This window comes from Peribacillus sp. NPDC101481 (assembly GCF_044767165.1).
Lineage (GTDB): Bacteria > Bacillota > Bacilli > Bacillales > DSM-1321 > Peribacillus.
On the sequence record NZ_JBIWNJ010000002.1, the window covers coordinates 1774495 to 1817648 of the forward strand.

Below are 43154 nucleotides of genomic sequence, written 5' to 3' on the forward strand. Positions count from 1 at the left end.
ATCTTCATTCAGATTCAGGATGCAAATATCAATGATGGTGGCAGGTCTTCTTATTCCTATAATAGCAAATTATTTTTATATAAATGGACTAAGCTCATATGGTATCGATCTTGGTCCTGTATCCATGAGTATCACGTTTATCTTTCATGGTGCGGCACTTTTGACTTTTCAAATGTTCAATGTAGCCCCGATCGCTCGGGAAACCGTCTTTGAAAGTATGAAAGAGGGAGTAATCGTTTTAAATCAACAGGGGTTGATTGTCGACTATAACCGTGGAATGCGCAAATTTTTGCCCATGTTGGATGAACATTCCATTGGTAAATCGATTACAAGTGTGCTAAATGGGAATCAACTTCTTAGGGGAATAATCGACCTTAAACAGGACAGTGATTTTAATTGCAGCATAAATGGTGATATGGTACATTACCATATTGGTTTTTCACCCGTGTTCAACAAAAACAACCTGTCTATCGGACAGATCATTACCTTCGCCGATGTAACTGAAAGAGTACTCATGCTGGAAAAGATGAAGCAACTTGCCAGCTTGGACGGATTAACCCAAATATTGAATAGAACATTTTTCATCAAAAAATCGGAAATTTTATTTGATGCTCTAAGCATGGAAGGCGGCAATGTTTCAGTCATCATGTTTGATATCGATCATTTCAAAAATGTAAATGATACTTTTGGACATGAAGCAGGGGATGCGGCTATAACGCTTGTAGCGAATATTGCAAAGGAAAACATTCGGGAAGGAGATTTGTTGGGGCGTTATGGCGGTGAAGAATTTATCATATGTTTGCCGAATACCGCTTTACCCGCTGCATATGAGTTGGCCGATATGATAAGGAAAAAGGTTTCTGAAAGTATTGCATTGGTTAATGAAGAGATGATTTCCGTTACCTGCAGTTTCGGGGTGACTACTGCATTAATTGAAGCTGGTGACCGAAGCATTTCCATCAAAACATTGATGCCACGGGCCGACCAAGCCTTATATGCCGCAAAGAAGAATGGCCGAAATTGTGTACAGATCATCGTCTAAATAGGACCATCCCTTTAAACCTTGAACTTGTTCCAGGTTTTTATCATTGTGTTCAAGGTTCCAGACACATATTAAGCTGCCTTATTCATGATGAATGCCCTATTTTTTACTTGCTCTGTATACTCTATAACCGAGGCTGTTTCCGTAAGATAAAATGAGGCGGTAATGTGCGTCCATGACTCGTTCCAAGGATCCATTCAAAGGCTGAATGGATCTATTTGATGCTGAAGAATTCATTAATTCGTCTAAGACGGTACTTGATTTCAAGATTTTTAAATCTGTAAATCCGTTTTGTTGGAAGGCCTTTAACCATTCGGATTGCGTCAATAATTCCCTTAAATTATAAAAGTTAATGATTTCTTTTTTTGAGACAGGATTAAGGCTGGTTTCCGCTGTCATATCAATGGATAACAAAGTTCCTTCTAGTTTAAGGACCCTGTAAAATTCTCGGAGTGATTTTTGTATATCCGTGAATGCAGTCGTTGATTCGGCTATGATAAAATCAAAAGAATTATTGTCAAAAGGCAGTTCTTCTATTGAAGACTTATATAGGTCAATGCTTAAGTTAGCTTTTTGGAATCCTTTTTTTGCATGTTTCACCATCTCAGGGTGATTATCAAGCGCGGATACTTGGCAAAGAAACGTTTTTGCCAAGTAAGATGAGGTTTGCCCTGTCCCGCATCCGGCATCAAGGATTATTGACGTATGATCGATTTTTTCATTTTTCAAAATCTGCTTAGTCAGTTCAAATCCACCAGGGTGTGCCCCTTCAATTCCAAGTATGGCTAGTGCGTCTTGGTATGAGTGGTTCATGGCATAATCTCCTTTGGTACATGTATAAATGTATTTTATGCTTTGGTTTCAAGGAGTGATAAGGAAAATGGGAAAGACTTTTAAATGATTGGTGGGTATTTAATCCATTCATGCTAGTCCCTGAATGCATACGATGTAAAATCGACTGATAAGGGGAGTGCAAAATGGGATATCATAATTATTATCATAAATGCAGGCAAGGTGTGGGAAGACCGGTTGAAATTCGTACAAGCAGAGGAACCGTACATCGGGGAATCATACACCGGGTTACACCGAACCGTGTATATATTCGTCCATTTGACGGAGGCGGAAACCTTGGGGGTTTTGGTTATGGAGGTTTTAATGCAGGATATGGCTGGGGTGCCGCAAATGGATTTGCATTTGGTGCAATTGCATCTTTAGTTTTTCTCGCATTTCTCTGGTAATCGAATGAAGAAATTATAAAAAACCTGAAAATTTTTCAGGTTTTTATTTTGTTCCCATCGGAATTCTACCAAGAAACTGGTAATAAATATGAATAGATGTACAACTAAGATAAAGCTTTGAGTTTTGAATGGATTTGGCTTGTTTGCTAAGGTTAAAAAGACCGGGCAAGACGGAATCCTAGGTCGTCTATACAAAATGTCGGATGGCTGCGCCGGCGACATGAAGCTCCACAACCTCTAGCATCCTCAGCCCAGCTCCCCCCTCGAAAAATACGGTAGGTGCCGTACACTTGTTCATCATATAAGTCCCAGCACCATTCCCATACATTCCCTAACATATCATGCAGCCCCCATGGATTCGGTTCCTTTGTTCCTACTTCATGGATCATGCCCCCTGAATTTTCGTTATACCAGGCAATCTCATTCAGCTCTCCGTATCTATAACCAGGAGTCCCGGCTTTACATGCATATTGCCACTCCGCTTCTGAAGGAAGTCGAAAACCGCTTGATTCCCAATCACAAACAATGTTTTCCCCATTTTTAGAATAACACTCTCCCAGTCCAGCTTTCTGTGAAAGCAGATTACAAAAAGAAATTGCATCATTCCAAGAGATATTCACAACAGGTTTTAGATCCCGATCAAAAGAATTAGGTGATTTATTTGTAATTGCATAGTAGAAATCCATAGTAACAGGATAACGTGCAAGAAGGAACGGTCTTATTTCAGCTTTCCACTTGCTTTTAATTCTATCGTCCCTTAATTCTATTTCGCCCCCTGGAATTTTCTCCATTGAATAGTTAATGTAACTCATTATTTCCTTTGACAATCTACCTTCCTCCTACCGACCTTAATTTAAAAGTTTCAAGACTTCCAGAACGATTAAATCAATATAAATATAAGGTTGGTTTAAATTTGTATTAAAATGACCGTTTTTAAAGCGACTCAAAGACCCCATTAATTTGTGTGTGTGTGGGTAATCTGAGGGTATAGGATCAAGCTTAGGCTTCATTACGCCCCATTTAATTTATATTAATATGTTTGTAGGTTTAGGAATACAAATTATAAGTGAGTTTCTTATACTTTAAATTATGGGGGAGAGAAAATGAACGAGTTTTTGGAGAAAACAGCTAGATTCGAGCATCGGTTTTGGCTGCAAATCTTAGTAGACCATGCCAGGTTCATCCATGAGTCTTTAGCGCCGGTTGAAGTGGAAAACATTGAAATTGCCTCTGAATTCATTCAAGTTTTTGATGCTCTCCTTGGTCAAGCCAATTCGGAAGAGATCTCGCAACTTACTGCCATCGCAGAAGAAGAGACATTAAGATTTCGGGAGTTTAAGCTAAGCCTAATTAAAGAACATCTGGTAGGTAAAATAAAAATACATCTTTCACCTTCATTCATTAATCATATGGTGAACGAATTAGAAGAATATTTAAGATTATTGAAATATTTCAATTCAGATCAAATGCCGCCGGTTTTTCATGAACTTCATCACCATTTAGTTTGGCTGTTAGATGCAGCAGGACATGCAGGTGCAATATCATCCAATATGGATGACGTTGAAAAAAGGTTAAAAGAGAAAAGTGACCAATATAAAAAACATTTTAATGATTTTTATTTAAAAGCTGTTGAAATGGCTGGATTTTTACGAACCAATCTGTCAACATTCCCAGCATTGGAAAAAATGAATGCCGACGTCACATTGGAAATTAAATTCTTCCAGCACTTCCTGCTTGAATTGGAGGAGCTTGACCTTAGTGCGCAGGCTCTTGGAACGCTTTCGCCATTAATGGCAGATCATATGTGGCGAGAGGAATGTTATTATTTAACGAAACTCGCTGAATCGACAGACATGGAAAAGCCAAACTGCGATCCAGCGAAACCGAGGCTAGTTGATTAAAAAATACACATGGAGCCCTTTATATAAAAGGGGCTCTAGATCTGTTGCATTTTTACCGCCAAAATCAGTAGAATATGGAAAACACTTAGAAGAAGCGATCTGACATTAAGTCTTTTTGAGCTTTTTCCATATAGGAAAATACGTTTTTCTTGGCTGGTTAGCATTAAAGGAAGTTAATTCCTATCCTTATGTTATACTAAAAAAACCACAATTAATTATAGAAGTATAGGAGTGCTGAAAGATGTTTGGAAATACTTCCAATTTGACAGATGGCATTTATTTTGGAGAATCGTTACCACAACAAATCGCTAAACACATTTTAAAAAAAATTATTGAAGGTAAAATAGAAGCTGGTGAGAAAATCGTGGAAGAAGACATTTCCAAAGAATTGAATACTAGCCGTGCACCAGTACGCGAAGCCCTTTATTTACTGCAGGTTGACGGTATTGTTGAGAGAATACCTAGGCGGGGAACGATCGTCAAGCCATTTTCACAAAGGGAAATCATTGAATATAATGATGTTACGATCGGACTGATCCAGATGGGCATTGAATTTTCCCAAGGGAATTGGCACTCAGAAAATAAGCAATCATTACAAAAGCATTTGGAAAGTGCAACCGATGAGTGTGAAAAAGGTAATGTTATCGAGTATCAAAAAAGGGCAACACAGATATTTCGATATATTTTTTCAATCGCTAATAACAAAGCATTAGCAAGATTTTTTGAAGAAGCCAGTCATATCCTCATGGTTTTTGCCCAAAGTCAATGGAATACGGAAACGATGGAAAGTTTCCATTTCAGATTAAAGATGTCTATTGAGGCCATTCTAGAAGATGATTTAGTTAAAGCAAAAAATGAAATTCATGAAGCCTTGAATCGTGGAGTGATGTAGAGTCTTTGACTCTAAAACCAAATTGTCGACAATCGACAAAAAGAATGTTATTATGTAATCGTATTCAAGCAAGAATATTATCACCAAGATCAAGGGGAGAAAGGGAGAATATTATGCAAGCATTTGATTTTACAGAAAAAGTAGCAATTGTTACCGGTGGCGGCGGGGGTATCGGCCGGGCAGCTTCTATTACACTTTCAGAAAATGGTGCCAAAGTGGTTGTTGTAGACCTTTCCGAAGAGGCTGGCATGCTAACGGTAAATGAAATCAAAGAAAAAGGCGGCGAAGCCAAATTCGTTAAAGCCGATGTTACAAAGGAAGACGATATAAAAAATTATGTTCAAAAAACGATAGATTTCTATGGAAAAATCGATATTTTCTTGAATAATGCAGGTTGGGAAGGCAAAATAATGCCGCTTATCGACTATCCAGCTGAGGTTTTCGATCAATTAATGTCAATAAATGTACGAGGTGTTTTCTTGGGCATGAAACATGTATTGCCCCATATGATTGAACAAAAAAGCGGGGCGGTCGTGAATACAGCTTCTGGAGCTGGTTTACTGGCAACGCCAAACATGGTGGCGTATGGCGCTAGTAAACATGCGGTTCTAGGAATGACGAAAACAGCTGGTGTCGAAGTAGCTCCACATGGTGTCCGGGTGAATGCCGTCTGCCCAGGTGTCGTCAACACGGCTATGATGCGGTCGATTGAAAGCGGATTTGGTCAAGGAGATTCCGCGGCAGCTGAAGCGGCTAGAAAACAGTTGGAAGCAACGACTCCGGATGGCCGGTATGCTGAGCCGCAGGAAATTGCAAATCTAATGATGTACTTAGTATCCGATCTTTCCAGCCACATTACGGGTCAAGAACTTGTAATCGACGGAGGGGCCATTTTAATCTGATAAGCAACAAACTTAGTTAAAGGGGGACGAATACATGAGTTTACAAGGAAAGGTCATAATTATTACAGGAGCAGGCAGCGGAATTGGAAAGGAAACGGCATTTAAATTAGCTGATCAGGGAGCTATTGTCGTAGCGGCTGACTACAATGATGTTGCCGCTAAAGAAACGGCTGAAGCTATTCAACAAAAGGGAGGCACGGCATCTTTCGTGAAAGTGGATGTAGCTAGTGCGGAAGAAGTGGAAGCGATGGTCGAAGCTGCAATTGCCAATCATGGCACCATCAATGGCATTTTCAACAATGCTGGAATTGGACTAGTAAAACCATTTTTGGAGATGGATCCAGAATCATACCACAGAGTAGTTGATGTTGACCAACACGGCGTTTATTATGGCATGTATTATGCAGCAAGGAAGATGGTTGAGCTTGGTGTAACAGGCGCAACGATCGTTAATACAGCTTCAATATACGGGACGATGGTTTCTATTGGCAGCTTTAATTACCATGCTGCAAAAGCAGCAGTCATCGCGATGACTAAATCCGGTGCAATTGAACTTGCGCAATATGGGATTCGTGTTGTCGGAGTGGCACCAGGATTTATCGAAACGCCGATCATTGGTGAAGATCAAGAGTTCCTGGACAGTTTGGCTCAACTTCATATGAGGAAAAAATTGATTCAGCCAGAAAAAGTTGCTGAAGTTGTAACGTTCTTGTTCTCTGAAAAAGCGGATGCCATTAATGGACAAGTCATTCCAGTTGATGATGGATTCTTAAGCTTTAAGGGGTAATCAGTATAATTAATTAAATTTTCAAGATAACTTAAAAGGGGAGTTTTGACATATGAGCAAAAGATTCGATGGCAAAGTTGTAATCATTACAGGGGCAGGATCAGGTTTAGGTCAAGCAGCCGCATTGGAAATAGCTAAAGAAGGAGCTAAACTTTCATTAGTTGATTTAAACGACGCATCTTTGGAAGTGACAAAAAAATTAATCTTAGACTTGGCACCAAACTCGGAAGTGCTTCTGGTCACTGCAGATGTATCGGATGAAGAAGCAGTAAAGAACTATGTAGACCAAACAGTCAGCAAATATGGCAGAGTCGATGGATTCTATAATAATGCGGGTATTGAAGGTAAACAGGCCCCTATGGCTGAATACGATAGCAACGTTTTCAACAAAGTAACGGACATCAATATCAATGGTGTTTTCTATGGTATGAAATACATTCTGCCAATCATGAAAGAACAAGGATCAGGGGCAGTGGTGAACGTGGCTTCTGTAGGCGGAATTCGTGCTGTGCTTAACCAAGCTGCGTACGTTGCAAGTAAACATGCTGTAGCAGGCTTAACAAAAACAGCTGCCATAGAATATGGCCAATATGGTATCAGCATAAATGCCATTGCACCAGGAGTAATCTTAACAGCGATGGTAGAGGGATCATTCAGGCAAATAGGCGGAGAGAATTGGGAAGAAGCAATGGCGGAATTCGTCAGTGTGAATCCTAAGAAACGCTTCGGTAAACCTGAAGAGGTCGGCCGTTTAGTCGCTTTCCTATTATCAGGGGAATCAGAGTTCATCAACGGTGTAGTCATTCCGATTGATGGCGGACAATCTTCACAATACTAATTGAGAAAGGGAGTGACAGTAGGTCACTCCCTTTCAGACTGTAGACAAACTCGATGAAAATCGAGTTTGTCTACTTTTTTTGGGCTTGTACAAATTTGGACGTTGATTTCCACTTCAGGCACTCGCTTTCCGCGGGCGGTCCGGGAGCCTCCTCGGCGCACTTGCGCCTGTGGGGTCTCCCTTGGACTCGCTATTCCCGCAGGAGTCTCGCACACCCGCTCCAATCAACTATGTTTAAAATTTTAGATGAAACTCCTTATGCCTATAGTCTTTTTTGTTTTAAAATAGAACTATTAAAATTTGAGGTGATGAGGATGCATGCTTTCGAAACATAATTCTATTCAGCGAGACCAACTTGAAATGATTACTTTTAGATTAACTGGTGCCGGCGAATCATTTGGTTCGTAAAATTGAGGCTTCCATTGACTTCACTTTCATTTATGACTTGGTGAAAGATATGTATTCAGAGGTAGGACGCCCAAGTATTGATCCAGTTATTTTAGTTCGGTATTCCTTGCATGCGTAAAACGATTGAAGAAGCTTAAACAAATATGGCTTACCGTTGGTTCTTAGGCTATGGTTTCCATGATAAAATACCTCATTTCTCAACGTTCGGGAAAAATTAGAGCGACGTTATAAAGGTACAGACCTGTTTGAACAGATTTCTATCGCATCTTAATGACAGCTGCTGATAGAAAGTTAATAAGTGCTGAACACGTATTCGTCGATTCCACACATGTGAAAGCCAATGCGAATAAGCGTAAATTTGAAAGGAAAATCGTACGCAAAGAAACACGAGCTTATCAAGGACGTCTTCAAGCAGATAAATTTGATAAGGAAGAAACCAAAGCAATTAAAGAAAGTATCACGGATCCTGAGAGTGGCTACTATGTGAAAGATGAACGAACAAAACAATTTGCCTATTCATTCCACGCAACCGCAGACCGCGACGGTTTTGAATTGGGAACGATTGTAACACCTGGTAATACACATGACAGTCATATTTTGGAGCCACTTGTTGAGCAAGTGATTGAGAAAGTTGGAAAACCAGAAGCAGTTGCAGCTTATAAAACACCAGAGATTACTTGCTACCTAATTAACAAAGAAATCACACCTGCTTTACCCTATACACGTCCTTGTACAAAAGAAGGATTCTTTCGCAAACATGACTATGTTTACGATGAACACTTTGATTGTTACCTTTGCCCTTCGGGCGAAACTTTAAAGTACACAACAAAAAATAAAGAGGGCTATCGCGAATACAAATCGCCAAAACAAAATTGTGCAACATGCTCATTTTTATCACGGTGTACAGAAAGCAAAGACCATCAAAAAGTAGTGACACGGCATATTTGGCAAGCATATGTGGAAGAAGCAGATAATCTGCGTCATCATCAAGAGGTAAAACCTATATATGCGAAACGCAAAGAAACAATTGAGCGTGTATTCGCAGATGCAAAAGAAAAGCATGGTATGCGTTGGACTACTTTAAAGGGACTTAAAAATTAGTTGATGCAAGCGATGCTTACTTTCGCTGCCATTAATTTAAAGAAGATGGCCACTTGGACATGGCAAGGTCCTAAAATGGTTTAACATAGTGGCTCGAAGAGCCCAAATCTCTTAACCTTTGGTCAAAATTTCAAAGGGAATTTAAAAAGGGGTTCGGAGTTTTTTAATTTCCGAACCCCTTTTGTATCCTTTTAGTTAATGATCAAATGAATTTAAATTTGGACAAAACGAAGACTTTTTCGGTTTTCGTTTTTTTGCATATTCAAAAATCAGTTCATATGAAACTATATACGATCCTTTAGAATTTAAACACATAGAAAAACGCCATAAAAGGCGATTTACAAATATTCAAGAAACCCCATCGTTACTTTTCTTTATCGTGTAGCTTATCTTCATATTCAGTTTCCAACATACCATATAGACCATTCATTTCTTGTTCATCTGGATCTGCCCCAAATTCGTTTCTATATTTCCCCTTTTTATCATCAAGGATTTCTTCTTTTTCACTCTTCTTGTCCATACATATCACCTCCAACCAGTAGGGTGTCTCATTGTCCTAAAAATATGCACTGTGTGACTCTGTTCCTTTTAAGATTTTGCGGCGGCTAAGTTAAGTGGTTGAGAAAATACACTAATTACAATTAATGCTAATCCAGTTTGCAGAACATTTAATTGGGTATTCTAAATAGTTATTACTCTTACAATTTGTTAAGATATAAATATATTAACTTAGAGATAACGGAGAGAGAATGTGAAGAAGAAACGTAAGAAATCAAAGAAAGTTTTTAACATTTTCATCCTGATTTTCGTATTTTTGCTCATTAAGGAGATCATGCAAACCCCATATTCCGAAAATGTTACCACATCAGTAAATACGCTTGATTCCTTTGCGAACGTGAAAAAGTATAGTTCACTTCTGCAAGACGAGTTGACTAAATACGGACTTGAGGAGCATACTTCGACATTGATTGCTTTGATGCAGCAGGAAAGCCGAGGGCGGGGCGGTGACCCAATGCAGGCATCTGAGTCAGCGGGCCTTGATCCAAATACAATCACTGATCCAACGGAAAGCATTAAGTATGGAGTGAAACATTTTAAGCGGATCAATGAATATGGCAATGAAAAGGGCGTTGATTTTGCCACGATCCTTCAAGCATATAACATGGGAATTGGTTATATTGATTTCGTTGCGAATGAAGGGGGCAAGCATAATGAAGAGCTTGCAAAGAAGTTCTCCATGCTTCAGGTCGAAAAAAACCCCACGCTCTATGATTGCGGCGGTGACAAAGATAATTTTCGATATCCATATTGCTACGGTGACTACACATACAGTGCGAAGGTATCTAAGAACATTGAGGAGCTTGGCGACAGTATATCGGCTCAAGCTGATAGTGAGTGAGGGAGAACAAAAAGCCTACTGAATGAAGTAGGCTTTTTGTATGTCATTTGTTGTTCAGCCATGGAAGGAGGTCTTTATGTTTATAGAGCTTCTCGGATTCTGAAATGGTTTGTGAAAGAAGAATATCAATGGAATCAAGTAAGGAGATTAGGGCTTGTTTAACAGAACCACTCTCAAATTGCTCTAATGGCACAGGTAACTCTTCCTCGTCTAAAATAAAATATTCCCCACCCGGAAGCACCAATATATCTATAATCAAATCCTCAAAGGATACCAACTTATCAGCCATATATGTATTTCTTACAATATTAAAATAGGATCCTAAATAATTTCCGTCGTTATCTCTCCAAATGTATAAATTATAAGGACGGTCTTTCCAATAATAAGCAATTGTATAACTGCTTACAGGAATGGTTAATTTTATAGAACCCGCTTTCATCGTGAACGAATCCATGATTTCATGAAAAAGCACGACATGTTGATTTTGTTCTTTTAACAGCAAACAGTTATGCTCTACAACTATAGAGTCGTAACGGATTTTTCTTTCTATGATTTCATCGCCATGTCGTAGTGTTGGTATAAATATATTTTCCATTGTATCTATTTCTCCCTTAAAACCATTTAGATCATTTATGATAATATACTTAAGAAAGTTTATTCTTACTAATAGGGGCTATCGCCAGGAAATGCGGATTTAAACTTTTAGGAAATTCAAATATCAAAACCTAATTTCACACCTGCAATACCGAGAAACTAGGTTTTAGTTACTTCAAAATCGTATGATTTTCAGGAATGAATACAACTTTACTAGATAGATGTTTCTTAGGAACCTAACCTATATACGCCTGCTTTAAAGTTTTAATGTCAATTTTCTTCATTTGGAGCAGCGCTTTCATAACTCTTTCCGATTTTTCAGTGGCGGAGTCGTTTACCATCTCGGTTAGATATTCAGGGACAATTTGCCATGACACACCAAATCGATCTTTCAGCCAACCGCACACTTGCGCCTTTTCATCTCCACCTTCAGAGAGTTTTTCCCAATAATAATCCACCTCTTCTTGATCCTCGCAATTGATGATAAATGATATTGCCTCGGTAAATTTGAATTGCGGACCGCCATTTAATGCTACGAATGCTTGTCCGTCCAGTTCAAACTCCACGGTCATCACTGATCCCTCTGGTTTCCCGTGGATTTGATTTCCTGCATTACCATAGCGAGTGATTCTTCCGATCTTAGAATTTTCGAATATGGAAGTGTATAACTTCACCGCCTCTTCAGCTTGTGTATCAAACCACAGGTTGGTTGTGATCTTTTGAATCTTATTTTTCATAATTTTTTCTCCTTTATTGTTCTCAAGTTTAGCCAGGAAAACTAAACACTGCTATTATCATGGAAATGCGAATTTATTCGATAAGATTAAATACCTTGAAGGTACCCTATTACTATATACCATTTATCATGACCTATTGTAAGGGTTAGGGTGCCGTTTTGTGTATTCCAACCGATCATTAAACTAATCGCGTTAATCCTTTGCTAGTTACAATATCCTTGCCTAAAACACAAAAGGATATAGAAACTTTTCACCAGTGAAAAGCACTATATCCAAATTCCATTTCTCAGCTCTCGAAGTTAAATTGCCATTTGATTCCGAATTTATCGGTTAACTGACCATAAATTTTACTCCAGAATGTTTCTTGGAGCTCTACACCAACCGTACCGCCTTCACTTAGTTTGTTAAAAATCGATTTAATTTCATCCAAATCATTACTGACATAAGCCAGGCTGATATTGTTTCCTTCAACAAAAGGCATTCCAGGAAAAGTATCTGAAAACATGATATTGCTTCCATTTATATTTAGCCTTGTATGCATGACTAAATCTTTCGCTTCTTCTGGAAGAGTAAAATCCGGATTAGGCGGTGTTTCCCCAAAGGTCATGATATTTGGTAGTTCCGTTCCAAAAACCTCTGCGTAGAACTCTACTGCTTGTCGACAATTCCCATTAAAATTAAGATATGCATCAACTGACATTTCTTTCACTCCTACTTTTTTATTTGTTATTCAATGCTCCAAATTTATTACATAATGCATTATTGCCTTACGAAAAATTCCGGCGGTTCAATTCCGAGTGTTCTAAGGTAGATATAACCCTGGCCCCTATGGTGGATTTCGTTTTCCAACGCATATTGAAGTCTATCAAAGTGGCTTTGTGAGGGACCGAAAAAAGGATCCTTTTCGACCACTCCAAGCGTTTCCTCGGTCATTTCCTCCCACAGCTTCCTCGTATCATCCCTTACTGCTTCGCATGCTGATACAAGTTCTTCTTTGGTAGAAATTCCGGCAAACGAATCTGGAAACTCCCAAACACCCAGTGCAATTCCACGCATATATGCAGTTTCAATGTTCATGATTTCTTTAACCATATCTGCGAAAGGGCGAAGCTCCCTGGCCGGTGCATAATTAAACAATTCCTTTTCAGGGAAAGCTTCAACCACCCTCAACGTCAAGCTCCTGTTGCCTTCCAATATATTTAACAAACCCTCTTTCGATAGAACCACAATTTCACTCTCCTTTGAGAAATACTCTGTATAGAAGTTCTGTGAAAAATCAAAAAGTCCTGCTAATTACTTTATTTAAAGATTGCATAGCTTTTTTTATCTACCGGTGTAGACTTATAAGTAACACTTAAATAATTAATAAAGGGGAAATGTCATATGTTCGGTTCCTTAAATAGAACAAAATTAATAAAAAATGATTTAAAAAGCATTGCGAAATTAATGTATCAGGATGTATCAAAAGATACTTGGGATCAAGAGAACCTAACAAAGAGAAATTTAGATTTCACTATTGAAAGCATTCGCTATATAGATGCTTATACGAAAAGATTATGTACTACTCAAATGGGTAGTGAACTTTTAAAGAATCATTTTGATAATTTTGTGATAAGAATAGGTGCCTATATTGGAGAAATTATAAAAAGGAATATAAATCAAGATTTTAAATGGTATGAATATGATTCTGTATATCATTTTTCTTCTGCACTTGATGGGGTGCATAGGGGCATTAAAACAGCAACGGTTCTTTACTCTAAAAAGAGAGATAGAGTTATAGTTCCTTTAACTGTGGTAGCGCAATATCTGGAAGGGAATTCGACATATACAGATTTCTTGAAATACGTAGAAGAAACAATTAAGCAAAATTCGTAAAAGATAACTGCTTTTCTTAAGCAATCGTGCAGGTTCAAAAACCTCCCAAAAATTCATTTTTGGTAAATATTGATTAAATCTAGCATATATAATACGATTTAATCAGTTATATATTTCCAACCAACATGATGCTTATACATAAATGATTCAATTAATAACGGAACCAGCAGAAAGGGAGAGAAGCAAATGATTAACAAAGTCGGGCAAATTATGTTATATGTAAATGATCAAGACGAGTCATTGAAATTTTGGACGGAAAATTTCGGTTTTAGCGTAATTTCTGAAGAAGATAATGGCCAAGGGCTAAGATGGATTGAAATAGCCCCAACAAAGGTAGCAGAAACGAGTATCATCCTGCATAATAAAGAATTCATTGCTAAAATGCAGCCTGAATTAAATCTTAATACACCTTCGTTAATGTTTTACTCGGATAATCTTGATGAATTATATAAAGACTTTTCAGAGAAGAATATCAAAGTGGGAGAGCTTGTAACTATGCCATCTGGAAGAGTCTTCAATTTTGCTGATAATGAAGATAATTATTTTGCGGTCATGGAAAAGAAGTAATTCATTTGGCTAAAGATTAAAAAAACATCAAAACAATTGTTTTGATGTTTTTTGATTAAACTGCGACACTTACGAAACTATTCAGTCGGCAGGCCTTGGCCCAGCAGGAATTCCAGAGTTTTCTACCGTCTTGATCGGCCGAACGGTAATGTCTCCATTCACGTAAATTTGACAAGATAAACGTAAATGATCTTCCATTCCTTTTTCCTCAAAGATCTTTTTTTCTTTATGTGTGACCTCCAAAAAATCACCCGCCAATATTTCAACTCTGCAAGTTGTACATTTAGCCTTCCCGCCGCATCGGTGGAGAATATTTATACCGTTATCTTCCAATGCTAATACTAATTTTTTTCCCATTTCAACTTCAAATGTTCCTTGGTCAAATACGGTTACATAAGGCATCCAATACCACCTCTTATATAGAATATCTTTCAACAGGTCATTAACATATCTATTCTTTTACGTTGTCCATATGACATAAAAAAATGTGAAGTCATTACTTAATTGATAGTAAAGATGAATAATTAATTATCGTGAAGACAAACTTTAAGTACATTCATAATTATAAATTTAACTAGGCATAACTAGAGCTACGAAAAATAAGATTGGTCTTTGCGAGGCCAATTAAGATTTATTGAAAGAAAGAGAGTGAAATAATAAAGGGGAGGTGCATGACTGTGAATCATGGCAATTGTGATTTTTCACCAATGAAACAAATGTTAAAAGAGGATTTACGACAAGTAATATCAGCTTTACAGGATAACTTAGAAGCAATGGGTGATGAAAATTATTGTCTTCTTGGAAATTTCGAGAAAATAAAGGATAAATTTATATACATCGATATGAAAGCAGCTACATTTTATTTGAATTGTTATTTGTCACCGTTTACGGACAAATATCCAGAGTTATCAACTTGCGTACAAAATTTGTCGAATTTGAGACACGGCGGCTTGATTGTGATTCAACGGGGAGACCCTATTGATTCATTGATTCAACCCGGTATTTCAATAGGCGCGGAGTTAACCCATTCTTTACTCGAATCAATTTTTTTCCCTGGAAATCCACTGCATGATGGTGCCGTTTTGGTTAATAAAAATCAGATTGTTTCCGCAGCAAATGTCCTTCCGCTTTCAGACAGATCAACAGGGGAAAAAAAACTTGGAACACGCCACCGCTCTGCATTAGGTTTATCTGAACGAAGTGATGCCCTGGTATTGGTAGTATCAGAAGAAACAGGAAGAGTTTCATTTGCGTTAGATGGAAATCTGTACCCGGTTAATACACATGGGCCTATATAAAATTTTTGAGACAATTAAGTCCAATCGTGATTATAAATTCTAGGTAATTCTCACCTGGAATATTCATTTGTGTAAAAAACGTAAACGCTGGCTTCCATTTTTATTTTTCTCGGAATTACTGGTACAAAAAAGGCCATGAATTAATTAACCCGGTGATTTTTACCGGGTTTTTGGTTGCTTTTTATATAAAAAAAGGCATATGATAAACAAGGAGTCTCAATCAGAAAAGTTATAAAACGAAAGAGGATTTTAAATGATAACCATTAAAAGTGAAAGAGAAATAAATTTGATGCATGAAGCGGGCAAACTTCTTGCTGCGACGCATAGAGAAATTGCAAAAATGATAAAACCGGGCATCACGACTTGGGAAATCGAAGAATTTGTCGATAAGTACTTGGCAGAGCATGGTGCTACACCAGAACAAAAGGGCTATAACGGATATAAATATGCAACGTGTGCTTCAGTGAATGATGTTATTTGTCACGGCTTTCCGCAAAAGAAAGCCCTAAAAGAGGGAGACATCGTTACGATTGATATGGTGGTGAACCTTAACGGTGGTTTGGCGGATTCCGCTTGGACATATGCGGTCGGTGAAGTTTCCGATGAAGCTCAGCGTTTAATGGATGTAACCAAAAATGCTTTATACAGGGGCATCGAAGTCGCACGTGCAGGAAATCGTCTCGGGGACATCGGGCATGCAATCCAGTCATATGCAGAAGGTGAAAAGTTTTCTGTTGTTCGCGATTTTACAGGCCACGGAATTGGTAAAACCATGCACGAGGACCCAACAGTCCTACATTATGGTAAGCCAGGTAAAGGTGCCCGTCTAAAAGAAGGTATGGTCATCACGATCGAGCCAATGCTGAATGCAGGAACATGGCATATGAAAATGGATCAAGACGGCTGGACGGCGAGAACGGCAGATGGAAAGCTTTCCGCGCAATATGAACATACCCTTGTCATTACAAAAGGTGAACCGATCATTTTAACGGAACAGTAAACCTAAAGAAGAAACGGCCTTAACATGGGCCGTTTCTTCTTTTTATTTTTTACACTATTTCATAATAAACCTCGACAGAATATTCAGAATCTACCCCATCCAACATTAGATAGAATCCGAAAAATTAGTACTAGGCAGTTAGGCATTAAAAACTTTACTATTATGTGGCAGCACAGGATAATAAGGGGAAGGAAGAAATATTTAGATGATATGTTATATAAACAGTAAATAAAGGGGGTTTTGACAGTGAAGAAAGGGGAAAAACTGTCTGCAACGGTTGAAACGGTTGGGTTGAGCCAGCGGGAATTTTTAACGATTTTCTTACTTCACTCTTTGAGGATAAAAGCGAATTATCCAAGGGCGATTCATCAGGACCTGAAAAATACGTTCACTGGCAAAGTACATAGCTATGACTATTTATGTAAAATATCCAATACGCTAGTCGATTCCAATCATTTATCCTTATATACGAATAAGGGAAGAAATTATTATCAAATAACGGAAAAAGGGAAAGAGCTTTACATATGGTACCAAGAAAATTTCCTGGAACGGTTCTCCGAAGTGAAAAAGGTCATCGATCGCTTCATGTTCGATTTAAGGGGATCTGGTGAAAACCCACCGGTTGTTAATGAGCTTCCTGAAGAATACAGGTCGTATTTCTCGAAAATAATATCGGTGAAGGATCTAGTCCGTTATGTAACCTTAAAAGCCGCTTTCACTAAGAAGCCCATTTACATGGGGGAAATTGGCGATCTGCTTAAGAATCAGTTCGGTTGGATCGCTTCTAACGGTTATTTATACGATTTATCTCATGAAATGGAAGAGAACGGGCTTCTTGTCGGCAGGTGGGAAAGTGAAAAACGAACTAAACGCTATTTACGAATCACCGATGAAGGACAGCATCATTACAAACAGATTGCGGATTCTGCAGCATTTCAAGTTCAGGAAATCCAAAAATACATGGCCAGTGTCATTATGTTCTTAAAAGAAAAGAGTTAAATGAATATATGGAGCCCCTTAATTTTGCAAGGAGAATGAAGTTACATGCTTAAATTGAATCGTTCAAGGGTAAATGTTACTTAAAAACACTTCTTAACAAGGGGGAATGAGTGATGGTGGAAAAACATGATGAAATGGGAAGCATATTCAGTTTCATTAAAGGCCAGGTAGATAAGCTGCCCATTTCACAATCAAAAAAGAACAAAATGCTCGACCAGCTCTTAAAGCTTAAAACGATGACAGTTGATGCAAGGGAACCGCGAATTGCTCTTGTCGGCAGGCGTGGTTCCGGAAAATCATCACTGATCAATGCGATGTTTGGTCAGGAGCTCCAATATGTCAGTTCCGTTAAATCCGGAACGGGTAAGGGAAAATGGCTATGGTACCCGAGTGATGCCGAGCCCAAGATTCGTTTGCTGGACTCCCGCGGGCTGGGTGAGAGTGAAGCTCCTACGGAAGATTTCGATGAAGAAACACCATTGGGTGAATTGATAAAAGCGGTAACAGAAGAACAGCCTGATGTGTTTCTTTTCTTGATTAAAGCAAAAGAAACGGATTCACGGATTGAAGAAGATTTACAAGAATTGAATAAGCTGCGCAAGATCGTTAAAGAGAATCACCATTATGATGTACCCGTCATTTGTGTGGTCACCCAAGTGGATGAATTAGATCCGCCTCATTATAAACAAGCACCTTTTGATGCCAATCCTAAGAAAAAACAGAATATTGATGAAGCCATCGCTTTGATGTCAAAAAGATTTAAAGAGAGTGAAATACCACTTTTGAACATCATTCCTACTTGTTCGTATATTGATTTTGATGAAAGTGGAAATATTGAATATGATATGCGTTGGAACATAGATTTGCTGTCTGATTACTTAATTGAGGCCTTACCCAGTGAAGCGAAGCTGAAGACAGCCAAAGCGATGCAGAGCCAATTCGTAAAGAAAAAATTCGCGCGGACGATAGTGGGAACGTTTACGGCAATCGCAGGTTTAATCGGTGCAGAGCCAATACCTTTTGCCGATTTTCCCATTTTGACCGGCATTCAAGGTTTGATGATTGTGGTGATCGGTTTTATCGCGGATAAAGAAATCAATACAAAAACGGCAAGTGAATTCATTGCTGCATTAGGGATCAATGTCGGAATCGGTCTCCTTGTCAGGGAAGGTGTCAGGGCTGCAGTCCGTTTCATCCCAGGAGCCGGCCTAGCCGTTTCGGGTGCGGTAGCGGGCGCAGTCACATATGGAATCGGGCAAGCGGCGATAGCTTACTTTCTCGAAAACAAAAATATTGATCAGGCTAAGGAAGCATACAAGAACGCGAACAAAGAATATAAAAATGAAGACATCGACTCTTAATGGGCAGATTCGAACCATAAACTACACTAAGGTGATATGATAAAGTGGAGTTAGCAGTTCTGTTTCTGCTGCTGGATGGTCCAGGATTTTTGTTTACCACAGGAGGGGTGATCTTCATGTCGTTTTTTCAATCACAGAAGCAAAAAGAATATATACAAAAATTAGAAGAAGCGATTCAGTCGTTTTCCGGTCGATCTGAGGCACTTGATGATTCAAAGGGATTTCCTTTTGAAAACATTCAGGAGTTAAAGGAATTCGGATATCCCCGATTAACTTTAGCAAAAGAGGATGGGGGGTACGGCGGTTCCTTATATGATTTTCTCCTATGCCAAGAAAAAATAGCTCAATATTGCGGCCCAACAGCCTTAGGAATAGGCTGGCATGTCGGAACCGTCCTCTCCTTAACGGAGAAGAGACCGTGGGAAAAAGAAGTCATGAAAGAGTTGTTTGATGAAGTGTCGAAAGGTGCTCTAATCAATACGGCAGCATCTGAGACTGGAACGGGAAGCCCGACGCGCGGTGGCAGACCGGAAACGATCGCTATCAAAAAGGGTAAACAATGGAATTTGAATGGCAGAAAGACTTTTACTACACTCTCTCCCATCCTTGATATTTTTCTTGTAACGGCATGGGTACCCGAAGATGAGTGTTTAGGCACTTTTTTAGTTCATCGTGATGTAACGGGTGTAAGTATAGAAGAAACTTGGGATATGATCTCCATGCAAGGAACAGGAAGTCATGATTTGGTGTTAACTGATGTCAGCCTGCCTGAAAAGTATTATGTCATGAAAAGCAATACTGGTGAAAAAAGAAAACCTGAAGCGTGGCTATTACATATACCGGCTTGCTACTTGGGAATTGCAGTGGCTGCCAGAAATTACGCAGTCGAATTTGCGAAAACCTATTCTCCCAATAGCTTACCAGGACCAATCAGGGACCTTCCGAATGTTCAACGTACAATTGGGGAGATGGAACTGGAATTGGGGGAAGCACACCATTTCCTCTACTCTGTCGCAGAAAAATGGGTGCGGCAGCCTGAAGATCATGATGAACTATCGAAGCAATTGGGTGCTGTTAAGTTATCGGTCGTCAATAAATCGATTTCCATCGTCGATAAAGCGATGAGAGTCGTCGGAGCCAAAAGTTTACAACGAAACAATCCCCTGCAACGCTACTATAGGGATGTACGCGCAGGTCTCCATAATCCTCCGATGGATGATGCGACTATAACGATGCTCGCAAAATCCGCTCTTTATTAAGTTCATATTCGAATATGGCACTGAAATGACTTCGTCGTTTTCAGTGTTTTTTGCTATTCTTTTTCTAATATTATTTTGTGTTTTCGTTGCAAGTGCAGTTTTTAGGAGGGGGCTAGTACCTATTAGGTGTAGTCTTTTTTGTACACATGTACCACTTCTAGAGTGTGGGGAAAATTAGAACAAAACATTTATAAAGTTAAGATTGGAAAAGCCAGGTATTCACAAACTTAAGAACAAACATCTGAACGAATTTAATGGATTCAAATACAAAATAAAAAGAGTCAGGAAAAATACTATTCACACCGAATCAAAGGGAAGGTGCCCTACCACCCAAATATTAGTTGAAAGCTAACTCATAGAACCATTTTGGGTTCAATTTTTTGATGGATAAAATATGGATAATTTTCATAAGATACCCACAATTTTAAGTTCTGTTAGTAATTTAAAATCTACCAAAGAACATATCAATTTCCGGAAGATATTTGGGGTATTATAGATATTTTGTCACTTCTGCTCAAATACTGCATAATTTTGTAATGATAATGTAAATTAAGGAAAATATGTGTGTCACTTAAGGATGATAAAATTATAAAAAAGAGATTTTATCGGGGGAAATAGTAAATGAAAAAAATTATTGCTTCAGTAGTAGTGACGGGATTGTTACTTTCGAATCCTTTGGTAAGTAATGCTGCATTAGGAGATCGTACGTTAAAAAGTGGAATGACTCATACCGAAGTAAAACAATTACAAGGGGTTTTAAAGAATAAAGGGTACTTCACTAATAAAAACACTACTACATATTTTGGCACAGTCACTAAAAGTTCGGTAGTGAAATTTCAAAAAAAGAAGGGCTTGAAAGCTGACGGTATTGTAGGTCCGAATACATATAAGGCTTTGGGGATTACAAAAAAAACTGCTCAAAAGTCAAACGGTAATTCATCTACTAATCTGGTAAGTAACGCTAAAAAATATTTGGGTGTACCCTATGTATGGGGAGGGAGTACACCAAAAGGTTTTGATTGCAGCGGATTTTTAAAATATGTTTTCGAAAAAAGTACCGATGTGACTTTGCCTAGAACTGTTGCGGAAATGTATAAGAAGGGGAAAAAGGTTTCTTCACCAAAAGTTGGGGATCTTGTTTTTTTTGAAACCTATAAACCTGGCGCCTCTCATGCGGGCATTTATATTGGAGGGAACCAATTCATTCATAGTTCCTCTTCAAAAGGTGTAAGTATTACTTCGATGAATAATAGCTATTGGTCAGAAAGATATTTAGGTGCAAAAACATATAATTGATAGGGTTGACTTTTAACTTTTATAACAATAAGCCCAGTTCTTTTTCAAGGACTGGCTTTTTTTATTAATCTACAAATAGGTTATTATATCGAGAAGTCCTATGAAGATGATAACCACACTTCTTTTCGTTATTATTAAGGAACCTTCTGCCCCAATCCGGAAAGGTTTAACCATGAAACAGATGCTTTAATGTTTTATATGATCTTTAATGAGCATTATTGGTTTTACATAAATACCAATACCGAGAAACAAAGCACTCGAAATCGGAGAGAATCCGCCAACCCATGCAACTAAAATAACTCCTAGTAATAGAAAGTCTCTGAATCGGTGCTTGGCTTTTTTGTCTTGAGGGCATTGCATTAAAGCGATTGAAGGCAGTGTAGAGAAATTGCCTGGAGTTAACACTGTGAAAGAAAACTTGGATTCAGGAACTGTTGAAGTGGAATTAAATCCAGACATGTACAATAACATTTAATATTGAATCACGATTTCGTTTAGAATAACATATACTTTACCAAGGTATGGTTTATTATAACCCTGGTCGTTAATTGTTTCCTAACATCCTATTGAAATGAAATTTGATAAAACTGGCTGCTACAAAGTGTGGGGAGAATTTAAATTTGATGTAAAGTCAAAGAGGTCAAATAAAAAGGAAAAAGGGGATTTCTTATGAACTTAGATGGGGTTAGCAAACATCTATTAATTTGCAACGGGAAAACATGCACGAAAAATGGAGCAGAAGAAGTAACAGAGACCATTAGAGGGGAATTGAAAAACTTAGAACTACAAAAAAAGATTCACACAACAAAAACATTATGCAACGGCCAATGCAAGCATGGGCCGATAACTGTTTTATATCCACAAGGAACCTGGTATAAAGAAATGAATAAAACAAAAAGTAAAGAACTTATTCGTCAATTGAAAGAAAATGAAAATGTTCATCTAGGTTCAGAACTTTATTACCATGATGGGAAAACATACAAGAACCATGAGAGTGAATGAACTGTAACATCTTATTTTATATCTAAAAAGGTTTCTGTACAGGGAGCTTTTCTGGAAAAAATTGAGATATTCAATAGACTGATCATTTATACCAATCAGCCCATATTTCCATCAATAGCGTTTCTTCTCCCCATTAATACTAATTGAAAATTGGTCTATTAGAAAAAATGGAAGTTTTGGAAAGAGCATTAGCGTCTATGCCAGAAGTATTGGAGTTTCATTGTTTAACAGGTGAGTAGTAGAAAATTCAATATTTTTACCAATCTGAGGGAAAAATACCCGTTCGTAAAAGTACACTTTACGAACGGGTATTTTCCTGGATGGAGGAAGAGGAAACTTTTAATTCCTTCATGTTAATTTCACTAGCTTATTATTCTCTATCTTGTTAAGATTGATATACCTGTCTAAATCTTCGAAAAATATCGAAAGTTCGGTGTAAAAATGAATCTTATGACAAAAGATTTACTGATTAACTTTTTAATTATCCTTTTTCCGATCTTTTTATTGCAAATGAGCTATCTAGTGAAGTACGTATACCGTTTAGATGCATTAAAAGGATCCTTCCTATCGATTTTCCCTATTCTTTCACTTGTTCTATGCATGTTATTTCCCGTTGTTATAGAAAAGGATTTTGTTTGGGATCTTAGATGGATCCCTTTTCTATTAGGCGGTTTATATGGAGGCTACCGGTTAGGAATCATATTGATAGTCATCACTCTTGTTATCCGCTATTTATCAGGGGGTGATAATGGATTTTATATATCATGCATCACTTTTCCACTAATGGGCATTTCCCTGTTTTTTATATCTAAGTACTATCTAAAAATGTCTGTCAGTAAAAAAATCCTTATTGGCATATCATTAATATTCATTGTCCATATTCTTACGCAGTTTATTTCAACAGTCGTATTTGAACTTACTATCGGCATAAGCATATGGAAACAGTACTTCACGATCCAAGTCATTGGAATCGTTGTTGTAATCTTACTATGGGAGGTCATCCTCACTAATTTTCAGGTTCTCGAAAAATTAGTGAAAGCGGAAAAATTGCAGATCGTTAGTCATCTGGCTGCAAGCATATCTCATGAAGTCAGAAATCCCCTTACGGTTACTAGGGGATATATTCAAATGTTAAGTGAAGACGTGTCTTCCCATACAAAGGTCAAATATGCAAATATTGCACTGAAGGAATTGGATCGGGCCACGGATGTCATTAATGATTATTTGACGTTTGCTGCCATAAGCCCTGAAAACACGGAGCGATTAAGGGTATCAGAAGAAATTCAGCATGTCGTGAACAGCATAAAACCCTTGGCTAGCAATAATGGAACTGAATTGAAATTATCCTTATTCGAAGATGGAGCTTATTATATCATGGGGGAAAGGAAGAAATTCCAGCAGTGCTTGTTCAATATCTTAAAGAATGGGATAGAATCGATGGACCATGCTGGCGAAATATACATAGATTTAATTCATGCTGCCTCCACCATCCAAATTAAGATCCAAGATCAGGGAATTGGAATGACACAGGAACAGATATACCGTTTAGGTGAACCTTACTTCACGACAAAGAATAAAGGGACGGGATTAGGAATGATGGTTTCATATAGCGTTATCAAAAGCATGGAAGGAACGGTACATGTGTCAAGTGTACAAGGGAAAGGGACATGTTTCTCTATTAACCTGCCCATACATAAATACGAGCCTATTTAGTTTAGTGTAAATTGACGGTTTTATACACATAGATTACAATTTAAGTAAACTACCAATATTATGAAATGATTCAATGACGCATTTGATACCTAAGGGAGATGATTGTATGAAATCGCTTACAGATGGACAAATCATTTGGGAACCGACAAAGGAACAAATCGAGCAAACGGTATTGACTCAATATGTGAAATGGTTAAAAGAAAAGAAAGGTTTAACGTTTCATGATTATCATGAATTATGGAAATGGTCGGTAGATGAACTGGAGGAATTTTGGGCTTCAATTTGGGATTATTGTGATGTAAAAGCAGCCAGGAAATATGACAGGGTTTTAGCGGAGCAATCAATGCCAGGTGCGAAATGGTTCGAGGGGGCAAGGCTTAATTATGCTGAAAATGCATTATGGAATGAGCAAGAAGAGAAAACGGCGATTTTTTTCCGTTCCGAACATATCAGGCAGCAGGAAGTCAGCTGGAAAGAGCTGAAAGAAAAAGTAGCTTCTGTCGCCCATTCATTAAGGCAACTTGGTGTGAAATCCGGTGACCGTGTTGTTGCCTATATGCCAAACATACCTGAAGCTGTCATAGCTTTCTTGGCAACAGCAAGCATAGGTGCCATTTGGTCCAGTTGTTCACCTGACTTTGGGGCAAGAAGCGTCATAGATCGTTTCAAACAGATTGAACCGGTTGTATTACTGGCTGTTGATGGATATCAGTACAATGGAAATGTATATGATAAAACATCAGTCGTCTCCCAGCTTAAACAGGAATTGATCACTGTAAAGCATACCGTTCTGGTACCTTACATAGAAAAAAAGAATTTGGAAGTGAATCTGGCAGATACGATTCCTTGGGATGACCTTTTAAAAGAAAAGACAGAATTATCTTTTGAAAATGTTCCGTTCGATCATCCGCTTTGGATTCTCTATTCATCTGGCACAACCGGAATGCCAAAACCAATTGTACAAGGGCATGGCGGTATATTATTGGAGCATTTAAAATCAACAAGAATCCATCAAGGCATGACTTCCGAGGATACTGTATTCTGGTTTACGACGACAGGCTGGATGATGTGGAATCTCCTTATGGGCGGTTTGCTTAATGAAGGGACCATCGTCCTTTATGACGGCAGTCCTTCTTTTCCGAATATGGATGCCCTTTGGGAATTGGCTGAAGATACAGGCATGACTTTCTTTGGAACAAGTGCACCATTCCTTACGAATTCCATGAAGTTAGGAAACAAGCCAATGGGAAAATATGATTTATCGAAATTGAAGGCTCTTTTTTCAACTGGGGCTCCATTGTCTGGCGACGGTTATAAATGGGTGTATGAGAATGTCAAGAAGGATATCTGGCTCAGTTCATCCAGTGGCGGAACCGATGTTTGTGCCGGATTTGTAGGTGGCGTTCCAACATTGCCCGTAAGAATCGGAGAGATACAAGGAAGAGCATTGGGTGTTTGTGCGGAAGCTTTTGATGAGCATGGTCAAACATTGATTAATGAAGTCGGTGAATTGGTAATTACCAAACCGATGCCATCCATGCCGCTATACTTCTGGAATGATCATGACGGGACAAGATACTACGAGAGTTATTTCGATACGTATCCTGGCATATGGAAACATGGTGATTGGATAAAGATTGACGACAAGGGCAGCTGTATCATTTATGGTCGTTCCGACTCGACCATCAACCGTTCTGGTGTACGGATGGGAACTAGTGATATCTACCGGGTCGTCGAAGCGATCGACGAGGTGATGGAAAGCCTTGTCATTGATAGGGAAGTGCTTGGCCTCGGTTCCTCACTGCTGCTGTTCGTTGTCCTTAAACCCGGTAATGGCCTGGATACAGCATTGACGGCAAAAATCAAGGAACAAATCAGAGGGCATGTGTCCCCTCGCTTTATCCCTGACCAAATCCATGTCGTTGAACAAATTCCGAAAACCTTGAACGGAAAGAAAATGGAAGTCCCGATACGTAAAGTGTTATTAGGTTTCGAGTTTGATAAAGTAGTGAATGCAGACTCCATGGGAAATCCAGAATCGCTACAGTTCTTTAAAGAATTAGCTCTCGAGTTGAATGAGAAAAAAATATTCTAGCAATCAGGCGGAGCAAAATGCTCCGTCTATTATTAGTTTTCCTGAATGGGTATGGTGTTAATTCTCCAATAAGTTTCTATCATTTGGATTGGCCTACCGTCTTAAAAAGAATATGTATTGCTGGAAATATTTCCTTGACAATTTTAAAACAGCTGAATAGAATAAAATATATAGTCAGTAAGTACTGACAGTCTATTCAGGGGAAGTGAGAGCATGAGCAGCAGTAATAAGCTAAGTACCGATGATAAGCTGCTGTTGGCGGCAATCGATCTAATCGCAGAGAAGGGATACAATGCTGTTACTACTCAGGAAATTGCTGGTGCCGCAGGTTTGAGTGAAAAAACACTGTTTCGTCGGTTTGGAAGCAAGCTAAATCTTCTAGAAAAAGCATTTGATCGATATCATTATGCCGAAGAGATGACAATACTTTTTAATGAAGAGCAAATCGTGTGGGACTTACATTCAGACTTACAACTGATCAGTCGAACATATCATGAAATCATGAATCGTAACCGTAAAATGATTATGATAAGTATCAAGGAGGAAGGCAATTTACCTGGGTTTCGAGAAAAAACACAAAAGCATCCTCGACAGTTACTGAAAATTTTGACAAACTATTTTAACACGATGTATGAGAAAGGAAAGCTTATTCACACTGAACCAGAGCTTCAGGCACTGTCGTTCATGATGATGAATTTTGGAGCCTTTATGAACAACCTGGATGCCGATGAAAACTATCCAACCGTATCCCTGGAGGCATTTATAACTGAGAGTGTGCAAATATTTACTAGGGCTTTAACTCCCTAGTTTTTTATTAAAAATAATGACAGTCAGCACTGACACCCTTTAATGATAAAAGAAGATGCCAATTATTAATGAATTGAAAAAAATATGTTAAATGACAGGAGATTATGAATATGAAATCAAGTAATACAATAGTATGGATTAATGTATTTACAGCTAAACCAGGCAAACTAGATGAATTGGTTGCTATCCAAGCTGAAGAACTACTCAATTTTAAGAAGGATCACAAGGTGTTCCTGGTTGGATCAGCAGTCGTTGGCATCGTTCTGTAGAAAATAATAAGGCAATTATGGTAACTACCTTTGAGAGTATTGATTTTCATAAAAATTGGTTAGAAAAAAGTGAATTTAGAGAACATCTTAACAAAATAAACCATCTCATTGAAGATACAGAAGGTGGGTACTACACGTTAGTGGAAGAGATAAAAAATATGTAATCAAACAAATTATGAGGTTTTTATTCTTAACCAATTTATTTGCCAGTCATTAACGAGGAGGAGAAAACATTGGAAAAATTAAATATCGGAATTATCTTAGGAAGCACACGTATAGGACGCGTAAGTCCACAAGTAGGAAGTTGGGTAAAAGAAATAGCTGATGAACGAAAAGACGCAAATTATGAAATCGTCGATATCGTAGATTTTAACTTGCCATTTGTTGGAGAAGGCACTGGTAAAGAACCAGGATTATTAGCTTGGTCAGAAAAACTTTCTGGCTTGGATGGTTTTGTGTTTATCGTACAAGAATACAATCACAGTATTACAGGGGCCCTAAAAAACGCACTTGATTCCGCACGTGATGAATGGAACAACAAAGCTGCGGGCATCGTGAGCTATGGTTCAACTGGCGGAGCCCGTGCAGCTGAACATTTGCGTGGCATCTTAGGGGAATTACTAGTTGCGGACGTTCGGGTAAATCCAACATTATCGCTATTTACAGACTTTGAAAACTTCAAGACGTTTAAACCAGCTGATTTACACCTTGGGAATGTAAATGCAATGTTAGATCAAACGATTGCATGGAGCGGTGCCTTAAAAAAATTAAGATAAGCTTGATAGTTTACTAACCGCCTTTAAAGTAGCTTTCCTTGCCATGCCACTATACTCTTACATGGATTATGCACAGTTAAAAAGCAAAACTGCCTTCTAAAATTCAGCCTAGTTTAAAAGATTTAGTATAGCGGAATATTTAATATGTTTATTGAAAATGGTGACAAACCATTGGTTAGTTCTATAAGACCTATTGTAGAGTTGACACAAACTGTGCGATTATATGGGCACATAAAACGCCCGAAGGGGCAAAAAGTAAATGTTTCTTTAATTTTCTTTCGCATCTTTCTATTACTTTGCGAATAAAAAGTCCTTAACGAGTCTTTTTAAAGAAATGTATGGAGCTACACCATGCTTAGAATATATTGATTCGTTAAAAAGTATTATATAGAAGAAACAGAAACATTGATCAATTCACCAGAAATTTTAAGCTATATTGGAAACCGTACTAACCAAACATGATCAATCGTAGAAACGGATACAGCAATGTTGAAACAAATGAAGTTATTGCTACAAGTTCACCTTACTTTAAATCAGATGTGTCTTGAATGTACATTTTTTTTTACCAGAATTGAATATCAATAAATGACCGCGAATGAAGAAAATTATTTTTCAAAAGCTTTATGGTTTTCTGAAGCATTGTTTACAGGTATACAGCGCATCTATTTAAGTACTTGGGACTTTCTCTTTATATGCCTTATAATACATCTGTTAAACCAAAGGAATTAGAACGAGTATATTTAAATTATATGATTTACTAAAAAAAATTGTTTAAGACATTCTTTATTCCTATTTAACGATTAATGGAATTCATTTTTTATATTAGAAAAGTGATTATATAATAAAGTCATTGTTGCTATGAGCTCCAATGACTTTTTCTATTTTAAAGCAAAACTTCTTTCGAATGGTATATTTACTTGCTAAGTTGAGTATTCACCTCCCTTTTTTGATGTGAATATTTGTTAGTGAAATATCTTACTATCTATAAAAGAAATATACAAAAATAATAAGTATATATAGATTTGATCATACTTTATGAATATGTTTTAAAAGAAGCTGGTAAAATGAATCGGGAATGGTTTCGTTAACACGTCAAGCATTGTGAAAATGGATACGTGATGATATATATAAACCCTATTGACCCAGATTATGTTATTCTATTTTTGTTTACATCAGTCCGTCAGAAAAACTGTAAAGGGGGTATAAGGTTAAAATGGTTAAGGAAAAGAAACTCAAGCTAAAGAAGCCAAAGAAGTGGTGGGGATGGGTTCTAGCATTTGTCATCATAGCTAATACAGTTGGTGGTGGGGACAAAGAGGAAGTTGCTAAAGAAGAGCAGGCTTCTGAAAATACTGTTGAACTTAGGGAGGAAGCTCCTAGACAATCTTTACTGCTGCAAGGAATTTCACGAGTCTCGAATTTTCTCTTTTTCCATACATCAATTATGTTAAAACTATAGATATTATTTCCTCTCCCGGCTTTGAATTTTGCCGTATTGTCAATCGAAAAATGCCGATATTTTTGCATATACATAAGCGTGTTTGGGATTCTAACAACATAGAAAAGCTGCTAATAAGCTTGATTTTTCATAGCTAATAACCTCTAAAATATCCTGATCATAAAGTTCAAATTTGTCCATTTTTAGATTTCAGAAAATATAGTTTTTTCAGATAATCATTGAAACATCCATTAAAAACCGATAATATACAACTATTAAAACAACTTTATATCAGCGGATGATGATTGTGGGAGAGTCTAAACAATGTTTAGCACCGAAGGAGCAAATCCTATAAAAGCAGGAACTAATCTCTCAGGTAAAAGGACTACAATTGGACGCGTCTCTGAAGAGAGCCATAGGCCACCGAAGGAGTTAAACTCTCAGGTAAAAGGACAGAGGAAGGTAGGAAAATACCTATCTTTCCTCTGCCCTTTTTTGTACTTGGGAAGATAAAAAGAGAGGAGTGTTAATTGAGATCTGTAGATAAATGATCTATCCTTTGATTTGTACAATTAATGCTATATTTTCAAAAATGGTTGGTAGCTTTAGTTTAAAAATCTATATCCAGTACCCATCAAAGAAAACGCTTACATCGGTGAGGCAGTCTCCAGTACGCTATTAATTCACACTCATTGAAAGGCTGACCCTTTAAAAGGGGAAAATTCCAAGTAGCCTAAAAAAGTAGAAGGTGGGAAATCGTATGCAGGAACAAAAGTTGGATAGAGGGCTAAAAAACAGGCACGTACAACTCATAGCTATTGGAGGGGCAATCGGAACGGGATTATTTCTTGGGGCAGGAAAATCTATTCATTTAGCCGGGCCATCAATTCTATTTGCTTACATGATTACAGGCATCATTTGCTTCTTAATCATGCGCGCACTTGGAGAACTGCTCTTATCTAATTTGAACTATCATTCCTTTGTTGACTTTGTAAGAGACTATTTAGGTAATATGGCTGCATTTGTAACCGGCTGGACCTACTGGTTTTGCTGGATTTCAATCGCAATGGCCGACTTAACGGCAGTTGGTCTTTATACTCAGTATTGGTTTCCTTCCGTACCGCAATGGATGCCAGGATTAATTGCACTAGTCATTCTGCTATTTATGAATCTTGCAACCGTAAAACTTTTTGGCGAAATGGAATTCTGGTTCGCATTAATTAAGGTCATCGCTATCCTAGCACTAATTGTTATCGGTATTTTCATGATTATTAAAGGCTTTTCCACTGATTCAGGCGCAGCAAGTTTCACGAATCTATGGAGACACGAAGGGATGTTCCCAAATGGAATAAATGGTTTTGTCCTCTCATTCCAGATGGTAGTGTTTGCGTTTGTGGGCATTGAACTTGTAGGACTTACAGCAGGTGAAACAGAAAATCCAGAAAAAGTTATCCCCAAAGCGATCAATAATATTCCTATTCGGATTATAATTTTCTACATTGGCGCACTTATTGTCATTATGAGTGTTTATCCGTGGAACGCAATCATCCCAACGGAAAGCCCATTCGTCCAAGTATTTGTGGCTGTAGGTATCGCTGGTGCAGCTGGTATCGTTAATTTTGTCGTCCTAACATCGGCTGCTTCGGCATGTAACAGCGCAATCTTCAGTACAAGCCGGATGGTATATTCACTTGCCAAAGATAAAAATGCACCTGTACCGTTTGCAAAACTTAATGACCGAAAAGTACCTTCCAATGCATTGTTCTTTTCAACTGTTGTCATTTTAATTTCCGTTGTTTTGAACTATTTAATGCCTGAAGGTGTATTTACCTTGATTACAAGTATTTCTACAGTATGTTTCATCTTTATTTGGGGAATTACAGTCATCAGTCATTTGAAATACCGTAAAACAAGGCCAGATCTAGTGAAAAAGAACAAATTTAAATTACCACTTTATCCAATTTCCAATTACTTGATCCTTGCTTTCCTAGCGTTCGTCCTTGTGGTTCTTGCACTTGCGGACGACACTCGTGTTGCCTTATTCGTTACACCTGTATGGTTCATTATGCTGATTGCGATTTATAAGATGGGCAAAACGAAGGTGGATCAGGCGAATCAGAGAGAGATAGCGGGGAATTAAGAGTCAAGAAATCCTTTGATTCTATTTGCGGTGTTTGTCCAGATAGTTGCCGCTCCATATTTTCCAACTCGGTGAGTAAAAAATCTGTCCGTTTTAAAAAAACAAAGATATCTGGTTGATCTTATGATAATTCGAAATAAATATTTTAGAATAGTATTGTTAGCGCTTTCAAAAATACTTGACATAATTATGCTCAACAATTATTCTAAATGTACTAAATTGAATAAGCGGATGACAGTTGTGGGAGAGTGCAAAGCGACAAGCCACCGAAGGAGCAAGTTCCAAAAAGACCCTTGGAACAAATCTCTCAGGTAGATGGAACCACAAATGGACGCACCTCTGGAGAGCGCGTATTAACATATACGCCACCAAAGGGGAAAGGCTCTATTAAAAAATGGAGCTAAACTCTCAGGTAAAAGGACAGAGAAGGGTAGAGAACGCTACGACCCTTTTCTGTCCTTTTTTGCGTGCAAAAAAGGTTGTAAAGCATACTATTTTTAACAGTTTTATAGAAAAGCAGGCTTGTAGCGGGCAAGAAATTTAGTGTCTAGTACCATATTGGAATTAGTAATTAAACGAAAATTCAGAATTAATAAAAATGTCTAGGAGGAAATTTAAATGAGTTTACATCAAAATGATTTAACTATTTTTGAAGCGATTGAAAAAGAAGGACAACGTCAACATCAAACACTGGAGTTGATTGCATCAGAGAACTTTGTTAGCCCAGATGTATTAGAGGCAATGGGAAGCGTGATGACAAATAAATATGCAGAAGGTTATCCAGGAAAGCGCTATTATGGTGGGTGTGAATTTGTAGATGTGGCAGAACAAACGGCTATTGAGCGGCTAACAAAACTTTTCGGTGCCAAATATGCAAATGTTCAGCCTCACTCAGGTGCACAAGCCAATTTCGCAGTTTTTTTCGCACTGCTTCAGCCTGGTGATAAGGTGATGGGAATGGACCTTTCACATGGTGGCCACTTAACTCATGGAAGCCCAGTCAGCGTTTCAGGAAAATGGTTTGAAGTTGTGTCCTATGGAGTTAGAGAAGATACTCAGTTAATTGATTATGATGAGTTGGAAGCTATCGCAAAGAAAGAAAAACCTAAATTGATTATTGCAGGAACCAGTGCCTATCCAAGAACGATTAATTTTGCACGATTTAGAGAAATTGCCGATCAAGTTGGTGCAAAACTTATGGTGGATATGGCTCATATAGCCGGTCTGGTAGCTACTGGTCTTCACCCATCCCCAATCCCATATGCGGATGTTGTGACAAGTACAACTCATAAAACATTAAGAGGACCTCGGGGGGGCATCATTTTAACAAACGATGAAGTAATTATCAAAGCGATTAATAAATCCGTATTCCCTGGAATTCAAGGCGGTCCACTTATGCATATCATTGCAGCAAAAGCAGTTGCATTCAACGAAGCTTTACAACCAAGCTTTAAAGATTATGCGAAACAAGTCATTGAAAATGCTACAACACTTGGCGAAACATTAAAAAATGAAGGTGCAGCCCTTGTTTCTGGTGGAACAGATAATCATATTGTCCTTTTAGATTTGCGTCCGTGGAATTTAACAGGAAAAGAAGCAGAGAAATTATTGGAAGACGCAGGCATTACCGTTAATAAAAATACGATTCCCTATGATCCTGAAAAGCCATTTGTTACGAGCGGTATCCGAATGGGGACAGCAGCTTTAACAACTCGAGGCATGAAGAAAGAAGAGATGGTGAAAATTGGTGAAGTGATTGCAACCGTTCTAAAGAGTAAAGGGAATAAAGACGTTCTTCAGGAAGCAAGAGAAACGACCAAAGGGATTTGTGATGGTTATCCGTTATTTCAACAGCCAATTACTGTGTAAAGAAAGGGACAGCTTAATGGAATTATGCCTTTGCAGAAAACCTGAGCAACGGCCATGGCAGCGAGATATGTCTCCTGGCAATAAAGAAACCGGAAACAGTTGAACTATTTTGCAGAAAATCATAATTGGGGGTAAACCATGGGTATTGAAACAGCATTAAAGCAAACACCGCTTTTTGAAGTATATGAAAAATACGGAGCAAAAGTCATAAATTTTGGTGGCTGGGCTCTGCCGGTTCAATTTACCAGCATTTTAGAAGAGCATGAAGCTGTTCGAACTCAAGCAGGACTTTTTGATGTTTCCCATATGGGAGAAGTACTTGTGGAAGGGAAAGATGCCGAGAGTTATATTAACTACCTTGTTACAAACGATGTAACAAAGCTTGGCATCAATCAAGCACAGTATACCGCAATGTGTTATCCAGACGGTGGAACGGTCGATGATTTATTAGTTTATAAATTAGATAATGAAAAATATCTACTTGTCATTAATGCTGCAAACATTGAGAAAGATTACGAATGGATGAAGCAGCAAGTAAAAGGAGAGATGGCGCTCCAGAATATTTCAGAAGACATTGCTCAACTTGCCATCCAAGGACCAAAGGCAGAAAGCATTTTGCAAAAGCTAACGGAAATAGATTTATCAGAAATTGGTTCTTTTAAATTCGCCCAGCATGTCAACATCTCTGGGATTACCGACGTACTTGTATCCCGTACAGGTTACACAGGAGAAAATGGATTTGAAATTTATTTATCTGCAGACAAAGCGGCAGTACTTTGGGAAAAGATCTTAGAAGCAGGAGCCACGAGTGGATTAAAACCATGCGGACTAGGTGCACGGGATACGCTTCGTCTTGAAGCACGTCTTGCACTCTATGGCCAAGAACTAAGTAAAGACATCAGCCCGCTTGAAGCAGGAATCGGCTTTGTCGTAAAGACGAATAAAGAAAGTGACTTTATCGGAAAATCTGCTCTTAAAGAACAAAAAGAAGCTGGATTAAAACGAAAATTAGTAGGAATTGAAGTAACAGGCCGTGGGATTCCGCGTCATGGTTACAAGGTAATTTCTAAAGATGGAGCGGAAATAGGTATTGTTACATCAGGAACACAATCACCATCTTTGAAGAAAAGCTTAGGTCTTGCCTTGGTATCATCCGGTCAAGCTGAAGTGGGTACGCCGATAAAAGTGGAAATCCGAAATAAACAGATTGAAGCCGTTATTGTTAATACACCATTCTATAAAAGATAAGCGGAAATATTTTAATAGATTTTTCGAGTAGTTTTCTTAAGTCAATTACCGTTACCTGGCATGCAGCCTGAAATCGATTACCTAAGAGTTAAATTGCCTAAAATATATTCTGAATTATGGCAATAGTTAAAAAACAAAAAGAAAAGAGGAAAATACAATGACGAAAGTAATATCAAGTTTTCGATATAGCAAAGAACATGAATGGGTCCAACAATTAAAAGGAAATCGTGTACGTATTGGAATCTCTGATTATGCACAAAAGGCATTAGGTGATATCGTCTTTGTTGAAAATCCAGAGATTGATGATGAAGTAACAGTCAATGAATCGATGGGAACGATCGAGTCAGTTAAAGCAGTTTCCGAACTTTACTCACCTGTTTCAGGTACGGTGGTTACTGTAAACGAAGAGTTAGAAGGTGCCCCAGAGACAATTAACGAGCATCCATTTGAAGCAGGGTGGTTAGTCGAAGTAGAAATGTCCAATCCAGAAGAGCTAGACTCACTTCTAAACGATGATGAGTATCAAGCATTTACTAATGAAGGAGAGGAATAATATGACAGCCACTTATAGATACCTTCCTGATACGAAACAAGATAAAGACGAAATGCTCTCATTTTTAGATATTTCTTCTATAGATGAGTTATTTGAAGATATTCCAGCTGAAATTAGGCTGCAGGGTGAGCTAAACATCCCAAAGGCGGTTCCTGAACCGCTTCTTTTGAAAAGAATGAACCAGCTTGCTACAAAAAACAAAAATGCGAATCATTACCCGACTTTCCTAGGTGCAGGTACATATGATCACTACATTCCAAGTGTGGTAAACCATATGATTTCACGCTCCGAATTTTACACGGCCTATACACCTTACCAACCGGAAATCAGTCAAGGTGAATTACAAGCAATTTTTGAATTTCAAACGATGGTCTGTGAGTTGACAGGAATGGATGTGGCTAACTCTTCGATGTACGATGGTTTTACATCACTTGCAGAAGCTGCATCACTTGCTGTTACATCTACAAGACGTTCAAAAGTCCTTGTATCCAAAGCGGTACATCCTGAATCCCGTGCAATTTTACATACAGTAGCAGCAGGTCCGGGATACACAGCTGAGGAAGTGAATCTTGCCGGTGAAATTACGGATTTAGGGAAGCTTCAAGAACAAATTGACAAAGACACTGCTGCCGTAATTGTTCAATATCCAAATTTCTTCGGTTCCATTGAGGATATAGATGCAATTAAGAAAATTGCAGTAGAAAAAGGTGCCCTTTTAATCGTAAGCGCCAATCCTCTTGCACTAGCACTCTTGCAGGCTCCGGGGAAAATTGGGGCAGATATTGTGATAGGTGATATGCAGCCATTAGGAATCCCGATGTCCTTTGGAGGGCCACACTGCGGCTATTTTGCGGTAAATAAAAAACTCATGCGCAAAATCCCAGGACGTATTGTAGGCCAAACAGCAGATGAAAAAGGAAAGCGTGGATTTGTGTTAACACTTCAAGCACGTGAACAGCATATTCGCCGTGATAAAGCCTCATCCAATATTTGTTCCAACCAGGCATTAAATGCTCTTGCCTCTTCTATTTGTATGACATCACTTGGAAAGCAAGGGATTCGTCAAATGGCTCAGCTAAACATTGAGAAAGCTGATTACATGGCAAAAACCCTAGAGCAGAAAGGCTTTACTATATACAATGAAGCACCATTCTTCAATGAGTTTGTTGTCGGGCTTCCTCGTCCGGTAAAGGAAGTCAATGCAAAACTTCTTAAGGCGGGTATTATCGGTGGATTTGATTTAGAAAGTGATTACGGTTTTGAAAATAAAATGCTGCTAGCTGTGACTGAGCAGCGAACAAAAGAAGAAATTGACCAATTTGTTGATGCTTTGGAGGCGATTGTAAATGGTTGAATATAATGAGTTGATTTTTGAAATAAGTCGTCCAGGACGAGTGGGCTCAAGTCTTCCAGATAGTGATGTTGATTATGTTGATATAAATGAAAAATTTCCAAAGCATTTAATTCGTGACGAACCTGCTGAGCTGCCAGAAGTATCAGAGTTGCAGCTTGTCCGCCATTACACAGCGCTCTCTAATAAAAACCATGGAATCGATAATGGATTCTATCCTCTGGGTTCATGCACGATGAAGTACAATCCGAAAATAAATGAAGATGTGGCACGTTTGGAAGGATTTAGCCGCATTCATCCTTATCAGCCCGTTGAAACAGTACAGGGAGCATTAGAGGTTTTATATGAATTACAGGAAGAGCTAGCGGTCATTACAGGAATGGATGCTGTTACATTACAGCCATCCGCTGGGGCTCAAGGGGAATGGACAGGTTTAATGATGGTTAAAGCGTATCATGCTCAAAAAGGTGAAACCAGAACGAAAGTACTTGTTCCAGACTCAGCGCACGGTACAAATCCTGCAAGTGCAAGTGTTGCTGGTTTTCAAACGATCACGATTCCATCCAATAAAAATGGATTAGTAGACTTAGAAGAATTAAAGAAACATGTGGGATCTGATACAGCTGCGCTTATGCTGACTAATCCGAATACCCTTGGACTTTTTGAAAAAGAAATTGTGGAAATCGCTCAGGTTGTTCATAACGCAGGGGGCCTTTTATATTATGACGGAGCGAATGCAAATGCCATTTTAGGTAAAACAACACCAGGTCAAATGGGCTTTGACATCGTACACCTAAATCTTCACAAAACGTTTACGACTCCTCATGGAGGTGGCGGCCCAGGAGCAGGTCCTGTCGGTGTGAAAGAGAAACTTACTCCATACTTGCCAGTACCGCGCATCGGAAAAGAAGGTGATAAATATGTGCTGAACGCGAATTATTCGGACTCTATCGGAAGGGTAAAAGGGTATTATGGAAACTTCGGAATTCTCTTACGGGCGTATACTTATATTCGCACGATGGGTCCTGAAGGGCTGCGCCAAGTATCAGAAAGTGCCGTGCTTCATGCTAATTATCTTCGTAAAAGATTAGAGCCATATTTTGAAGCGCCTTATTCACAAATTTGCAAGCATGAATTTGTCCTATCCGGATCCAATCAGAAAAAGCTGGGTGTAAGAACGCTTGACATAGCAAAACGCCTGCTAGATTTCGGCTACCACCCGCCGACCATCTATTTCCCATTAAATGTTGAAGAATGTTTGATGATTGAACCGACTGAAACAGAGTCGAAAGAAACACTTGATGCTTTTGCGGATGTAATGATTACAATTGCCAAAGAAGTGGAAGAAAACCCAGGGATTGTTTTAGAAGCACCACATACTACATTGATTGGGCGATTGGATGAGGTCCAAGCTGCTAGACAACCAATCTTGCGTTATTCCAAAGAAGTAGTAGAGGAAGCAACGGTAACGTCATAAATGAATGAACATGAACCGCCAAGGATGGAATATGAAGAAATGAATTTCGATATTTCATTCTAGGTGGTTTCATAAGCATGTTTAAAAAGGATGAAAAAAGTGCCAAGAGGTGCAAGGAGAAAATAGTCTGGTGAACTGAAAAGACAGAGCAACGGAGAAACTCTATCGGTCTTTTTTAGGCAATTGAACAACCTCTTTCAAGCTAAAATACATTCTCATAGGAGTGAGAAATAAAATGTCCATCAAAGATCTTCGTAAACCGGAATGGCTTAAAATTAAATTAAATACGAATGAACAATATACTGGCTTAAAGAAAATGATGCGTGAAAAAAAACTTCATACTGTTTGTGAAGAAGCGAGATGCCCTAACATTCATGAATGCTGGGCGGTACGAAAAACGGCAACTTTCATGATTTTAGGAAGTGTATGTACGCGAGCTTGCAGGTTCTGTGCAGTTCAAACAGGGCTGCCATCAGAGCTAGATTGGGAAGAACCCGAACGTGTCGCAGAATCAGTAAAGCAAATGAACCTAAAGCATGTGGTGATTACCGCAGTTGCTCGTGATGACTTAAATGATGGCGGAGCAAAGGTATTTGCAGAAACTGTAAATGCTGTGAGGCGGCAAAATCCATTTTGCAGCATTGAAGTTCTCCCCTCGGATCTGAATGGGGAATATGACAATTTAAAAACATTAATGGATGCAAGACCAGACATATTGAATCACAACATTGAAACAGTAAAACGCTTATCCCAAAAAGTTCGTGCTCGTGCAACTTACGAACGTTCATTAGAGTTTTTACGGCGGGCAAAACAAATGAATTCAACTATTCCTACGAAATCAAGCATTATGATTGGTCTAGGAGAAACAAAAGAAGAAATTATGGAAACAATGGATGATCTTCGTGATAACGATGTGGACATTATGACTATTGGTCAATACTTGCAGCCGACTAAACGACATTTGAAGGTTGAAAAATATTGGAGTCCAGAAGAGTTTGAAGAACTGAAAAACATTGCCATGTCAAAAGGGTTTAGTCATTGCGAAGCCGGTCCGCTTGTTCGCTCCTCCTATCACGCAGATGAACAAGTTCGTGCAACTAAAGCTAATGCGTAATCTTTTTTCATTAAACCATTAAGAAAGGGGAGAAGCAGATGATAGCTAAATTAAAAATAACAGAGGCAGCCATGAATAAACTGAAGGAAATGACATGTAAAGGTAAGCAAATTCCTCGCATTGACGCTGATATTGCCGGCGGCTGCGGGGTGTCGGTAAAGTTCTCCCTCTTATTGGACGAGCCCCGCAGAAATGATGTAATTATTGAATATGAGGGAGTTCAGCTTAGATTAGATCATTTTACAAAACGCTATTTAGATGAAGAAACACAAATTGATTATATAGATGATAGTGGCTTTATTGTTGGAGAAAGCTTTGCATCCAGTGCATGTGCCATTGAAATAAATTAAAGTATCGTGATCGTTTACCTATTAATAGAAGAGATCGTGTTTAATAAGTTAGTAGTTTTCTTACAATATCCACATATCTATCGAAAACCAAAGGGGGAAGAATTAGGTGAATCAACAATATGACGTTGTTATCATCGGTGGCGGCACCGGTGGATATGTTGCGGCCATACGTGCGTCTCAATTAGGATTCAAAACGGCGGTAGTTGAACAAGGTAAACTTGGTGGAACTTGCCTTCATGCAGGTTGTATTCCAAGTAAAGCATTATTAAGAAGTGCAGAGGTCTATTCCAATGCAAAGAATGCAGATAAATTTGGTGTTATTGCACCTGAAGTTGGGCTGGATTTCTCAAAAGTACAGGCCAGGAAAGAAGAAATTACTGAACGCTTATTTAAAGGTGTACAACATTTAATGAAAAAAGGGAAAATAGATGTGTTTGAAGGAAAAGGGAGTATTTTACAGCCAAAGGATGTTTTAGTGAGATTGAATAATGATGAACGGGAAACAATATTAAACCCTCGAAATATTTTAATAGCTACAGGTTCCCGTCCAAGGACATTACCCGGCCTAGAAGCAGATAGCGAATATGTGATGACATCTGATGAAGCGCTACAAATGAAAGTGCTCCCAAATTCCATCATTATTGTTGGCGGCGGTGTTATTGGAATAGAATGGGCTTCGATGCTTATTGACTTTGGATTAGAGGTGACTGTGATTGAGTATGCCGAACGCATTTTACCGACGGAAGATAAGGATATTTCAAAGGAAGTACAGCGACTAATGAAGAAAAAAGGTGTAAAAATCGTTACAGGGGCAAAAGTGCTTCCAGAATCGTTAGAAAAAGGAGACGGTGTCTCTATAAAGGCGGAATATAAGGGGAAAGACACGACATTTACAGCGGAAAAATTATTAGTATCTGTCGGAAGATTAGCAAACATAGAAGGCATTCACCTTGAAAATACCAAAGTTGAAGTCGAACATGTTATTCAAACAAATGAGTATTATCAAACGAATGAGCCAAACATTTATGCAATTGGAGATGTGATTGGAGGATTACAGCTTGCCCATGTTGCTTCACATGAAGGGATCATCGCAATTGAACATATGGCAGGAGAAAACCCTGATCCGCTTGATCAATCTCTTGTTTCAAAATGCATATATAGTAACCCGGAGGTAGCTAGTGTTGGGTTAACAGAAGAGGATGCGAGGGAGAAAGGGTATCAAGTAAAAACAGGGAAGTTCTCCTTCCGTGCAATTGGAAAGGCTCTTGTTTTTGGTGAATCAGACGGTTTTGTTAAACTCGTTGTTGAAGAAGAGTCTTGTAAATTGTTGGGAGCGCATATGGTTGGGCCTCATGTAACCGATATGATTTCAGAAGTTGGTCTTGCACGTGTATTAAATGCAACAGCTATGGATATTGCGCATACGATACACCCTCACCCTACATTAGCGGAAGCAATTGGGGAAGCTGCCCTAGCGGTATATGATAAGGAAATACACGCATAGTTATAATAATCTTAATAGAAGAGTTGAATACTTCTTCCTTGAGGTGAACCATTTGATAGGTGGAGAAGCAAGGCATTAGGCAGTATCACTCTGAAAACTTATGGTGTGAAATTGTGGAAGAGAAAGCGTCAATTTTAAGGTCTACCACCCTCCCTCACCGTAGTTCAAGATTACTAGTAATGAAATTGTAGTGACAGTATTGTTTGGACACCTATCGCGGTTGTGTGGCCAGCATTCTGAATTTGAAAGTTTTTACATATTTTAATTACAAATCTAAAGGATGGTGAGATTCCATTGTATAAAGAAGTGAATGTAAACCGTGCTAAATTATTAATATCTTGTCCAGAAAAACCAGGTATTATCTCGGCTGTATCCAACCTTTTATTAGAAAGCAGAGCAAATGTTGTTCATTTTGACCAACATACGACGGATCCACAATCAGGTATGTTTTTTATGAGAATCGAATTTGATTTAAACGACTTTGATGCTTCCTATGCAAAACTTGAAGAGGACTTACATGTGTTGGCCCAGGCTTACGCGATGGAATGGAGCTTAAGCGGTAATAATAAAAGAAAACGAATGGCCATCTTTGTATCCAAAATGGATCACTGTCTTATGGAGCTTATATGGCGTTGGAAATCGAATGAACTTCCAGTGGAAATCCCGATGGTGATCAGTAATCATCCTGATTTTAAAAAAATAGTTGAAAGTTATGACATCCCTTATTATCATATTCCTTTAGCTCATGAAACGAAGCAACAAGCAGAACAGAAAGCACTAGATCTATTGAAAGGGAAAGTAGACTTCATTGCCTTGGCTAGATATATGCAAATTCTTTCTCCTGCATTTGTATCGGAGTTCCCAAATCAAATTATTAACATTCATCATTCTTTCCTACCGGCGTTTGTCGGTGCAAACCCTTATGCGAGGGCCTATAACCGGGGAGTTAAGTTAATTGGAGCAACTGCTCATTATGTTACGAATGATCTTGATGAAGGACCGATTATTCAGCAAGATGTAAAGAGGGTTAATCATAGACATACAATCGAAGAATTAAAGGTTACCGGAAGTCATGTAGAAAGACAGGTTCTTGCCCAAGCTGTTTCTTGGCATATTGAAGATAGAGTTATTATTCATGGCAATAAAACAATCGTGTTTGATTGAATAAAATATTATGGCTTCAAAGATAAAGATAAAGATAAACATTAAATTTATAGATAATTGAAGAACTTATTATTTTTCCAATATTTCAAAGGGTTTTTCTCTACTAATTCTCTTGAAAAAGACTAATTACTCGACCTTGGGGAATACTTTGTCATATCTCAAACGGGATACCATTACTATTTATTCCCATTCCTATATTAATACCCACATCTCAATCTCTATTAAAATCGAATCAATTCCATTCCATAAAAGTTTGCCGTGGTTAGAGTGATAGAATTTAAGTCATTCATTTCAAAAAACGAATAACGGCTTGATTTTTTTGTACATTTGTAGATTGAGGCACTCAAATGCTAATTTCAAAGCATTATCAATATAAACAAACATAATAAGATCGAAAAGTTTTTTAGCTTTTTCGCCTGTTCAATAACTGAAATTATTATTAGTTGAAAAAACTCTTTTTTAAGCTTTGAAGCGCTCAATTGCTGTTCTCTGCTTGTATAGCTTTTTCCATGCTTATGTACATGTAACCGTGACGGGCCACACCAATCGCAGTGTTGTGAGTTAGGTACGGGTTCAATTCATGGCTATATCGTGTTCATATAATTAATAGATTAGGACCGTTTCGGCAAATGAAAAACAAAAGCGGCATAATTAAGGCTGTTAAACAAATCTTTTCCCAGAAAAGGGGGTTATCGCGATGAAATACAGATCTGCATTCGATATAATCGGTCCCGTCATGATTGGACCTTCAAGCTCACATACAGCAGGAGCTGCCAGAATTGGCAGAGTA

Annotated in this window: 42 protein-coding genes, 3 pseudogenes and 3 riboswitches (1 of these 48 running past the window's edge); of the genes and pseudogenes, 37 read left to right on the forward strand and 8 right to left on the reverse strand. The window is 38.3% G+C overall.

Annotated elements, in window-relative coordinates; all coding sequences use genetic code 11:
- On the forward strand, positions 1–1042 hold the 3' portion of the coding sequence (locus ACIROD_RS18500) for a histidine kinase N-terminal 7TM domain-containing diguanylate cyclase (protein ID WP_402942786.1). Its footprint begins 509 nt before the window's first position; the window shows 1042 of its 1551 coding nt (coding positions 510–1551); the start codon falls outside the window, past its left edge; the stop codon is at positions 1040–1042.
- A gap of 99 nt (positions 1043–1141) precedes the next feature.
- On the opposite strand, the gene ACIROD_RS18505 is transcribed toward ACIROD_RS18500, so the two are convergent.
- Positions 1142–1855 (reverse strand): class I SAM-dependent methyltransferase, encoded by a 714-nt coding sequence (locus tag ACIROD_RS18505; protein WP_402942789.1) that lies wholly within the window; start codon positions 1853–1855, stop codon positions 1142–1144.
- 164 nt (positions 1856–2019) lie between these two features.
- On the opposite strand from ACIROD_RS18505, the gene ACIROD_RS18510 reads away from it, so the two are divergent.
- Positions 2020–2280: a hypothetical protein gene (locus ACIROD_RS18510; protein ID WP_137023549.1), complete on the forward strand. Its 261-nt coding sequence runs from the start codon at positions 2020–2022 to the stop codon at positions 2278–2280.
- Between the two features lie 152 nt (positions 2281–2432).
- On the opposite strand, the gene ACIROD_RS18515 is transcribed toward ACIROD_RS18510, so the two are convergent.
- Positions 2433–3071 carry a formylglycine-generating enzyme family protein gene (locus tag ACIROD_RS18515; protein WP_202190564.1) on the reverse strand — a complete coding sequence of 213 codons (639 nt, stop codon included), beginning with the start codon at positions 3069–3071 and terminating at the stop codon, positions 2433–2435.
- Positions 3072–3383: 312 nt separating this feature from the next.
- Between ACIROD_RS18515 and ACIROD_RS18520 the strand changes: the two genes are divergently transcribed.
- The 6 genes and pseudogenes from ACIROD_RS18520 (at position 3384) to ACIROD_RS18545 (ending at position 9193) form a co-directional block, all read left to right on the forward strand.
- A complete protein-coding gene (locus tag ACIROD_RS18520; RefSeq protein WP_402942792.1) occupies positions 3384–4181 on the forward strand; it encodes a DUF2935 domain-containing protein in 798 nt (265 codons plus the stop codon).
- Positions 4182–4422: 241 nt separating this feature from the next.
- Positions 4423–5073 (forward strand): GntR family transcriptional regulator, encoded by a 651-nt coding sequence (locus ACIROD_RS18525; RefSeq protein WP_402942795.1) that lies wholly within the window; start codon positions 4423–4425, stop codon positions 5071–5073.
- Between the two features lie 113 nt (positions 5074–5186).
- Positions 5187–5975, forward strand: a complete 789-nt coding sequence (locus ACIROD_RS18530; RefSeq protein WP_101222105.1) for an SDR family NAD(P)-dependent oxidoreductase — start codon at positions 5187–5189, stop codon at positions 5973–5975.
- Between the two features lie 34 nt (positions 5976–6009).
- Positions 6010–6762 (forward strand): SDR family NAD(P)-dependent oxidoreductase, encoded by a 753-nt coding sequence (locus tag ACIROD_RS18535; protein ID WP_101222106.1) that lies wholly within the window; start codon positions 6010–6012, stop codon positions 6760–6762.
- 52 nt (positions 6763–6814) lie between these two features.
- Positions 6815–7600: a glucose 1-dehydrogenase gene (locus ACIROD_RS18540; RefSeq protein WP_402942800.1), complete on the forward strand. Its 786-nt coding sequence runs from the start codon at positions 6815–6817 to the stop codon at positions 7598–7600.
- 318 nt (positions 7601–7918) lie between these two features.
- Positions 7919–9193, forward strand: a pseudogene (locus ACIROD_RS18545) (transposase).
- A gap of 280 nt (positions 9194–9473) precedes the next feature.
- Here ACIROD_RS18545 and ACIROD_RS18550 read toward each other — a convergent pair.
- Complete coding sequence (locus ACIROD_RS18550) at positions 9474–9629, reverse strand: DUF4021 domain-containing protein (protein ID WP_101222108.1); 156 nt, start codon at positions 9627–9629, stop codon at positions 9474–9476.
- A gap of 231 nt (positions 9630–9860) precedes the next feature.
- On the opposite strand from ACIROD_RS18550, the gene ACIROD_RS18555 reads away from it, so the two are divergent.
- The gene (locus ACIROD_RS18555) at positions 9861–10508 is read left to right on the forward strand and encodes a lysozyme family protein (protein ID WP_230176307.1); all 648 of its coding nucleotides are present in this window, start codon (positions 9861–9863) and stop codon (positions 10506–10508) included.
- 43 nt (positions 10509–10551) lie between these two features.
- On the opposite strand, the gene ACIROD_RS18560 is transcribed toward ACIROD_RS18555, so the two are convergent.
- The 4 genes from ACIROD_RS18560 to ACIROD_RS18575 form a co-directional block, all read right to left on the reverse strand.
- Complete coding sequence (locus tag ACIROD_RS18560; protein WP_402942804.1) at positions 10552–11103, reverse strand: DUF402 domain-containing protein; 552 nt, start codon at positions 11101–11103, stop codon at positions 10552–10554.
- 235 nt (positions 11104–11338) lie between these two features.
- On the reverse strand, positions 11339–11839 hold the full coding sequence (locus ACIROD_RS18565) for a VOC family protein (RefSeq protein WP_402942807.1): 501 nt from the start codon (positions 11837–11839) through the stop codon (positions 11339–11341).
- Positions 11840–12125: 286 nt separating this feature from the next.
- On the reverse strand, positions 12126–12539 hold the full coding sequence (locus tag ACIROD_RS18570) for a VOC family protein (RefSeq protein ID WP_260357617.1): 414 nt from the start codon (positions 12537–12539) through the stop codon (positions 12126–12128).
- Between the two features lie 59 nt (positions 12540–12598).
- Positions 12599–13066 (reverse strand): DinB family protein, encoded by a 468-nt coding sequence (locus ACIROD_RS18575; protein ID WP_260357618.1) that lies wholly within the window; start codon positions 13064–13066, stop codon positions 12599–12601.
- Positions 13067–13222: 156 nt separating this feature from the next.
- On the opposite strand from ACIROD_RS18575, the gene ACIROD_RS18580 reads away from it, so the two are divergent.
- Positions 13223–13714 carry a hypothetical protein gene (locus tag ACIROD_RS18580; RefSeq protein WP_402942811.1) on the forward strand — a complete coding sequence of 164 codons (492 nt, stop codon included), beginning with the start codon at positions 13223–13225 and terminating at the stop codon, positions 13712–13714.
- A gap of 186 nt (positions 13715–13900) precedes the next feature.
- Complete coding sequence (locus ACIROD_RS18585) at positions 13901–14281, forward strand: VOC family protein (RefSeq protein WP_101222114.1); 381 nt, start codon at positions 13901–13903, stop codon at positions 14279–14281.
- A gap of 81 nt (positions 14282–14362) precedes the next feature.
- Here the strand turns inward: ACIROD_RS18585 and ACIROD_RS18590 are convergent, their stop codons facing one another.
- On the reverse strand, positions 14363–14683 hold the full coding sequence (locus ACIROD_RS18590; RefSeq protein WP_101222115.1) for a 2Fe-2S iron-sulfur cluster-binding protein: 321 nt from the start codon (positions 14681–14683) through the stop codon (positions 14363–14365).
- Between the two features lie 275 nt (positions 14684–14958).
- Here ACIROD_RS18590 and cdaS point away from each other — a divergent pair, with 275 nt between their 5' ends.
- The 26 genes and pseudogenes from cdaS to ACIROD_RS18720 form a co-directional block, all read left to right on the forward strand.
- Positions 14959–15579 carry a sporulation-specific diadenylate cyclase CdaS gene (gene cdaS, locus ACIROD_RS18595; RefSeq protein WP_402942814.1) on the forward strand — a complete coding sequence of 207 codons (621 nt, stop codon included), beginning with the start codon at positions 14959–14961 and terminating at the stop codon, positions 15577–15579.
- 253 nt (positions 15580–15832) lie between these two features.
- Positions 15833–16579, forward strand: coding sequence for a type I methionyl aminopeptidase (gene map, locus ACIROD_RS18600; protein WP_101222117.1), 747 nt, complete (start codon positions 15833–15835; stop codon positions 16577–16579).
- A 246-nt stretch (positions 16580–16825) separates the two neighbouring features.
- Positions 16826–17578: a PadR family transcriptional regulator gene (locus ACIROD_RS18605; protein WP_260357622.1), complete on the forward strand. Its 753-nt coding sequence runs from the start codon at positions 16826–16828 to the stop codon at positions 17576–17578.
- A 113-nt stretch (positions 17579–17691) separates the two neighbouring features.
- Positions 17692–18939, forward strand: coding sequence for a GTPase family protein (locus ACIROD_RS18610; RefSeq protein ID WP_260357623.1), 1248 nt, complete (start codon positions 17692–17694; stop codon positions 18937–18939).
- Positions 18940–19055: 116 nt separating this feature from the next.
- On the forward strand, positions 19056–20198 hold the full coding sequence (locus ACIROD_RS18615) for an acyl-CoA dehydrogenase family protein (protein ID WP_402942819.1): 1143 nt from the start codon (positions 19056–19058) through the stop codon (positions 20196–20198).
- 621 nt (positions 20199–20819) lie between these two features.
- Complete coding sequence (locus ACIROD_RS18620; protein WP_101222120.1) at positions 20820–21494, forward strand: C40 family peptidase; 675 nt, start codon at positions 20820–20822, stop codon at positions 21492–21494.
- A gap of 358 nt (positions 21495–21852) precedes the next feature.
- Entirely contained in the window at positions 21853–21969 is a 117-nt protein-coding gene (locus ACIROD_RS18625; RefSeq protein ID WP_402943004.1) for a cation transporter, read from the forward strand.
- 194 nt (positions 21970–22163) lie between these two features.
- Positions 22164–22496 (forward strand): (2Fe-2S) ferredoxin domain-containing protein, encoded by a 333-nt coding sequence (locus tag ACIROD_RS18630; protein ID WP_260357624.1) that lies wholly within the window; start codon positions 22164–22166, stop codon positions 22494–22496.
- Positions 22497–22657: 161 nt separating this feature from the next.
- Positions 22658–22732 (forward strand): annotated as a pseudogene (locus ACIROD_RS18635) (Lrp/AsnC family transcriptional regulator); the annotation flags it as partial.
- A gap of 286 nt (positions 22733–23018) precedes the next feature.
- Positions 23019–24209 carry an ATP-binding protein gene (locus ACIROD_RS18640; protein WP_402942824.1) on the forward strand — a complete coding sequence of 397 codons (1191 nt, stop codon included), beginning with the start codon at positions 23019–23021 and terminating at the stop codon, positions 24207–24209.
- Positions 24210–24282: 73 nt separating this feature from the next.
- Complete coding sequence (locus tag ACIROD_RS18645; protein ID WP_402942827.1) at positions 24283–26304, forward strand: acetoacetate--CoA ligase; 2022 nt, start codon at positions 24283–24285, stop codon at positions 26302–26304.
- A 213-nt stretch (positions 26305–26517) separates the two neighbouring features.
- On the forward strand, positions 26518–27111 hold the full coding sequence (locus ACIROD_RS18650) for a TetR/AcrR family transcriptional regulator (protein ID WP_402942830.1): 594 nt from the start codon (positions 26518–26520) through the stop codon (positions 27109–27111).
- Positions 27112–27221: 110 nt separating this feature from the next.
- On the forward strand, positions 27222–27380 hold the full coding sequence (locus tag ACIROD_RS18655) for a hypothetical protein (RefSeq protein ID WP_402942833.1): 159 nt from the start codon (positions 27222–27224) through the stop codon (positions 27378–27380).
- A gap of 233 nt (positions 27381–27613) precedes the next feature.
- On the forward strand, positions 27614–28156 hold the full coding sequence (locus ACIROD_RS18660; protein WP_260357628.1) for an NADPH-dependent FMN reductase: 543 nt from the start codon (positions 27614–27616) through the stop codon (positions 28154–28156).
- Between the two features lie 1213 nt (positions 28157–29369).
- Positions 29370–29615: a hypothetical protein gene (locus ACIROD_RS18665; protein ID WP_101222127.1), complete on the forward strand. Its 246-nt coding sequence runs from the start codon at positions 29370–29372 to the stop codon at positions 29613–29615.
- A 277-nt stretch (positions 29616–29892) separates the two neighbouring features.
- A riboswitch (glycine riboswitch) is annotated at positions 29893–29992 on the forward strand.
- Positions 29993–29995: 3 nt separating this feature from the next.
- A riboswitch (glycine riboswitch) is annotated at positions 29996–30052 on the forward strand.
- 302 nt (positions 30053–30354) lie between these two features.
- The gene (locus tag ACIROD_RS18670; protein ID WP_402942837.1) at positions 30355–31734 is read left to right on the forward strand and encodes an amino acid permease; all 1380 of its coding nucleotides are present in this window, start codon (positions 30355–30357) and stop codon (positions 31732–31734) included.
- 329 nt (positions 31735–32063) lie between these two features.
- A riboswitch (glycine riboswitch) is annotated at positions 32064–32168 on the forward strand.
- Positions 32169–32352: 184 nt separating this feature from the next.
- On the forward strand, positions 32353–33603 hold the full coding sequence (gene glyA / locus ACIROD_RS18675) for a serine hydroxymethyltransferase (RefSeq protein WP_101222129.1): 1251 nt from the start codon (positions 32353–32355) through the stop codon (positions 33601–33603).
- A gap of 138 nt (positions 33604–33741) precedes the next feature.
- Positions 33742–34851 carry a glycine cleavage system aminomethyltransferase GcvT gene (gene gcvT / locus ACIROD_RS18680; RefSeq protein WP_402942841.1) on the forward strand — a complete coding sequence of 370 codons (1110 nt, stop codon included), beginning with the start codon at positions 33742–33744 and terminating at the stop codon, positions 34849–34851.
- 157 nt (positions 34852–35008) lie between these two features.
- Positions 35009–35404: a glycine cleavage system protein GcvH gene (gene gcvH, locus ACIROD_RS18685; RefSeq protein ID WP_402942844.1), complete on the forward strand. Its 396-nt coding sequence runs from the start codon at positions 35009–35011 to the stop codon at positions 35402–35404.
- 1 nt (position 35405) lies between these two features.
- The gene (gene gcvPA / locus ACIROD_RS18690; protein WP_101222132.1) at positions 35406–36758 is read left to right on the forward strand and encodes an aminomethyl-transferring glycine dehydrogenase subunit GcvPA; all 1353 of its coding nucleotides are present in this window, start codon (positions 35406–35408) and stop codon (positions 36756–36758) included.
- A complete protein-coding gene (gene gcvPB / locus ACIROD_RS18695) occupies positions 36751–38232 on the forward strand; it encodes an aminomethyl-transferring glycine dehydrogenase subunit GcvPB (protein WP_402942847.1) in 1482 nt (493 codons plus the stop codon). Before gcvPA ends, gcvPB begins: the two co-directional genes overlap by 8 nt.
- Positions 38233–38467: 235 nt before the next feature.
- Positions 38468–39346, forward strand: coding sequence for a lipoyl synthase (lipA, locus tag ACIROD_RS18700; RefSeq protein WP_402942850.1), 879 nt, complete (start codon positions 38468–38470; stop codon positions 39344–39346).
- Between the two features lie 38 nt (positions 39347–39384).
- Positions 39385–39696 carry an iron-sulfur cluster biosynthesis family protein gene (locus ACIROD_RS18705; RefSeq protein WP_101222135.1) on the forward strand — a complete coding sequence of 104 codons (312 nt, stop codon included), beginning with the start codon at positions 39385–39387 and terminating at the stop codon, positions 39694–39696.
- Positions 39697–39802: 106 nt separating this feature from the next.
- The gene (gene lpdA, locus ACIROD_RS18710; protein ID WP_402942853.1) at positions 39803–41200 is read left to right on the forward strand and encodes a dihydrolipoyl dehydrogenase; all 1398 of its coding nucleotides are present in this window, start codon (positions 39803–39805) and stop codon (positions 41198–41200) included.
- Between the two features lie 294 nt (positions 41201–41494).
- Entirely contained in the window at positions 41495–42364 is an 870-nt protein-coding gene (purU, locus tag ACIROD_RS18715; RefSeq protein WP_402942856.1) for a formyltetrahydrofolate deformylase, read from the forward strand.
- Positions 42365–43061: 697 nt separating this feature from the next.
- Positions 43062–43154, forward strand: a pseudogene (locus ACIROD_RS18720) (L-serine ammonia-lyase, iron-sulfur-dependent subunit beta); the annotation flags it as partial.

Excerpts from the sequence above, each read along its gene's own strand:
- ACIROD_RS18505 (WP_402942789.1), bottom strand. The coding sequence starts at position 1,855 with ATGAACCACTCATACCAAGACGCACTAGCCATACTTGGAATTGAAGGG.
- ACIROD_RS18510 (WP_137023549.1), top strand. The coding sequence starts at position 2,020 with ATGGGATATCATAATTATTATCATAAATGCAGGCAAGGTGTGGGAAGA.
- ACIROD_RS18515 (WP_202190564.1), bottom strand. The coding sequence starts at position 3,071 with ATGGAGAAAATTCCAGGGGGCGAAATAGAATTAAGGGACGATAGAATT.
- ACIROD_RS18520 (WP_402942792.1), top strand. The coding sequence starts at position 3,384 with ATGAACGAGTTTTTGGAGAAAACAGCTAGATTCGAGCATCGGTTTTGG.
- ACIROD_RS18525 (WP_402942795.1), top strand. The coding sequence starts at position 4,423 with ATGTTTGGAAATACTTCCAATTTGACAGATGGCATTTATTTTGGAGAA.
- ACIROD_RS18530 (WP_101222105.1), top strand. The coding sequence starts at position 5,187 with ATGCAAGCATTTGATTTTACAGAAAAAGTAGCAATTGTTACCGGTGGC.
- ACIROD_RS18535 (WP_101222106.1), top strand. The coding sequence starts at position 6,010 with ATGAGTTTACAAGGAAAGGTCATAATTATTACAGGAGCAGGCAGCGGA.
- ACIROD_RS18540 (WP_402942800.1), top strand. The coding sequence starts at position 6,815 with ATGAGCAAAAGATTCGATGGCAAAGTTGTAATCATTACAGGGGCAGGA.
- ACIROD_RS18550 (WP_101222108.1), bottom strand. The coding sequence starts at position 9,629 with ATGGACAAGAAGAGTGAAAAAGAAGAAATCCTTGATGATAAAAAGGGG.
- ACIROD_RS18560 (WP_402942804.1), bottom strand. The coding sequence starts at position 11,103 with ATGGAAAATATATTTATACCAACACTACGACATGGCGATGAAATCATA.
- ACIROD_RS18565 (WP_402942807.1), bottom strand. The coding sequence starts at position 11,839 with ATGAAAAATAAGATTCAAAAGATCACAACCAACCTGTGGTTTGATACA.
- ACIROD_RS18570 (WP_260357617.1), bottom strand. The coding sequence starts at position 12,539 with ATGTCAGTTGATGCATATCTTAATTTTAATGGGAATTGTCGACAAGCA.
- ACIROD_RS18580 (WP_402942811.1), top strand. The coding sequence starts at position 13,223 with ATGTTCGGTTCCTTAAATAGAACAAAATTAATAAAAAATGATTTAAAA.
- ACIROD_RS18585 (WP_101222114.1), top strand. The coding sequence starts at position 13,901 with ATGATTAACAAAGTCGGGCAAATTATGTTATATGTAAATGATCAAGAC.
- ACIROD_RS18590 (WP_101222115.1), bottom strand. The coding sequence starts at position 14,683 with ATGCCTTATGTAACCGTATTTGACCAAGGAACATTTGAAGTTGAAATG.
- map (WP_101222117.1), top strand. The coding sequence starts at position 15,833 with ATGATAACCATTAAAAGTGAAAGAGAAATAAATTTGATGCATGAAGCG.
- ACIROD_RS18610 (WP_260357623.1), top strand. The coding sequence starts at position 17,692 with ATGGTGGAAAAACATGATGAAATGGGAAGCATATTCAGTTTCATTAAA.
- ACIROD_RS18615 (WP_402942819.1), top strand. The coding sequence starts at position 19,056 with ATGTCGTTTTTTCAATCACAGAAGCAAAAAGAATATATACAAAAATTA.
- ACIROD_RS18620 (WP_101222120.1), top strand. The coding sequence starts at position 20,820 with ATGAAAAAAATTATTGCTTCAGTAGTAGTGACGGGATTGTTACTTTCG.
- ACIROD_RS18630 (WP_260357624.1), top strand. The coding sequence starts at position 22,164 with ATGAACTTAGATGGGGTTAGCAAACATCTATTAATTTGCAACGGGAAA.
- ACIROD_RS18645 (WP_402942827.1), top strand. The coding sequence starts at position 24,283 with ATGACGCATTTGATACCTAAGGGAGATGATTGTATGAAATCGCTTACA.
- ACIROD_RS18650 (WP_402942830.1), top strand. The coding sequence starts at position 26,518 with ATGAGCAGCAGTAATAAGCTAAGTACCGATGATAAGCTGCTGTTGGCG.
- ACIROD_RS18655 (WP_402942833.1), top strand. The coding sequence starts at position 27,222 with ATGAAATCAAGTAATACAATAGTATGGATTAATGTATTTACAGCTAAA.
- ACIROD_RS18665 (WP_101222127.1), top strand. The coding sequence starts at position 29,370 with ATGGTTAAGGAAAAGAAACTCAAGCTAAAGAAGCCAAAGAAGTGGTGG.
- ACIROD_RS18670 (WP_402942837.1), top strand. The coding sequence starts at position 30,355 with ATGCAGGAACAAAAGTTGGATAGAGGGCTAAAAAACAGGCACGTACAA.
- glyA (WP_101222129.1), top strand. The coding sequence starts at position 32,353 with ATGAGTTTACATCAAAATGATTTAACTATTTTTGAAGCGATTGAAAAA.
- gcvT (WP_402942841.1), top strand. The coding sequence starts at position 33,742 with ATGGGTATTGAAACAGCATTAAAGCAAACACCGCTTTTTGAAGTATAT.
- gcvH (WP_402942844.1), top strand. The coding sequence starts at position 35,009 with ATGACGAAAGTAATATCAAGTTTTCGATATAGCAAAGAACATGAATGG.
- gcvPA (WP_101222132.1), top strand. The coding sequence starts at position 35,406 with ATGACAGCCACTTATAGATACCTTCCTGATACGAAACAAGATAAAGAC.
- gcvPB (WP_402942847.1), top strand. The coding sequence starts at position 36,751 with ATGGTTGAATATAATGAGTTGATTTTTGAAATAAGTCGTCCAGGACGA.
- lipA (WP_402942850.1), top strand. The coding sequence starts at position 38,468 with ATGTCCATCAAAGATCTTCGTAAACCGGAATGGCTTAAAATTAAATTA.
- ACIROD_RS18705 (WP_101222135.1), top strand. The coding sequence starts at position 39,385 with ATGATAGCTAAATTAAAAATAACAGAGGCAGCCATGAATAAACTGAAG.